This is a genomic window from Lacrimispora sanguinis (assembly GCF_044987295.1).
Classification (GTDB): domain Bacteria; phylum Bacillota; class Clostridia; order Lachnospirales; family Lachnospiraceae; genus Lacrimispora; species Lacrimispora celerecrescens_B.
Map to the genome: position 1 here is coordinate 3811820 of NZ_CP173277.1, position 57671 is coordinate 3869490.

Annotated in this window: 52 protein-coding genes, 12 tRNA genes and 3 rRNA genes (2 of these 67 running past the window's edge); 58 read left to right on the forward strand and 9 right to left on the reverse strand. The window is 45.6% G+C overall.

Annotated features, from left to right (window positions below):
• From clpX to ACHZES_RS17655, 3 genes are all read left to right on the forward strand, one after another.
• On the forward strand, positions 1 to 636 hold the 3' end of the coding sequence (gene clpX / locus ACHZES_RS17645) for an ATP-dependent Clp protease ATP-binding subunit ClpX (protein ID WP_395546945.1). Its footprint begins 798 nt before the window's first position; 636 of the gene's 1434 nt are visible here — the last part of the coding sequence; the start codon falls outside the window, past its left edge; its stop codon occupies positions 634 to 636.
• Positions 637 to 711: 75 nt separating this feature from the next.
• Complete coding sequence (locus tag ACHZES_RS17650) at positions 712 to 1179, forward strand: signal peptidase II (protein ID WP_038277632.1); 468 nt, start codon at positions 712 to 714, stop codon at positions 1177 to 1179.
• Between the two features lie 88 nt (positions 1180 to 1267).
• Positions 1268 to 2518, forward strand: a complete 1251-nt coding sequence (locus ACHZES_RS17655; protein ID WP_038277634.1) for an HlyC/CorC family transporter — start codon at positions 1268 to 1270, stop codon at positions 2516 to 2518.
• Between the two features lie 109 nt (positions 2519 to 2627).
• Here ACHZES_RS17655 and ACHZES_RS17660 read toward each other — a convergent pair whose 3' ends face one another.
• From ACHZES_RS17660 to ACHZES_RS17670, 3 genes are all read right to left on the reverse strand, one after another.
• Complete coding sequence (locus ACHZES_RS17660) at positions 2628 to 2987, reverse strand: TIGR04086 family membrane protein (protein WP_025229983.1); 360 nt, start codon at positions 2985 to 2987, stop codon at positions 2628 to 2630.
• A gap of 94 nt (positions 2988 to 3081) precedes the next feature.
• Positions 3082 to 3237 carry a hypothetical protein gene (locus ACHZES_RS17665; protein WP_156961140.1) on the reverse strand — a complete coding sequence of 52 codons (156 nt, stop codon included), beginning with the start codon at positions 3235 to 3237 and terminating at the stop codon, positions 3082 to 3084.
• 1 nt (position 3238) lies between these two features.
• A complete protein-coding gene (locus ACHZES_RS17670) occupies positions 3239 to 4318 on the reverse strand; it encodes an RtcB family protein (RefSeq protein ID WP_395546944.1) in 1080 nt (359 codons plus the stop codon).
• A gap of 420 nt (positions 4319 to 4738) precedes the next feature.
• On the opposite strand from ACHZES_RS17670, the gene scfA reads away from it, so the two are divergent.
• From scfA to yajC, 4 genes are all read left to right on the forward strand, one after another.
• A complete protein-coding gene (gene scfA / locus ACHZES_RS17675; protein WP_002601553.1) occupies positions 4739 to 4885 on the forward strand; it encodes a six-cysteine ranthipeptide SCIFF in 147 nt (48 codons plus the stop codon).
• Between the two features lie 182 nt (positions 4886 to 5067).
• Entirely contained in the window at positions 5068 to 6462 is a 1395-nt protein-coding gene (scfB, locus tag ACHZES_RS17680) for a thioether cross-link-forming SCIFF peptide maturase (protein ID WP_353655254.1), read from the forward strand.
• A gap of 51 nt (positions 6463 to 6513) precedes the next feature.
• Positions 6514 to 7653 carry a tRNA guanosine(34) transglycosylase Tgt gene (gene tgt, locus ACHZES_RS17685; protein WP_154525897.1) on the forward strand — a complete coding sequence of 380 codons (1140 nt, stop codon included), beginning with the start codon at positions 6514 to 6516 and terminating at the stop codon, positions 7651 to 7653.
• Positions 7654 to 7700: 47 nt separating this feature from the next.
• Positions 7701 to 7997, forward strand: coding sequence for a preprotein translocase subunit YajC (gene yajC, locus ACHZES_RS17690; RefSeq protein WP_084719455.1), 297 nt, complete (start codon positions 7701 to 7703; stop codon positions 7995 to 7997).
• Between the two features lie 144 nt (positions 7998 to 8141).
• Here the strand turns inward: yajC and ymfI are convergent, their stop codons facing one another.
• A complete protein-coding gene (gene ymfI / locus ACHZES_RS17695; RefSeq protein ID WP_038277643.1) occupies positions 8142 to 8873 on the reverse strand; it encodes an elongation factor P 5-aminopentanone reductase in 732 nt (243 codons plus the stop codon).
• A gap of 190 nt (positions 8874 to 9063) precedes the next feature.
• On the opposite strand from ymfI, the gene trxB reads away from it, so the two are divergent.
• Entirely contained in the window at positions 9064 to 9981 is a 918-nt protein-coding gene (gene trxB / locus ACHZES_RS17700; protein ID WP_038277645.1) for a thioredoxin-disulfide reductase, read from the forward strand.
• Between the two features lie 48 nt (positions 9982 to 10029).
• Here trxB and hpf read toward each other — a convergent pair whose 3' ends face one another.
• Positions 10030 to 10557: a ribosome hibernation-promoting factor, HPF/YfiA family gene (gene hpf, locus ACHZES_RS17705; protein ID WP_038277647.1), complete on the reverse strand. Its 528-nt coding sequence runs from the start codon at positions 10555 to 10557 to the stop codon at positions 10030 to 10032.
• A 615-nt stretch (positions 10558 to 11172) separates the two neighbouring features.
• Between hpf and secA the strand changes: the two genes are divergently transcribed.
• From secA to ACHZES_RS17735, 6 genes are all read left to right on the forward strand, one after another.
• Complete coding sequence (gene secA, locus ACHZES_RS17710) at positions 11173 to 13743, forward strand: preprotein translocase subunit SecA (RefSeq protein ID WP_395546940.1); 2571 nt, start codon at positions 11173 to 11175, stop codon at positions 13741 to 13743.
• Between the two features lie 93 nt (positions 13744 to 13836).
• Positions 13837 to 14971, forward strand: a protein-coding gene (gene prfB, locus ACHZES_RS17715; RefSeq protein WP_156961141.1) for a peptide chain release factor 2 whose coding sequence is annotated in 2 segments (ribosomal slippage) — positions 13837 to 13911 and positions 13913 to 14971 — 1134 coding nt in all. Because the reading frame shifts where the segments join, the coding sequence is not laid out codon by codon here.
• Between the two features lie 140 nt (positions 14972 to 15111).
• Complete coding sequence (locus ACHZES_RS17720; protein ID WP_038277704.1) at positions 15112 to 15555, forward strand: ACT domain-containing protein; 444 nt, start codon at positions 15112 to 15114, stop codon at positions 15553 to 15555.
• 78 nt (positions 15556 to 15633) lie between these two features.
• The gene (locus ACHZES_RS17725; RefSeq protein WP_395546939.1) at positions 15634 to 16848 is read left to right on the forward strand and encodes a homoserine dehydrogenase; all 1215 of its coding nucleotides are present in this window, start codon (positions 15634 to 15636) and stop codon (positions 16846 to 16848) included.
• A 72-nt stretch (positions 16849 to 16920) separates the two neighbouring features.
• Positions 16921 to 18129 carry an aspartate kinase gene (locus tag ACHZES_RS17730; RefSeq protein WP_038277654.1) on the forward strand — a complete coding sequence of 403 codons (1209 nt, stop codon included), beginning with the start codon at positions 16921 to 16923 and terminating at the stop codon, positions 18127 to 18129.
• Positions 18130 to 18143: 14 nt separating this feature from the next.
• Positions 18144 to 18488: a DUF2752 domain-containing protein gene (locus tag ACHZES_RS17735; RefSeq protein ID WP_038277655.1), complete on the forward strand. Its 345-nt coding sequence runs from the start codon at positions 18144 to 18146 to the stop codon at positions 18486 to 18488.
• A gap of 3 nt (positions 18489 to 18491) precedes the next feature.
• Here the strand turns inward: ACHZES_RS17735 and ACHZES_RS17740 are convergent, their stop codons facing one another.
• A complete protein-coding gene (locus tag ACHZES_RS17740; protein ID WP_089987883.1) occupies positions 18492 to 18884 on the reverse strand; it encodes a sodium:solute symporter in 393 nt (130 codons plus the stop codon).
• A gap of 199 nt (positions 18885 to 19083) precedes the next feature.
• Here ACHZES_RS17740 and ACHZES_RS17745 point away from each other — a divergent pair, with 199 nt between their 5' ends.
• From ACHZES_RS17745 to ispD, 9 genes are all read left to right on the forward strand, one after another.
• Positions 19084 to 21225 carry a Tex family protein gene (locus tag ACHZES_RS17745; RefSeq protein WP_395546937.1) on the forward strand — a complete coding sequence of 714 codons (2142 nt, stop codon included), beginning with the start codon at positions 19084 to 19086 and terminating at the stop codon, positions 21223 to 21225.
• Between the two features lie 79 nt (positions 21226 to 21304).
• A complete protein-coding gene (locus ACHZES_RS17750; RefSeq protein ID WP_395546936.1) occupies positions 21305 to 21811 on the forward strand; it encodes a YcxB family protein in 507 nt (168 codons plus the stop codon).
• A 3-nt stretch (positions 21812 to 21814) separates the two neighbouring features.
• Positions 21815 to 22240 (forward strand): tRNA (adenosine(37)-N6)-threonylcarbamoyltransferase complex ATPase subunit type 1 TsaE, encoded by a 426-nt coding sequence (gene tsaE, locus ACHZES_RS17755; RefSeq protein WP_038277659.1) that lies wholly within the window; start codon positions 21815 to 21817, stop codon positions 22238 to 22240.
• Positions 22241 to 22939 carry a tRNA (adenosine(37)-N6)-threonylcarbamoyltransferase complex dimerization subunit type 1 TsaB gene (tsaB, locus tag ACHZES_RS17760; protein WP_395546935.1) on the forward strand — a complete coding sequence of 233 codons (699 nt, stop codon included), beginning with the start codon at positions 22241 to 22243 and terminating at the stop codon, positions 22937 to 22939.
• 97 nt (positions 22940 to 23036) lie between these two features.
• The gene (gene rimI, locus ACHZES_RS17765) at positions 23037 to 23471 is read left to right on the forward strand and encodes a ribosomal protein S18-alanine N-acetyltransferase (protein WP_395546934.1); all 435 of its coding nucleotides are present in this window, start codon (positions 23037 to 23039) and stop codon (positions 23469 to 23471) included.
• Positions 23472 to 23666: 195 nt separating this feature from the next.
• Entirely contained in the window at positions 23667 to 23909 is a 243-nt protein-coding gene (locus tag ACHZES_RS17770; RefSeq protein ID WP_038277706.1) for a hypothetical protein, read from the forward strand.
• A gap of 86 nt (positions 23910 to 23995) precedes the next feature.
• A complete protein-coding gene (locus tag ACHZES_RS17775) occupies positions 23996 to 24907 on the forward strand; it encodes a ribonuclease Z (RefSeq protein ID WP_038277662.1) in 912 nt (303 codons plus the stop codon).
• Between the two features lie 10 nt (positions 24908 to 24917).
• The gene (gene tsaD / locus ACHZES_RS17780) at positions 24918 to 25955 is read left to right on the forward strand and encodes a tRNA (adenosine(37)-N6)-threonylcarbamoyltransferase complex transferase subunit TsaD (RefSeq protein WP_154525885.1); all 1038 of its coding nucleotides are present in this window, start codon (positions 24918 to 24920) and stop codon (positions 25953 to 25955) included.
• 7 nt (positions 25956 to 25962) lie between these two features.
• A complete protein-coding gene (gene ispD, locus ACHZES_RS17785) occupies positions 25963 to 26679 on the forward strand; it encodes a 2-C-methyl-D-erythritol 4-phosphate cytidylyltransferase (RefSeq protein WP_395546933.1) in 717 nt (238 codons plus the stop codon).
• Between the two features lie 27 nt (positions 26680 to 26706).
• On the opposite strand, the gene ACHZES_RS17790 is transcribed toward ispD, so the two are convergent.
• Positions 26707 to 27033, reverse strand: coding sequence for a helix-turn-helix domain-containing protein (locus tag ACHZES_RS17790; RefSeq protein WP_025229960.1), 327 nt, complete (start codon positions 27031 to 27033; stop codon positions 26707 to 26709).
• A 280-nt stretch (positions 27034 to 27313) separates the two neighbouring features.
• On the opposite strand from ACHZES_RS17790, the gene ACHZES_RS17795 reads away from it, so the two are divergent.
• From ACHZES_RS17795 to ACHZES_RS17945, 31 genes are all read left to right on the forward strand, one after another.
• Positions 27314 to 27580, forward strand: coding sequence for a hypothetical protein (locus tag ACHZES_RS17795; protein WP_395546930.1), 267 nt, complete (start codon positions 27314 to 27316; stop codon positions 27578 to 27580).
• A 188-nt stretch (positions 27581 to 27768) separates the two neighbouring features.
• A tRNA-Ser gene (locus ACHZES_RS17800) sits at positions 27769 to 27854 on the forward strand.
• A gap of 45 nt (positions 27855 to 27899) precedes the next feature.
• Positions 27900 to 27988, forward strand: a tRNA-Ser gene (locus tag ACHZES_RS17805).
• A gap of 226 nt (positions 27989 to 28214) precedes the next feature.
• Positions 28215 to 29746 (forward strand): 16S ribosomal RNA (locus ACHZES_RS17810).
• Positions 29747 to 29842: 96 nt separating this feature from the next.
• Positions 29843 to 29960, forward strand: a 5S ribosomal RNA gene (gene rrf / locus ACHZES_RS17815).
• An 8-nt stretch (positions 29961 to 29968) separates the two neighbouring features.
• Positions 29969 to 30041 (forward strand) — tRNA-Ala (locus ACHZES_RS17820).
• 269 nt (positions 30042 to 30310) lie between these two features.
• Positions 30311 to 33203 (forward strand): 23S ribosomal RNA (locus ACHZES_RS17825).
• Together the 16S, 23S and 5S rRNA genes with 12 tRNA genes alongside form the textbook arrangement of a ribosomal RNA operon.
• Before the next feature lie 79 nt (positions 33204 to 33282).
• Positions 33283 to 33355: transfer RNA gene (locus ACHZES_RS17830), tRNA-Asn, on the forward strand.
• Between the two features lie 4 nt (positions 33356 to 33359).
• Positions 33360 to 33431: transfer RNA gene (locus tag ACHZES_RS17835), tRNA-Glu, on the forward strand.
• A 6-nt stretch (positions 33432 to 33437) separates the two neighbouring features.
• A tRNA-Thr gene (locus ACHZES_RS17840) sits at positions 33438 to 33510 on the forward strand.
• Between the two features lie 37 nt (positions 33511 to 33547).
• Positions 33548 to 33621: transfer RNA gene (locus ACHZES_RS17845), tRNA-Ile, on the forward strand.
• Positions 33622 to 33650: 29 nt separating this feature from the next.
• A tRNA-Asp gene (locus ACHZES_RS17850) sits at positions 33651 to 33724 on the forward strand.
• Positions 33725 to 33793: 69 nt separating this feature from the next.
• Positions 33794 to 33866, forward strand: a tRNA-Val gene (locus ACHZES_RS17855).
• Positions 33867 to 33889: 23 nt separating this feature from the next.
• Positions 33890 to 33975, forward strand: a tRNA-Leu gene (locus tag ACHZES_RS17860).
• A gap of 29 nt (positions 33976 to 34004) precedes the next feature.
• Positions 34005 to 34078 (forward strand) — tRNA-Arg (locus ACHZES_RS17865).
• Positions 34079 to 34210: 132 nt separating this feature from the next.
• Positions 34211 to 34284: transfer RNA gene (locus tag ACHZES_RS17870), tRNA-Arg, on the forward strand.
• 245 nt (positions 34285 to 34529) lie between these two features.
• Positions 34530 to 35309: a serine hydrolase gene (locus ACHZES_RS17875; protein ID WP_395549093.1), complete on the forward strand. Its 780-nt coding sequence runs from the start codon at positions 34530 to 34532 to the stop codon at positions 35307 to 35309.
• 17 nt (positions 35310 to 35326) lie between these two features.
• Positions 35327 to 36412: a dipeptide epimerase gene (locus ACHZES_RS17880; RefSeq protein WP_395549092.1), complete on the forward strand. Its 1086-nt coding sequence runs from the start codon at positions 35327 to 35329 to the stop codon at positions 36410 to 36412.
• 61 nt (positions 36413 to 36473) lie between these two features.
• The gene (locus tag ACHZES_RS17885) at positions 36474 to 38408 is read left to right on the forward strand and encodes a peptide ABC transporter substrate-binding protein (protein WP_395549091.1); all 1935 of its coding nucleotides are present in this window, start codon (positions 36474 to 36476) and stop codon (positions 38406 to 38408) included.
• A 139-nt stretch (positions 38409 to 38547) separates the two neighbouring features.
• On the forward strand, positions 38548 to 39489 hold the full coding sequence (locus ACHZES_RS17890; protein ID WP_395549090.1) for an ABC transporter permease: 942 nt from the start codon (positions 38548 to 38550) through the stop codon (positions 39487 to 39489).
• Positions 39486 to 40472 (forward strand): ABC transporter permease, encoded by a 987-nt coding sequence (locus ACHZES_RS17895; RefSeq protein ID WP_395549089.1) that lies wholly within the window; start codon positions 39486 to 39488, stop codon positions 40470 to 40472. The genes ACHZES_RS17890 and ACHZES_RS17895 overlap by 4 nt, the downstream gene beginning before the upstream one ends.
• 11 nt (positions 40473 to 40483) lie before the next feature.
• The gene (locus ACHZES_RS17900) at positions 40484 to 41536 is read left to right on the forward strand and encodes an ABC transporter ATP-binding protein (RefSeq protein WP_395549088.1); all 1053 of its coding nucleotides are present in this window, start codon (positions 40484 to 40486) and stop codon (positions 41534 to 41536) included.
• Positions 41536 to 42468 (forward strand): ATP-binding cassette domain-containing protein, encoded by a 933-nt coding sequence (locus ACHZES_RS17905; protein ID WP_038277726.1) that lies wholly within the window; start codon positions 41536 to 41538, stop codon positions 42466 to 42468. The genes ACHZES_RS17900 and ACHZES_RS17905 overlap by 1 nt, the downstream gene beginning before the upstream one ends.
• Positions 42469 to 42753: 285 nt before the next feature.
• On the forward strand, positions 42754 to 43656 hold the full coding sequence (locus ACHZES_RS17910; protein WP_395549087.1) for an NlpC/P60 family protein: 903 nt from the start codon (positions 42754 to 42756) through the stop codon (positions 43654 to 43656).
• Between the two features lie 36 nt (positions 43657 to 43692).
• The gene (locus ACHZES_RS17915; RefSeq protein WP_395549086.1) at positions 43693 to 44538 is read left to right on the forward strand and encodes a serine hydrolase; all 846 of its coding nucleotides are present in this window, start codon (positions 43693 to 43695) and stop codon (positions 44536 to 44538) included.
• A gap of 135 nt (positions 44539 to 44673) precedes the next feature.
• Positions 44674 to 45864 carry an ABC transporter substrate-binding protein gene (locus ACHZES_RS17920; RefSeq protein ID WP_038277730.1) on the forward strand — a complete coding sequence of 397 codons (1191 nt, stop codon included), beginning with the start codon at positions 44674 to 44676 and terminating at the stop codon, positions 45862 to 45864.
• Positions 45865 to 45998: 134 nt separating this feature from the next.
• Positions 45999 to 47711, forward strand: a complete 1713-nt coding sequence (locus ACHZES_RS17925) for an ABC transporter permease (protein ID WP_395549085.1) — start codon at positions 45999 to 46001, stop codon at positions 47709 to 47711.
• Positions 47712 to 47730: 19 nt separating this feature from the next.
• Positions 47731 to 48807: an ABC transporter ATP-binding protein gene (locus ACHZES_RS17930; protein WP_154525585.1), complete on the forward strand. Its 1077-nt coding sequence runs from the start codon at positions 47731 to 47733 to the stop codon at positions 48805 to 48807.
• Positions 48808 to 48857: 50 nt separating this feature from the next.
• On the forward strand, positions 48858 to 49886 hold the full coding sequence (locus ACHZES_RS17935; protein ID WP_395549084.1) for an ABC transporter substrate-binding protein: 1029 nt from the start codon (positions 48858 to 48860) through the stop codon (positions 49884 to 49886).
• 14 nt (positions 49887 to 49900) lie between these two features.
• Positions 49901 to 51595, forward strand: a complete 1695-nt coding sequence (locus ACHZES_RS17940) for a sensor histidine kinase (protein ID WP_395549083.1) — start codon at positions 49901 to 49903, stop codon at positions 51593 to 51595.
• Entirely contained in the window at positions 51595 to 52371 is a 777-nt protein-coding gene (locus ACHZES_RS17945; RefSeq protein WP_038277738.1) for a response regulator, read from the forward strand. Before ACHZES_RS17940 ends, ACHZES_RS17945 begins: the two co-directional genes overlap by 1 nt.
• A gap of 49 nt (positions 52372 to 52420) precedes the next feature.
• On the opposite strand, the gene ACHZES_RS17950 is transcribed toward ACHZES_RS17945, so the two are convergent.
• Positions 52421 to 53092 carry a YjjG family noncanonical pyrimidine nucleotidase gene (locus tag ACHZES_RS17950; RefSeq protein ID WP_154525579.1) on the reverse strand — a complete coding sequence of 224 codons (672 nt, stop codon included), beginning with the start codon at positions 53090 to 53092 and terminating at the stop codon, positions 52421 to 52423.
• Between the two features lie 4 nt (positions 53093 to 53096).
• Complete coding sequence (locus ACHZES_RS17955; protein WP_395549082.1) at positions 53097 to 53735, reverse strand: hypothetical protein; 639 nt, start codon at positions 53733 to 53735, stop codon at positions 53097 to 53099.
• A gap of 87 nt (positions 53736 to 53822) precedes the next feature.
• Here ACHZES_RS17955 and ACHZES_RS17960 point away from each other — a divergent pair, with 87 nt between their 5' ends.
• The 4 genes from ACHZES_RS17960 to recJ form a co-directional block, all read left to right on the forward strand.
• Positions 53823 to 54449, forward strand: a complete 627-nt coding sequence (locus ACHZES_RS17960) for a cyclic nucleotide-binding domain-containing protein (protein WP_154525575.1) — start codon at positions 53823 to 53825, stop codon at positions 54447 to 54449.
• Between the two features lie 165 nt (positions 54450 to 54614).
• Positions 54615 to 55400 carry a M48 family metallopeptidase gene (locus ACHZES_RS17965; protein WP_395549081.1) on the forward strand — a complete coding sequence of 262 codons (786 nt, stop codon included), beginning with the start codon at positions 54615 to 54617 and terminating at the stop codon, positions 55398 to 55400.
• On the forward strand, positions 55372 to 56442 hold the full coding sequence (locus ACHZES_RS17970; RefSeq protein ID WP_395549080.1) for an MCP four helix bundle domain-containing protein: 1071 nt from the start codon (positions 55372 to 55374) through the stop codon (positions 56440 to 56442). The genes ACHZES_RS17965 and ACHZES_RS17970 overlap by 29 nt, the downstream gene beginning before the upstream one ends.
• Positions 56402 to 57671, forward strand: partial view of a single-stranded-DNA-specific exonuclease RecJ gene (recJ, locus tag ACHZES_RS17975; RefSeq protein WP_395549079.1) — the 5' portion only. 455 nt of this gene lie beyond the right edge of the window; the window shows 1270 of its 1725 coding nt (coding positions 1-1270); its start codon is at positions 56402 to 56404; the stop codon falls past the right edge of the window. The genes ACHZES_RS17970 and recJ overlap by 41 nt, the downstream gene beginning before the upstream one ends.

The window sequence follows — 57671 nt, forward strand, 5'->3', positions numbered from 1 at the left end:
AGCGGGGAGTCTGTTCAGCAGGAGCTTTTAAAACTTTTAGAGGGAAGCAGTGTGGAGGTCCCAGTGGGCTCAAACCAGAAAAATGCTCTCACCCCAATGACTTCGGTGAGCACTGAGAACATCCTGTTCATTTGCGGAGGAGCGTTCCCGGATTTAGAAGATATCATCAGGGAGCGGCTAAAGGAAAAGTCCTCAATCGGTTTTTCAGCAGAATTAAAAGACCGGTATGAGAAGGATCCCAATATCCTTACCCACGTGACCAATGAGGATTTACGCAAGTTCGGTATGATTCCTGAATTTTTAGGCCGTCTGCCCATTACAGTAACTCTGGAATCTTTAAATAAAGAGCTGCTGGTCCGGGTTTTAAAAGAACCGAAGAATGCCATTTTAAAACAGTATAAGAAGCTTTTGGAGCTTGATGAAGTGAATCTGGTATTTGAAGATGAGGCATTGGAATGGATCGCGGAAGAAGCTCTTAAGAAAAAAACAGGTGCAAGAGCCTTAAGGGCCATTATAGAAAATTTCATGCTTGATATCATGTATGAGGTTCCTAAGGATCCTAACATTGGATCCGTGGTCATAACGAGAGCTTACTTAGATAAGAATGGCGGACCTCTTATTCAGATGAGATGTTAGTAAAACGGAAATCGATGGACAAGGGATAAAAAATACAAAAGAGTGGAGATAATAAGGACGGAAGGAGTGTGGGTTATGGTATTTATTGGTATCATTGCTTTGCTGGCTGCCCTGGATCTTTTAATAAAGAGTGCCATTGAGGATCAGGAAGAAGCCGGTTTTCCTAAGGAACTGGAGGGAAGCGGCGGAAAAATTTTGCTGCATAAGAATCATAATGCCGGTTTTTCCTTTGGCTATTTTAAGGATCATCCCTCCATGGTAAAGATGATTCCCCTGGCAGTGGCATCCTTTATCGGAGGAATGCTCGCAAGCCTTCTTCAAAGAAAAGGAAACATCTTAGAAAAATTGGCGCTGTCCGTTGCCCTGGGAGGTGCGGTCAGCAATCTGTACGACAGGCTGGTCCGCCATTATGTAGTGGACTATTTCAGTATTCAGTATGGAAAGCTTAAAAAAGTAGTGTTCAATCTGGGTGACTTATTCATTTTTCTGGGCGCTGGAATTATCCTTATCGTGGAAATTATTAAAGCTTTTAAAGAACGATGAAATGTAAAAAAGCGGCTGTCTTCTTGACATAGCCGCTTTTCTATTGTAGAATCAATGATAAAATATTACAAAATAGGAGTTGATCTTTTTGGATTCGAGTGACTATATACAGTTGCTTACGTTATTTTTGTTAGTTGGAATATCAGCATTTTTCTCATCGGCTGAGACTGCGCTTACTACGGTGAATAAAATCAGGGTACGGAATTTGGCGGAGACTGGCAATAAGAATGCCATTACGCTGACTAAGATTTTAGAAAACCAGGGTCAGATGCTCAGTGCGATTCTTGTCGGTAACAATGTGGTAAACTTAACTGCCTCTTCCATGTCCACCACACTGGTTATGAGTATTTGGGGCAATAAGGCAATAGGCATTGGGACCGGTATCCTTACGCTTGTCATTCTGGTGTTCGGCGAGATAACCCCGAAAACCATTTCTACCTTGTATTCCGAGATAATATCTTTAAAATATGCAAAAGTAATCTATGCTTTTATGATTGTCATGACTCCGGTCGTTTATGTGATTCGTATTCTTTCAACAGGAGTTTTGCACGTGATCCATGTAAACCCTAACCGGAAACAGGAGCCTATCACAGAGGATGAGCTGCGGACCATTGTTGATGTGAGCCATGAGGAAGGCGTGATAGAATCAGAAGAAAGAAAGATTATAAACAACGTGTTTGATTTTGGAGATTCCGTAGCGCGGGATATTATGATTCCCCGTATTGATATGACTTTAGTAGAGGTGAATGCTGCCTATGATGAGTTGATCGATATTTTCCGGCAGGAAATGTACACCAGGATTCCGGTATACGAGGAAACCAGTGACAATGTAATCGGAATCATCAATATGAAGGATCTGCTTCTTGTCGACAGGACAGATGATTTTAATATCAGGGATTTTTTAAGAGAGCCGCTCTATACATACGAGTATAAAAAAACTGCGGAACTTATGTTAGAGATGCGCCAAACCTGCAATAACGTTGTCATCGTTTTGGATGAATACGGAGCGACGGCAGGGATGATAACCCTTGAAGATTTACTGGAAGAAATCGTCGGAGAGATCAGGGACGAGTATGACGAGGATGAAGAAAATGAACTGGTTGAGGTGGAACCTTTTGAATATCTGGTGGAAGGCTCTATGAAGCTTGATGATTTAAATGACAGGCTGGACCTTGGGCTGGAGTCTGAAGATTATGATTCCATCGGAGGCCTGATCATCGGACAGCTTGACCGGCTCCCAGAACAGGGGGAAGAGGTTGTCTGCGGCGGAATCCGCCTTGTTGTAGACGAACTGGACAAAAATAGAATCGACAGGGTTCGGATGTATTTGCCTCATTAAGGGTTTTATTGGCCGGTGGTTTTGCAGGCATTTACCGAAAGGCTGGGAAAAAGGGAGAGAGAAGCTGAATACTTCTGCTCTCCCTTTCGCGTTCCCGAGGACTCTTCCGTCAACTAAGCATTCCCCCCGCGGTGCCGCTGACTGCGCAGATGGCCATGGTTGTGAGAAGCTGGTTCATAGAGCCGTTTAATCCTTTGTTTAAGAAAAAGGATACGGCTAAGAGCACCAGGAAATATAGAAGTCCCAACAAAAGGCCCCAGAAGAATCTTCGATGCCGTACGCTCTTTCCCATTAAGACTCCGCCAAAGAGACAGGCGATGATATAAACCGCATTGACTCCCAGGCGTATCTGACCTTCCTTCAGCCGGAATCTATAGAGTGCTAAGGCCAGGACCACCAGCAAGATTCCGGTCAGTATGTAGGTGATAAGAAGGTTTCTTAGTGTGACCTGAAGCTTTGATTTTTCCATTTGAATACTCCTTATATCTTGTCTTCTGGTTCAGTATATTCTAGGGGTATGGATGATATTCATGGATGTCCTAACAATAAAATTGATACTGAAATTACTTATCCTCATAATCAATGATTTTTTCCTGCAGCCGTTTTCTCTTATCTTCAAAAACAGTTGCGCGGTGTTTTACACCGGATGAAACCCGCTTTTTACGTTCTTCCGGTGTTTCCTTTGTAAGTTTCAATAAGGGTGATTTTTTCTTTTTCATATTATTCTGCCGCCTTAAAATTATAGACCGGCTTGATGATCTTTTCAATCTCTGCCGTGTCCGCAATATTGTTAATGATTTCATCCATAGACTTATAGGCAAAGGGGGATTCGTCAATAGTTGATTTATTGACAGTTGAGGAATAAATCCCTTCCATGGATGCCTTGAACTGAGAAAGTGTAATGCGTTCCTTAGCGGTGCTTCGGCTCATCAATCGTCCGGCTCCGTGGGGCGCGGATTGATTCCAGTCCGGGTTGCCCTTACCGACACAGATCAGGCTGCCGTCCCGCATGTTGATGGGAATCAGAACCCTCTCACCTTTCTTGGCAGAGATAGCCCCTTTGCGCAGAATCATGGATTTCGGTTCAATATAATTATGGATCGTTGTAAAGCTGTCCTCTATCTTAAATTTCATATGCTTGACGATTTCCTTTACAATAGCCATGCGGTTCAACGCGGCATAATGCTGGGTAATCATCATGTCATGGATATAATCATCGAGCAATTGCCCGTCGACAAAAGCCAGGTTTTTATCCACTTTTAAAAATTCCTGCCGGCGCTTTTCCAAGCTCTTGGCGGCGGCTTTTTGGTAGAATTCCGCGACTTGCTTGCCCAGATTGCGGCTGCCAGAATGTACTACCAGATAAAACCGGTTGTCATCACTTCGGTCAAGCTCAATAAAATGATTACCGCCGCCAAGTGTACCCAAGCTTAATTCAGCACGGTTTAAGTTCACATGGCTGGCACATCGTAGTTCGGCCAAATTGATATCAGCCATAAAAGGATGAGGATTGCTTCTCGTTGCAAACCCCGCCGGGATGTGTTTGTATATTACTTTGTCCAGCTGCTGCAATTCCACGTGATCATCCTTTAGCAACACGGTTTCCATGCCGCAGCCGATATCCACACCCACCAGATTTGGAACCACTTTATCTGTGATGGTCATGGTAGTACCGATGGTACAGCCCGCCCCGGCGTGAGTATCCGGCATGATACGGATTTGACTTCCGCGTACAAATTCTTGATTGAGCAGATTGATAATCTGCGAGATAGCTTCTTGTTCAATATTGTCAGTGAACACCTTAGCAGTGTTGTATTTACCTTGTAATTCAATCATTATGTCTTCCTCGTTTCTAAAAATGGGCGCAAAAAAGCCCGGGTATCAGCTACCCGGGCTAAATCAGCATAATATTAATAAAGGCATCGAATAACGCCATGCAGATTACAATAGTACGGGAGCGATTTATTATTATTTACAATGTGTTCAATTCTAAGCATGACGTCACCTTCCTTTCTATAATTTATTTTTAATCACATTATCATGATTACACCTATTTGTCAAGAATTTCCATAAAAATGATTTTACATGCTTTTTTATGCTGTTTTTAGAAAACTAATTTCGTATGTGTTTCCCCTGTTCCCTGGGGCAATTCATCTTGCACTCGTCTAAAACATGTGGTATAATCTCAAAGAATTAGACAAATACAGGAGGTGTAAGTTTATGAAGCATGTAAAGACCTTAAATTCCAGTACATTAAAAGAGTCCATGAAGAAAGGCGGCTGCGGCGAATGCCAGACTTCTTGCCAGTCAGCCTGCAAGACATCCTGTACAGTAGGAAACCAGAGCTGCGAGAACAGCAACCGTTAGTACAACAGCTGTGTCATCCTGTGTTCATATATGAGTGCAGAATGTGGATGGAAATAACTGTATAGAACAGCCATAAGGCAGATGAGCAGATGCCCCTACGGTCGTGATGACGGTAGGGGTTCCTTCGCTTGTCTGCCAAAAACCAATAATCAGTTAAAGCTTTTCAAATAAGGAGAATACAAGTGATTCATCAATATATCAACAATGGCTTCCATATTATTATGGATGTCAACAGCGGCTCCGTTCATTCTGTAGATCCGGTCATGTATGATGCCGTAGAGATCGCCGCAGGCATGGTGCCGGAGATGGAAGAGGCCCAGTCCCTGGGGGAAGAGGTAGGAGAAGAAGTACGAATCCGTCTTTCTGAAAAATATGGAGAGACAGAAGTAGAAGAAGCACTGGAGGAGATCCAGTATCTGATCAATAAGGGAGAACTGTTTACAAAGGATTTATACCACGATTACGTGGTGGACTTTAAAAAGCGGCAGACCGTGGTAAAGGCTCTTTGCTTACATATTGCTCATGATTGCAACCTTGCCTGCAAATATTGTTTTGCGGAAGAAGGGGAGTACCATGGCAGAAGAGCGCTGATGTCATTTGAAGTGGGAAAGAAGGCTCTCGACTTTCTTATTGCCAATTCCGGGAACCGAAGAAACTTAGAAGTAGACTTTTTTGGCGGGGAACCGCTCATGAATTGGGACGTAGTAAAGCAGCTTGTTGAATACGGACGGAAAAAAGAGAAAGAATATAATAAGAACTTCCGGTTTACCATGACTACCAACGGGGTACTGTTAAACGACGAGATCATGGAATTCTGCAATCGGGAAATGAGCAATGTAGTATTAAGCCTTGACGGACGTAAAGAGGTCAATGATGCTATGCGCCCCTTCCGTAATGGAAAGGGCAGCTACGAGCTGATCGTTCCTAAATTCCAGAAATTTGCTCAGCTTAGAGAAAACAAGGATTATTACATCAGAGGTACCTTTACCCGCCATAATATGGATTTTGCAAAGGATGTTCTGGAATTTGCTGATCTCGGCTTTAAAAGCATGTCGATTGAGCCTGTAGTGGCACAGCCGGAAGAGGAATATGCCATCAGGGAGGAAGATCTTCCTCAAATCCTGAAAGAGTATGACGATCTTGCGGTGGAATACATTAAAAGGCAGAAGGAAGGAAAAGGGTTCAACTTCTTCCATTTTAATATTGACTTAAACCAGGGTCCCTGTGTGGCTAAGCGCCTGTCCGGCTGCGGTTCAGGAACTGAGTATCTGGCAGTGACTCCATGGGGAGACTTTTATCCTTGCCACCAATTTGTCGGTGAGGAAAAATTCCTTCTTGGCAATGTGGACACTGGTGTGACTAATTTAGAGATCCGCGATGAATTCAAGCTTTGCAATGTTTATGCAAAAGATAAATGCCGGGACTGCTTTGCAAGGTTTTACTGCAGCGGAGGCTGTGCGGCTAACTCCCACAACTTCCATGGAAGTATCACGGATGCGTATGATATCGGCTGCGAGATGCAGAAGAAGCGGATCGAATCTGCCATTATGATTAAGGCGGCATTGGCGGAAGATTGAGAACACAATACTCTTATGCCCAGTAAACTTGGGCAGGAATAGGGAAATCAGATGAATTATAAGATCGTTGCAAAGGATGGACGTGCAAAGCGGGCAGAGGTAACTACCGTTCATGGCACCATCCAAACTCCGGTATTCATGAACGTGGGCACGGTAGGAGCCATAAAAGGGGCTGTTTCAACGGATGACCTCCGCGAGATCAGAACCCAGGTGGAACTGTCAAATACCTACCATCTTCATGTACGTACCGGCGATAAATTAATCAAAGAGTTTGGCGGCCTTCATAAGTTTATGAACTGGGACCGTCCGATTCTCACGGATTCAGGCGGCTTTCAGGTATTTTCTCTGACCGGTTTAAGAAAAATAAAAGAGGAGGGCGTATACTTTCAATCCCATATAGACGGACATAAGATCTTCATGGGTCCTGAAGAAAGTATGCAGATCCAGTCCAATCTGGCGTCTACCATAGCCATGGCTTTTGACGAATGTCCGCCTCATCCGGCTACTAGGGAATACATGCAAAACAGCGTTGACCGCACCACCAGATGGCTGGAAAGGTGCCGGGTTGAGATGGCAAAGCTTAATTCCCATCCGGATACCTTAAACAAGGACCAGCTGTTATTCGGCATCAACCAGGGCGGAACCTATGAAGATATCCGCATTGCCCATGCAAAGACCATATCCGCCATGGATTTGGACGGCTATGCCCTGGGAGGATTGGCGGTAGGAGAAAGCCATGAGGAGATGTACCGGATCTTAGATGAAACGGTTCCTTATCTGCCGGAGAACAAGCCAACCTATTTGATGGGAGTGGGAACTCCCGCTAACATTTTAGAGGCCGTAGACAGAGGCGTAGATTTCTTTGACTGTGTATATCCGTCAAGAAACGGCCGCCATGGTCATGTATACACCAATCACGGCAAAATGAACTTATTTAATACCAAATATGAGCTGGATCACAGGCCGATTGAAGAGGGCTGTGGGTGTCCGGCATGCCGTTCCTACAGCAGAGCCTATATCAGGCATCTTTTAAAGGCAAAAGAAATGCTTGGCATGAGATTATGTGTATTGCATAATTTGTATTTTTATAATACAATGATGGAAGAGATCCGCGACGCAATCGAGAACCACCGTTATGGGGAATACAAGGAACAGAAGCTTTCGGGTATGATGGCAGGTCAGACTACCTAAAATGAGAGACAAGCAGCGGCGGATCGTTATATAAGGAGGAAATGGTTATGTTATCAGCAACAGGCGGTACCATGGGCGTGGGCTTTTGGGTCATTTATATCGCAGTGATCTTTGGCTTCATGTATTTTATTGCAATCAGACCACAGAAGAAAGAGAAAAAGAAACAGCAGGAAATGTTTGCAAACATTGCAATCGGAGACAGTGTTTTGACTTCAAGTGGATTTTATGGTGTCATCATTGATATGACGGATGATACGGTTATCGTAGAGTTCGGCAATAATAAGAACTGCAGAATTCCTATGCAGAAGACTGCTATCGTTCAGATAGAAAAAGCACAGGCATAAGAAATCAAAGCACCCGGAAAGAGATTTTCTTTTCCGGGTGTTTTTTTCATAGAATATAGCTGGGCTTTTATGCAGAAGCAGCTTTACATGGTATCAGTATACACCTAGGGATTTTCAACATATGATTTACTAAGGGATACTTTATTAAAGCCAGCCTCCGTCAAGGCCGATGACCTGTCCGGTCAGATAAGAATTTTTATAGCCCAGGTGGTATACCAGATCGGCTACCTCCTCTGCTTTACCCAGACGTCCGGACGGGATTTCATCGATGAGAGCAATTAGTTCATCCTCCTCCAGGAACTGATTCATTTCCGTATCAATGGCGCCGCAGGCAACGGCGTTAACCTGGATGTTGCTCGGAGCCAGCTCCTTTGCAAGAGCTTTTGTAAATGCATTGATACCGCCTTTAGTGGCGGAATAAGCGACTTCGCAGGAGGCACCTGATATTCCCCATACAGAAGAGATATTAATAATCTTTCCTTGCTTTTTTTCTACCATTCCGGGAATGGCCAGCTTGCAGCAGTTGAATACTGATGTTAAGTTGGTGCGGACAATCCGGTCCCAGGCATCCGTACTCATATCCTGTAAAAGGCCGATGTATGAAATGCCGGCGTTGTTGACGAGGACATCCAGTGTGCCAAACTGCTTGCGCACCTGCTCAAAAAGTGCCTGGCACTGGTCCATGTCCCCCATATCCCCCATGCAGGAAAGACAAGATACCTGATAAGCTTCCAGCTCCTTTTTGACCTGAACAAGACGGTCCTCGCTGTGGAGGCAGTTGATGACCACATTGTATCCTTTTTTTGCAAATTTAAAAGCAACAGCTTTTCCGATTCCCCGGGAAGCTCCGGTAATGAGTACTGTTTTTCTAGCCATAACATCATCCTTTCTGTCAATATATGATACGTTTATTTTATCAAATTGTCAGAAAGAATGCAACGTGGCTGAAAAAAGGGCTTTTTGTGATTTTGTTACGGACCAAGCATTGCATACTTAAGGGCTGGTGAGATATAATGAAGATAGAAAACCTAATATCAGATAGAATAGAGAAAGCAGGTAGATAAATATGAATGAGAATTATGATGTGGTGATCATCGGGTCCGGGCCCGCAGGGCTTTCGGCTGCGGTTTATGGTAAAAGGGCAGAGCTTAAGATGGTTGTGATCGAAAAAGAGATGGCAAGCGGCGGTCAGGTCCTTAATACTTATGAAGTGGATAATTACCCAGGGCTGCCTGGAATTAACGGTTTTGACCTTGGTATGAAGTTCCGGGAACATGCGGAAAAGCTGGGAGCAGAGTTTTCCACAGACGAGGTCCTTCGGATCGAAGCGTCTGACGGGAAATTTACCGTGGTCGGAGAAGAGAGAACCTATGCGACAAAGGCAGTCATCATTGCTACCGGAGCCCAGCACCGGAAGCTGAGTGTGATCGGAGAAGAGGAGCTTACCGGAATGGGAGTTTCTTACTGCGCGACCTGTGACGGTGCATTTTTCCGTAATAAGGTGGCAGCAGTGGTGGGCGGCGGAGACGTTGCCATCGAAGATGCCATTTTCCTGGCAAGAATGTGTAAAAAGGTATACTTAATTCATAGGAGGAATAAGCTGAGGGGAGCAAAGACCTTGCAGACCCAGCTTTTTAACCAGAAAAATGTGGAAATCATCTGGGATACCGTGGTAGAGGAGATCGAAGGCGGAGACCAGGTGGAATCCCTGACCATAAAGAATGCCAAAACTGAGGAAGCGAAAAAGCTTGCGGTAGACGGAGTGTTTATAGCAGTAGGAATCAACCCGCAAAGCGAAGCGTTTAACAACCTGGTAGAGATGGATCATGGCTATATAAAGGCCAGTGAGGATTGTGAAACGAATGTACCCGGAATCTTTGCGGCCGGTGATGTGCGTACCAAACAGCTTCGCCAGGTTTCCACAGCTGTTTCAGACGGCGCAAATGCCATTACCAGTGTAGAACGGTATCTGACACGGATTTAAGCATAAAAAAAGCAGCCGGACAATTGTCCTGGCTGCTTTTTGCAGGCGTTAGAATTCTGGTTCAATAAGGCCGTAGGAGCCGCCTTTTCTTTTGTAAACCACATTGACTTCCTCTGTATCCGCATTCAAGAATACGTAAAAGCTGTGACCAAGAAGCTCCATCTGAACACAGGCTTCTTCCGGATCCATAGGCTTTATGGCAAATTTCTTTGACTTAACGATCTCTATATGATCATCTGGCTGAGTTTCATCTTCCAGAAAAGCTGTGGAAAAGGAAGGGGCGTTCAGTTTTTTGTCGATTAATTTGTTTTTATATTTTTTCAGCTGACGTTCCAGGATCTCTTCCACAAGATCAATGGAAACGTACATGTCTGTACTGGATTCTTCTGCTCTGATTATATGTCCTTTCACTGGAATGGTTACTTCAATTTTCTGTATTTCTTTCTGCACGCTGAGTCTTACTGTTGCTTCCGTAGCAGGAGCGAAGAAACGGTCCAGCTTTCCAAGCTTGTCCTCGACTGCCTCGCGTAATCCCGATGTTACCTCAATATTTCTTCCTGTAATTGTAAAACGCATAAGTCATCAGCTCCTTTTTCTTGAGATGGTTATAGTATAGCATATTTTTGAGAATAGTTCAATTACATTGTAAAATTATTAGATAATTATTGGTAATTTTTTGTAAAATGTCTCTACTTATTAGTTTGGCTAATTATTGAAAAACTATAGATAGGCTTAAAAAAAAGTCAAGGGAAAAAGAGAAATTTTCGTCGAAAAAGGAAACTTTATGACATATATACAAAAATTCGAAAGTCTGACAATGGGATGGGAAATATGGAAATCTGTGGAGAAAAAATGTGGATAATGTGGATAACTTGGTGTATAACTATTTTTCCCACTAATTATGGGATTTTATAGTGGGGATAAAAGTGGGGGAAAAATACACAATGGAATGTGGATAATGTGGAAAAGCGGAGAATCGAACAAGTTTTTTGTGCAATGTGTCAGGTTAACCATAAATTTTTCCAGATTTGCCGTTGTTTGCTGTGGAAAAAGGAAGGACATGGTAATAATAGGCCCTGTTTATTACCAGAATGTTAATTTTTTATGAATTCGTTGAATTAAGAAGGAGTTAGTGCTACAATATACGAGATTGTATCGTGTATATCGTTAAGAAGAGTAGGAGAATGAATTATGAACTTCGTTCAAAAAATATTTGGAACTCATAGTGAAAGAGAATTAAAATTAATAGAACCTATTGTGGATAAGATAGAAGCTCTGCGTCCGACCATGGTTGCACTTACGGATGAGGAGCTGAGAAACAACACAAGGCTCTTTAAAGAAAGACTTTCATCGGGCGAGACTCTAGATGATATTTTGCCGGAAGCTTTTGCAACGGTAAGAGAGGCAGCACGAAGAGTTCTTAATATGGAACATTTCCGTGTGCAGCTCATCGGCGGACTCGTTCTTCATCAGGGACGTATTTCTGAAATGAAGACCGGTGAAGGTAAGACCCTGGTATCTACCTGTCCTGCTTATTTAAACGCACTGGCAGGCAAGGGAGTCCAGATTGTAACGGTCAATGATTACCTGGCAAAACGAGATGCAGAGTGGATGGGAAGAGTTCATGAATTCCTGGGCCTGACGGTTGGGGTTGTGCTTAACTCCATGAATTCTGACGAAAGGCGTGAAGCATACAACTGCGACATTACCTATGTTACGAACAACGAGCTTGGTTTCGATTATCTGAGAGATAACATGGCCATCTATAAAGAACAGATGGTTTTAAGAAATTTAGACTTTTGTATCATTGATGAGGTAGACTCTGTATTGATTGATGAGGCTAGAACACCTCTTATTATTTCCGGACAGAGCGGTAAGTCCACAAAGCTGTATGAGGTGTGTGATATTTTGGCCCGTCAGCTGGAACGAGGCGAGGCTTCTGCAGAATTCTCCAAGATGGCAGCCATCATGGGAGAGGAAATCACGGAAACCGGTGACTTTGTTGTGGATGAAAAGGACAAGGTTGTCAACTTAACCGAACAGGGTGTGGAAAAGGTAGAGCAGTTCTTCCATATCGAGAACTTATCTGATCCCCAGAACTTAGAGATCCAGCATAACATCATCCTGGCACTTCGCGCCAATTACCTTATGTTCCGGGATAAGGACTATGTGGTAAAGGATGATGAGGTCCTGATTGTTGATGAGTTTACCGGACGTATCATGCCTGGAAGACGTTATTCCGACGGACTTCATCAGGCGATTGAAGCCAAGGAGCATGTAAATGTGCGCAGAGAGAGCAAGACTCTTGCCACCATCACCTTCCAGAACTTCTTTAATAAGTACAATAAAAAGGCCGGTATGACCGGTACCGCTCTTACAGAAGAGAAGGAATTCCGTAATACCTACGGCATGGATGCCATTTCTATTCCGACCAACCGTCCGATCGCACGTATTGACCAGGAAGATGCCGTTTATAAAACAAAGAAAGAGAAATTTGAAGCGGTATGCAATGAAGTGGAGATCGCTTACGAGAAGGGACAGCCTGTCCTGGTAGGTACCATTACCATTGAAACCTCTGAAATGTTAAGCAACATGTTACGGCGCCGCGGAATCCCTCATAAGGTGCTGAATGCAAAATATCATGAACTGGAAGCTGAGATCGTAGCAGATGCAGGTGTGCATAAAGCTGTAACCATAGCTACCAACATGGCAGGCCGTGGTACGGATATTAAGCTTGATGACGAATCAAAGGCAGCAGGCGGTTTAAAGATCATCGGTACGGAACGTCATGAGTCCCGTCGTATTGATAACCAGCTGCGTGGCCGTTCCGGACGTCAGGGCGACCCGGGAGAATCCAGATTTTATATTTCCCTTGAAGATGATCTGATGCGTCTGTTTGGTTCCGAACGTCTGGTAGGCATGTTCAATGCCCTTGGTGTGCCGGAGGGAGAGCAGATCGAACACAAGATGCTCTCAAATGCCATTGAGAAGGCTCAGATGAAGATCGAGACAAACAACTACGGCATCCGTGAGAACCTTTTAAAATATGACGAGGTCATGAACGAACAGCGTGAAGTGATCTATGATGAGAGAAGAAAGGTTCTGGATGGAGACAATATGCGTGATTTCGTCTTAAAGATGGTTACGGATATTGTGGAAAATGCGGTGGATCTTTCCGTCAGCGAGGACCAGGCACCGGAAGATTGGGATTTGAACGAACTTAACACCCTTCTTCTCCCTATCATCCCGCTTCAGCCGGTTACTCTTCCGGAAGATAAGAAGATTAAGAAGAATGAACTGAAGCATATGCTGAAGGAAGAAGCCATTAAGCTTTATGAATCCAAGGAAGCAGAATTCCCTGAGGGAGAACAGATTCGTGAAATTGAGCGTGTGATTCTCTTAAAGGTAATTGACAATAAATGGATGTCCCATATTGACGACATGGATCAGCTGCGTCAGGGCATCGGCCTGCAGGCTTACGGACAGAGAGATCCGCTGGTGGAATACAAGATGAGCGGATATCAGATGTTTGATGAGATGGCTGCGGCCATCCGGGAGGATACCGTAAGAATCTTATTCCACATCCGCGTAGAGCAGAAAGTGGAGAGAGAACCGGCTGCCAAGGTGACAGGAACCAATAAGGATGAAAGCTCCCCGAAAGCACCGGTAAAGAAGGTGGAAGCAAAGGTATATCCGAACGATCCATGTCCATGCGGTTCCGGTAAGAAATACAAGCAGTGCTGCGGACGTAAATTAGTATAGTATTTTTATAGAATTGGAGTTCGCACCCTTTTTAAGGGCCGGACTCCAATTTTGTATAGATAAATAATTTAAAATCAGAAAGTGGGTGACACAGTGGTAGAGTTAGACCAGTACAAATACGAATTATCAACGTTTGAAAAACCATTAGTGGAAGTGAGGGATTCACTTTGACTTAGATAATAAGTTAAAGAGAATCGATGAGCTGGACAAGTCTATGGAAGAACCGGGCTTTTGGGAGGATCCTGAAAAGTCGACAAAGATTGTACAGCTTGCAAAAAATTTAAAAGATACGGTTCAGACCTATAAAGACTTAGAGCAGCAGTATGAAGACATCGGCGTGATGATCGAAATGGGAAATGAGGAAAATGATCCATCCCTGGTTCCGGAAGTAGAAGAGATGTTAAACCAGTTTAAAGCAAAACTGGAAGACATGCGCATCAACACCTTGCTGTCCGGAGAGTATGACAACGACAATGCCATTTTAAAGCTTAACGCAGGCGCAGGCGGAACCGAATCCTGTGACTGGTGCGGTATGCTCTACCGCATGTTCTGCCGGTGGGCGGAGAAAAAAGGTTTTTCCCTGGAAGTTCTTGATTACCTTGACGGAGAAGAAGCTGGTATTAAGTCCGTTACGGTACAGATTAATGGACCAAATGCCTTTGGGTATTTAAAGTCAGAAAAGGGAGTTCACCGACTGGTGCGCATCTCTCCGTTTAATGCCGCAGGCAAACGACAGACCTCCTTTGTATCTTGCGATGTTATGCCGGATATTGAAGAGGATTTGGATGTGGAGGTCAACGATGAGGACCTTCGAATAGATACCTACCGTTCAAGCGGCGCAGGCGGACAGCATATTAACAAAACTTCCTCAGCCATCCGCATCACCCACCTTCCTACCGGAATTGTGGTCCAGTGCCAGAATGAGCGCTCCCAGTTCCAGAATAAGGACAAGGCCATGCAGATGTTAAAAGCAAAGCTTTACATGCTGAAGCAGCAGGAAAATGCGGAGAAATTGTCCGGCATCCGAGGTGATGTAACAGAAATTGGCTGGGGCAACCAGATCCGTTCCTATGTCCTTCAGCCTTATACTATGGTCAAGGATCACAGGACCAATGCAGAAACCGGCAATGTAGGAAGCGTTCTGGACGGCTCTTTGGATCAGTTCATGTACGCCTATTTACGTTGGCTGAGCACTGGGGCAAAATCCGGGGAAAGCAGCGCTGAATAGAGGATTTTTCCTGTATTTTTTTAAAAACCGAAGAAAATAAATAGAAAAATAGTTGCATACCCTGCCTAAATATGATAATATCTTCCCTATGAGCACAGATGTATTTCCGATGCGGACACAGAAGGGAAGATATTTTTATTATGGAAGAAAAAAGTAAATATTTTGTGGTAAAGCAAAAGGCTGTACCTGAAGTATTGCTGAAAGTAGTTGAAGCAAAAAAGCTGTTGGAATCGGAGCGCGTCATTACCGTTCAGGAAGCAACTGACAGGGTCGGAATCAGCCGCAGCTCTTTTTATAAGTACAAGGATGATATCTTTCCTTTTTATGATAATACAAAAGGAAAAACCATAACACTTGTGATGCAGATGGATGATGAGCCAGGCTTACTATCTGACCTGCTGCATGTGGTTGCTGTGTACCGCGCCAATATCCTGACCATACACCAGAGCATTCCGGTCAATGGGGTGGCCACCTTGACATTAAGCGTGGAAGTCCTTGAGACCACCGGCAATGTTTCAAAAATGGTAGAGGATATAGAAGAAAAAAATGGGGTCCACTACGTTAAAATTTTAGCCAGGGAGTAATGGCTGCCGGGGGATAAGCCAAATAACGAATCGAACTTCCTTAAAAAATAATACGAAAGCAAATTGCCGGAGGATAATATGAGACATATTGCAGTTATGGGCTATGGCACCATTGGATCAGGTGTGGTAGAGGTTTTGGAAAGAAACAAAGAAATAATTGCCAAAAGGGTAGGCGATGAAGTTGATGTAAAGTATGTCCTGGATTTAAGGGAATTTCCGGGAGATCCTGCGGAAGATAAGATTGTGCATGATTTTTCCGTTATTGAAAAGGATCAGTCCGTGTCCATGGTGATTGAGACCATGGGAGGACTAAACCCTGCTTATCCCTTTGTGAAGGCGAGCTTAATGGCAGGCAAGCATGTGGCTACCTCCAATAAGGCTTTGGTGGCGGCGTACGGCACGGAACTTTTAGAAATTGCAAAAGAGCACAATGTGAACTTCTTTTTCGAAGCAAGTGTAGGCGGCGGTATTCCCGTCATACGCCCTCTATATACTGCCCTCGCAGGTGAAGTGGTTGAAGAGATCACCGGAATTTTAAACGGAACCACCAACTATATATTGACAAAAATGGACAAAGCAGGCGAAACCTTTGAAACGGCCTTAAGAGAGGCTCAGGAGCTTGGTTATGCGGAGCGGAATCCGGAAGCCGATGTGGACGGACACGATACTTGTCGAAAGATTGCCATTCTGACAGCTATGGCAACGGGACACGAGGTTAATTACGAGCATATTTATACAGAAGGGATAACAAAAATAACGGATGTGGATTTCCGCTATGCCGATGCTATGGGAACCTCTGTAAAGTTGTTTGGCTCGAGCAGGATCCAGGACGGAACCGTCCATGCATTTGTAGCTCCGGTCATGATTGGAAAAGATCATCCGTTATATTCCGTAAATGATGTTTATAACGGCATTCTGGTAAAAGGAAACATGTTGGGCACGTCCATGTTTTATGGATGCGGGGCTGGTAAGCTTCCGACAGCAAGCGCTGTGGTAGCAGATATAATTGAAGCCCTTAAAAACCAAGACCACCATGTGGAAATGGGCTGGGATAGCGAAAACCTTACCATTTCTGCCATGAACAGCATCTCCTTCCGTTATTTTGTGAGGCTCAAGGGAATTGCTGATAAGCGTGTGAAAGAAGTGGAGGCAGTATTCGGCAAAGTGGAAGTGGTGGAACTGGACCATATGGACGAATTTGCCGTCCTTACGGAAACTATGACCGAAGAAGATTACGAAATAAAAGCGAAAAAGCTGTCGGGAATCAGGCAGCGCATCCGCGCAGAATTTTAACGCAAACAAAGTTTATGAGCATACAGCAAAGCGGATCAGTATGTCCGCTTGACTTTTCGCCAGGAGGCATCAATGTTAGTAGTGAAAAAATTTGGCGGTAGCTCCGTCGCAGACAAAGAAAGAATTTTTAATGTGGCAAAGCGCTGCATTGAGGAATATGAAAAAGGCAATCAGGTGGTAGTGGTTCTGTCCGCTATGGGAAAGACAACGGATGGTCTCATTGCAAAAGCCCTTGAGATAAATCCAAACCCTCCTAAGAGAGAGATGGATATGCTGTTAACCACCGGGGAACAGGTCAGTGTGGCCCTCATGGCTATGGCTATGAATTCTTTGGGAGTTCCGGCCGTTTCTTTAAATGCGGCTCAGGTGGCCATGCACACCACCTCTGCCTACGGAACGGCCAAATTAAAGCGGATCGATACGGAACGCATACGGCATGAACTGGAGGCCAGAAAAATTGTGATCGTCACAGGCTTTCAGGGGGTTAATAAGTACGAAGACTTAACAACACTTGGCCGAGGAGGCTCTGATACAACAGCCGTAGCCCTTGCAGCCGCCCTTCATGCGGATGCGTGTGAGATCTATACAGATGTGGATGGAGTATACACGGCAGACCCCCACATTGTTCCAAACGCTAGAAAACTCCCTGAGGTTTCTTATGATGAAATGCTGGAATTCGCTTCCCTTGGAGCAAAAGTGCTCCACAACCGGTCTGTGGAGATGGCAAAGCGTTATGGAGTTCAGTTGGTGGTTCTGTCAAGTCTGACCAGGGCAGAAGGTACAGTTGTCAAGGAGGAAACAAAATTGGAAAGAATGCTGGTTAGCGGTGTGGCCGCGGATAAGAATGTAGCCCGTATTTCAGTGATCGGGGTCAAAAATACGCCTGGAATTGCTTTTAAAATCTTTAATCTCCTGGCAAGGCATAATATTAATGTGGATATTATCATTCAGTCTATTGGACGGGAAGAAAGAAAGGACATTTCCTTTACGGTGGCACAGACTGATTTAAAGGATACCATGGATCTATTATTAGAAAATAAGGACTCCATCACCGCCCAGGATGTGACGAGCGAGGAATGCGTAGCCAAGGTTTCTATTATCGGTGCGGGGATGACAGGCAATCCCGGAGTAGCTGCAAAGATGTTTGAAGCTCTTTCCAGTGCCAATGTGAATATTAAGATGATCGCCACCTCTGAGATCCGGATAACAGTTCTGATCGATGAAGCGGATGTAAACCGTGCTATGAGGACAGTCCATGATGCTTTTGATCTGGCGGATTAAACAAAGGTGAAAAAATGAACTGGTTTAAAAAAATATTTGGCCTCGGGCTTCCCTGTCTGTTCCATTCCCTAACCGGACTTTATTGTCCGGGCTGCGGGGGAACCCGGGCCGTCCGGTCATTGCTGCGAGGGGACCTGCGGATGAGTTTTCAGTATCATCCACTGGTCCTTTATGCTGTTCTTGTACTGTTTTTGGAAATGATCCTACGGGCTTTCAAAAGGCGGGAAACCCCTCTGGATCATAAAAAAAGAGCCAGGATCATGATCCTGGCAGGAGCGGCTATTGTTGCAGCCAATTGGATTTTCAAGAATTATATGCTGGTCATTAAGGGTGTGGATCTACTTCCTCTTATGAAGTAGGGCCTATTCTCCGGAAGGGGAGGATGTAAGGGCCTGAGCGGCAGTCTCAAAAACTTGTCTGAAATAATGGCCCAAAGGTGTGTTGGTGTCCATGGTATCATATACAAAAATAATAAACAATGCCATCATAAGGCCGCAGACCGTGGAAATAATAGACAGGATCAGTCCAAGCTGGGCCTGCTGGGTAAATGGCTTTCCCTGTTTGGAGAGCACAGCACATGCGATGCCGATCAGACCGAGAAACAGGCCTGCAGGCAGACTCCAGATACTGAACAAGGGAAGACAGTCACTGGCAAGTCCAATGCCGCCCAAAAGAACGGACCAGAAGGCCAGAAGGGAACCTGTCGGACGGATCTGTGGCAGCATTCCGTTGTTACTATTATGGTTTTCTTCCATTCGTAATTTACCTCGTTTGCATATTGTGAAAACAAAAAAATGGTTTATTAACCACACTATTGTATGATTGTAGCACGAAAAAGGCTGCATGTCCAGACGGGTCTTGCATAAGGCAGGCCGATGAATTATAATAGTAAATTGAATAAAGCTGGAAGAAAATTCATCAGGATTCAAATTATGAAGAAATAAGGGGATCACCATGGATATAATAAAGGCATTACAAGAAGAACTTTCCATTAGCCGCGGGCAGGTAGAAGCGACTGTAAAGCTCATTGACGAAGGAAACACCATTCCGTTTATTGCAAGATACCGGAAGGAGGTTACCGGTTCTTTAAATGATGAGGTCCTGCGCAACCTGGATGAAAGGCTCCGCTATCTGCGGAACTTGGAAGAGCGGAAAGAACAGGTTCTCTCCTCTATCAGGGAGCAGGAGAAGCTTACGCCGGAGCTGGAAAAGAAGATATTAGAAGCCCAGACTCTGGTAGCTGTGGAGGATTTATACCGTCCCTATAAACCCAAAAGAAGGACAAGAGCGACCATTGCAAAGGAGAAGGGGCTGGAACCTTTTGCGGATCTGATCATGCTTCAGATGATAAAGACTCCCTTAACAGAGATTGGCCTTGAGTACGTTTCCGAAGAAAAAGGCGTTTCTTCCCCTGAGGATGCCATAAACGGGGCAAAAGATATCCTGGCGGAGCGTATTTCCGACAATGCGGAATACCGTACCTATATCCGAAATACCACCATAAACCAGGGAAGCCTTCAGTCAGCTGCAAAGGATGAAGAGGCGGAATCCGTATATGAAATGTATTACAATTATGAAGAAACCATTAAAAAGTCCGCTGGTCACAGGATCCTGGCTTTAAACCGGGGAGAAAAAGAGAAGATCCTTACGGTAAAAGTACTTGCTCCTGTGGAGCAGATTATAAGGTTTCTGGAAAAACAAGTGATTACAAAGGACAACCCATATACCACGACTGTACTGAAAGAGGTGATCTCGGACAGTTATGACCGCCTCATAGCCCCGGCCATTGAGCGTGAGGTAAGAGGTTCTTTGACAGAACAGGCAGAAGACGGAGCAATTCGGGTGTTCGGCAAAAACTTAGAGCAGCTTTTAATGCAGCCTCCCATTGCAGGACGGGTGGTCCTGGGCTGGGACCCGGCATTTCGGACTGGCTGCAAGCTGGCTGTTGTAGATGAGACAGGAAAAGTCCTTGATACCATAGTCATTTATCCCACAGCACCCCAGAATAAAGTGGAAGAAGCAAAAGCTGTTTTAAAGAAACTGATCAAAAAATACCATATATCCCTGATTTCCGTTGGAAACGGAACTGCATCCAGGGAATCAGAAGCAGTGATCGTAGAATTGTTAAAGGAGATCCCAGAGCAGATTCAGTATATTATTGTAAATGAAGCAGGGGCCTCTGTTTATTCTGCAAGCAAGCTTGCCACGGAAGAGTTTCCTGAATTTGATGTAGGTCAAAGGAGTGCCGCCTCCATTGCAAGAAGACTGCAGGATCCACTGGCAGAGCTGGTGAAGATTGACCCCAAATCCATTGGGGTAGGCCAGTACCAGCATGATATGAACCAGAAGCATTTAAGCGAGGCCCTTCAGGGCGTGGTAGAGGACTGTGTGAACAAAGTGGGAGTGGATCTAAATACGGCTTCTGCTTCCCTACTGGAATATATATCCGGCATTTCAAAACCTATTGCAAAAAATATTGTAGTTTATCGCGAAGAAAATGGGGCCTTTACCGGAAGAAACCAGCTTTTAAAGGTTCCTAAGCTAGGGCCAAAGGCATACGAGCAGTGTGCAGGATTTATGAGGATCCAGGGAGGGAAGAATCCCCTGGACGGAACCAGCGTTCACCCTGAAACCTATGAGGCAGCAAAAAAGCTTTTGGCAAAGCTTAGCTATGATTTAACAGAACTGGCTCATGGAGGCTTAAATGGAATCGGTAAAAAGATTCTGGATTATAAGGCGCTGGCAGCCCAACTGGAAATCGGTGAGATCACTCTGCGGGATATTGTGAAAGAGCTGGAAAAACCGGCAAGGGATCCGAGAGATCAGATGCCTGCTCCTATTCTCCGCACCGATGTGATGGATATGAAGGATTTGAAGCCAGGCATGGTATTAAAGGGTACCGTTAGAAATGTGATTGATTTCGGTGCCTTTGTAGATATTGGTGTCCACCAGGATGGCCTTGTCCACATCTCCCAGATGTCGGACAAATTCATCAAGCATCCCCTGGAAGCAGTGAGTGTGGGAGACATCGTTGAAGTCAAGGTCATAAGCGTGGATGTGCAAAAGAAGAGGATCGCCCTGACCATGAAATTATAAAAGGAAGCTTGATCCGCCTGGCAGCTCATTGTAGGAAATACCGGGATATGAATGCCGAGGCGTATAGAAAGGAGTAAACGTGGAAGAGAAAGATCCGATTGAAATAGAAGTAAAATTAACTGCAAAGGACTTGTGGAAGTTTTCCATGTACCATTCTTATCGGGGGCTGCAGGGACTTTTTAATATCATTTTCAGTGTTGCTGCTGTTTTTCTCCTGATCACCACATGGAATTCCAATTCCGCCTCATACCGGGTGCTGTTAATCGTTTGCGCTCTGATGTTTACCGTCTGGCAGCCAGGCATTCTATATTTAAAGGCTCTTAAGCAGGCAAAGAATCCCGCAATTCAGAATGCCATGACTCTTACCTTCGATGAGAATGGAATTATGGTTTCTCAGGGAGAGGAAAGCCTGGAAATTAAATGGGAAAACATTGGAAAAGTGGACCGTATGAAGGATATGATGATCGTGTATATGGACCGGGTTCACGCCTATTTGCTGCCAGATTCTGTTACTGGAGAGAAAAAGACGGCTATCCGCGGGCTCATCAAAGAAAAACTGCCTCCTGAAAGGCGAAAGAGGATATAAATTATGGTAATAGAAAGCTGGAAGCCAGAAGAAACCTATGAATTTGGGAAAAAACTGGGAGAGGACGCAAAGCCTTCTGACGTATATTGTTTAAATGGTGATTTAGGAGTGGGAAAAACCGTATTTACCCAGGGGTTTGCATCAGGCCTTGGGATCAAGGAGCCGGTAAACAGTCCTACTTTTACCATTGTTAATCAATATGAGGATGGGCGACTGCCTTTTTACCATTTCGATGTGTACCGCATCGGCGATGTAAGTGAGATGGATGAGATCGGTTATGAAGACTGTTTTTACGGGGAGGGAGTAAGCCTTATTGAATGGTCGAATTTGATTAAAGAGCTTCTTCCTGATCATGTAATAACCATAACCATAGAAAAAGATTTGGAAAAAGGGTTTGATTACAGGAAAATAACCGTGGAGGGAATGTAAATGAGGATACTTGGAATTGAAAGCTCATCTTTGGTAGCTTCCGTTGCCGTGGTGGATGACGAGGTACTGACTGCGGAATATACGGTAAATTTTAAGAGGACCCATTCCCAGACCCTTCTTCCAATGCTGGATGAGATTGTAAAGATGGTGGAACTGGATTTAGAAACCATTGATGCCATTGCAATTTCCGGCGGTCCGGGCTCTTTTACCGGATTGCGGATCGGCTCTGCGACTGGCAAGGGCCTTGGCCTGGCTTTGAAAAAGCCCCTGGTTTCCGTTCCTACCGTAGACGCCATGGCATATAACTTATACGGCAGTGCCTACTGGGTCTGCCCTATCATGGATGCCAGAAGGAACCAGGTATATACCGGTATTTATGATAACCGGAACGGATTTTCCGTAATTAGGGAACAATGTGCCATGGACATCTTGGAATTGGTGGAAGAATTAAATGAAGCCGGACAAAAGGTAATCTTTTTAGGAGACGGTGTCCCTGTATACAAAAAGCAGATAGAAGAAAAGATAACGGTTCCATTTCTGTTTGCACCGGCCCATTTGAACCGGCAGCGGGCGGCGGCGGTCGCAGCTTTGGGAGGCTTATATTATGAAGAGGGAAAAACCATTTCAGCGGCCGAGCATTCCCCAGATTATTTAAGAAAACCTCAGGCGGAGCGGGAACGGGAGGCAAATTTTTCTTAATGAAAGCAAGCAAGCGTAACCGTGGCTTAAATTTAGAAAAATAACTGTTTGATGAACCGCTAAGTGAATCGAACTTCCATGAAAGGGGGAGAAGCCCATGGTTCATGAAATGAGACGGTCGGATGTATCCGGAGTCGCTGAAGTAGAACGGCTCTGCTTTTCGGATCCATGGTCCTTAGAAACTGTCAAAGATGGCTTAGAAAGCAGACTCGATACCTGGCTGGTGGTGGAAGAAGAGGGAGCCGTTTTAGGGTACTGCGTTTTCCGTGTGATTGCCGGGGAAGGAGAACTGCTTCGGATAGCCGTTTTACCAGCTTACAGGGGGAGGGGTCTCTCGAAGAAACTTATGGACCGACTGGTGGAATCTTCCATAAAAAAAGGGGTAAAATCCCTGTCTTTAGAGGTCCGGGAAAGTAATAAAAAAGCTAGAAACCTTTATAGATACTATGGTTTTGAAGAAGAAACCATCCGGAAAAATTATTATCGTAATCCCTGCGAAAATGCTATCATCATGTGGAACCGCCGGATATGAAACATTTACCACTAAAAATAAGGGGAAACACCGTTTATAATGTAGGGGTATCCAGTGAGGATGCCCTTTTTCCTATTTTCGGATGACGCAAAACGGAAACAGGGCCTGACTGGTAAGTGCGAAAAAGGAAATACCCTACGGGTATACCTCTATGCCCAAAAAGCATGGGCAGTAAAATGGAAAGGTGAGAGGAAGATGAGAAAGTACAAAAACGGTGGTCAGCTTGAAACAGTTGTGTGCAACTGCTGTGGCAAAAAAATTATCGTGTCAGAAGGTGTTGCCAGGGAGGGGGTAATAAGCGTCAATCATACCTGGGACTTTTTCTCCGAGAAAGATGGGGAAATCCATCATTTTGATTTATGTGAGGACTGTTACGATGCCATGATTCAGGAATTCAAGATTCCTGTGGAGGTAGAAGAACAGCTGGAATATTTATAGTTGCTAATTGCCTCTGCTTTGTGATATGATTTTATGAGGCGGTTTTTGCCGCTTTTTATTGATTGAAATCAAAGCGAGGAAATTTTATGTTGGATATATGTTTACTGGGAACCGGAGGAATGATGCCTCTGCCGTATCGGTGGCTGACAGCCATGATGGCCAGATGTGGCGGCAGTGATCTTCTTATTGACTGCGGAGAAGGAACCCAGATTGCGTTAAAAGAAAAGGGCTGGAGCCCGAAACCCATTGACATCATTTGTTTTACCCATTATCACGCCGACCATATTAGTGGTCTTCCGGGGCTTCTTCTGACCATGGGCAATGCGGAAAGGACAGAACCCCTTACTCTTATTGGGCCAAAGGGCTTAGAGCGTGTAGTGAGTGCGCTGAGGACTATTGCGCCGGAGCTGCCCTTTGAACTGAAATTCATCGAGCTTGACCAGCTTAGAGAGCAGGTAAAGATCGGGCCTTATGTAATCGATGCTTATCGGGTGAACCACAATGTTGTTTGCTATGGATATTCCATTTCCATTCCAAGGACAGGCCGGTTTGATGTGGACCGGGCTAATGCCGCCGGAATACCTCAGAAATTCTGGAGCCGCCTGCAAAAAGGGGAAACCATTGAAGAAGGCGAAAGAACTCTGACTCCTGATATGGTCTTAGGTCCGGATAGACGGGGGCTTAAGGTAACCTATTGTACGGATACAAGGCCGGTTCCTGTAATTGCGGAATACGCAAAGGAGGCGGATCTTTTTATCTGCGAAGGTATGTACGGAGAGGAAGGAAAGGAAGCAAAGGCCAGAGAGTATAAGCATATGACCTTTTATGAGGCTGCCAGACTGGCCAAGGAAGCCCAGCCCAAACAGATGTGGCTGACTCATTACAGCCCCTCCCTTACCAGACCCGAGGAATACTTGGAGAAAGTCCGGGAAATTTTCCCTCGAACCAAAGTGGCAAAGGATGCCTGGACCCTGGAACTGGAATTTGATGAGGAGTGAGGGAGCAGCGATGAAAAAGAATCATACAGAGGAAGATGTATATATACTTGCGATTGAAAGTTCCTGTGATGAGACGGCAGCTGCCGTTGTAAAGAACGGAAGAGAGATCCTTTCCAATGTGATCTCCTCTCAGATCGCCCTGCATACATTATACGGGGGCGTTGTACCGGAAATCGCATCCAGAAAGCATATTGAAAAGATAAATCAGGTCGTTGAGGCAGCCCTTCTGGAGGCTGGGATGTATCTGGAGGATATGGACGCCATAGGCGTTACGTATGGTCCCGGCCTGGTAGGAGCGCTCCTCGTAGGCGTTGCAGAGGCGAAAGCCATTGCTTATGCTACAGGTAAGCCGCTGGTGGGTGTCCATCATATTGAAGGACATGTATCGGCCAACTTTATTGAGCATCCGGATCTGGAGCCGCCTTTTTTATGTTTGATCGTATCCGGCGGCCATACCCATCTTGTTATTGTAAAAGATTACGGTGAATTTGAAATCCTGGGCCGTACCAGGGATGATGCGGCAGGAGAGGCATTCGACAAGGTGGCAAGAGCAGTGGGCCTTGGGTACCCGGGAGGTCCGAAGATTGATCTGGCAGCAAAGGAAGGAAATCCCCATGCCATCAAGTTCCCCCGGGCAAAGGTGGAAGGGAACATCTACGATTTCAGCTTCAGCGGCTTAAAGTCAGCAGTATTAAACCACATCAACCATGCGAACATGATGGGAGAGGAAATCGGTGTTGCTGATTTAGCGGCCTCTTTCCAAAGTGCGGTCGTGGATGTGCTGGTGAGTCATACGGTGGATGCGGCAAAGGAATATGGATTTAAAAAGATCGCCATAGCCGGCGGTGTAGCTTCCAATTCTGCCTTGCGAAAAGGGATGGGCCTTGCATGTGAAAAAGCCGGCATTGCCTTTTACTATCCGTCACCCATTTACTGCACAGATAACGCAGCCATGATCGGCACAGCAGCTTATTACGAATATATCAATGGAGCGAGAGCCGGTTGGGATTTGAATGCAGTTCCCAATTTAAAGCTGGGTGAAAGGTGATGGGCGGATGGAAAGCAGGGGTAGAACGGCAGCAGTCATATTAGCAGCAGGAAAAGGGACACGCATGGGTAGCCAGGTGCATAAGCAGTACCTGGAGCTCTTCGGGAAACCTCTGCTGTATTATGCGCTGGAAGCCTTTGAGAATAGTTCGGTAGATGAGATTGTCCTGGTGACCGGCCTTGGAGAGTCCGGTTATTGCCAGGAGGAGATCATAGAGAAATACGGTTTCAGCAAGGTGACCGCAGTTACTGAAGGAGGAAAGGAACGGTATCATTCCGTATATGAAGGACTTAAGGCAGTAAACAACTGTGAATACGTCCTGATCCATGACGGGGCCAGACCCTGCGTGACAGTCGAGATCATAGAGGCAGCTTCCGATGCCGCCAGAATGTATAAGGCTTGCGCAGTTGGGATGCCTGTAAAAGATACCATTAAAATTTCCGACGAAAGTGAATTTGCAGCCATGACTCCGGACCGGAACAGTCTTTGGCTGATTCAGACTCCTCAGGCATTTGAACATGAACTGGTACTTCGGGCATATGAGAAGCTTATGTCATCGGAACAGTATCAGGTGGGAGTAACGGATGATGCCATGGTAGTGGAAACCATGACTCACGAAAAAGTGAAGTTAATTCGGGGCGATTACGCCAACATAAAGATCACAACACCGGAGGATATGGAAATAGCCGGTGTGCTGATGAAAAGAAAATACCGCGAAAAATAAAAGGATGCTGTGAGTGCAGCTTCCTTTTTATTTTTTTCCTCCTGATTTTAAAAGGTCCTTTACGATCAGATGAAGGTGGTCAAGCTGTTCACGGTTTAAATGCTGTGCATCTTCCATTAGTTCTTTTAGTTTTGCCGGGCTGCTGATGTTGTGAGAGAAAAATTCGGATGGCTCAATATCCAGATACTCGCATATATAGAAAAAACCCATCATGGACGGAAGAGCCAGTCCATTTTCTATTTTATGGATATATGTGGGATTCTGCCCGAGAGACAGACTCATATCACGTGCAGACACGCCCTTTTGAGCTCTGAGCTCAGAAAGGCGTTTTGAAAAATTGAAATCTATATACATAGGTAGCTCCTCCTGATTCCATAGTATTGCATTAAATGAAATATATGTAGTAAATAATGCAATCCATCACTTGACATGTTGCATTCATTACAATATTATTAGTTATATAAAGTATTTAATGTATGATTATACAGAAAAGTCTGCCATACAGGTAGGCGGCTGTCAGATTTTACCTGGGTTTGCACCGGAAGTAATACTCTTCGTGTGTACCTTTACACCCGATAAAGCAGGGTGCTCTGCCCGGAAACCATGGCAGGAAAGATGAAAGAAGGTACGGTAGATGAAAACTGAAGAAAACAGGATAGAGAAGGACAAAAACGCCAGGTCCGGACTTTTGGAGCGGATAGCGGCGGATTCGGGCTGTATGTACCTGTCAGATTTAAGAAACTGTATTTCTAAAAGATGCTGCCGCTTCGTTATTGCCGAAATACCGGCAGATGATTACACAGTACAAGTATGGGAAGATGCGATCAATTATATGACCGGCACAAAAGAAGATTTTAAGTCAGCGGAAGAAGCAAAACAACGACTTTTAGCGTATTTCTGAGACTTAAAAATATAATTTGAAAAAAATGTAAAAATGTGTTGACAGAATAAACAAACAATGATAAACTATCCAAGTTGCAGCTGATAAGTGCAGCAAAACAAGCAGTATTAGTCTCCAAGAGATTTGGAAAAATAGAAAAAAGTGCTTGACAAAAGCATGAACTTCTATTAAAATGTAAAAGCACATTTGGAGAGGTATCGAAGTGGTCATAACGAGGCGGTCTTGAAAACCGTTTGTCCGCAAGGGCGCGTGGGTTCGAATCCCACCCTCTCCGTTGGCAGGTTTTTAGCCGCTAATAACATAAGAGAATCAGCTAATTGCAGAAGTACCCAAGCGGCTGAAGGGGCTCCCCTGGAAAGGGAGTAGGCCGTTAGTAGCGGCGCGAGGGTTCAAATCCCTCCTTCTGCGTCAGCATCAAGGAAGCGAACCTTCTGGTCGATGCACAGCACTTTGAAAACTGAAGATTGAACAGTATGTAAAACCCTGAAAATTCTAATAAAACAAGCCATGTTTGATGGCTTTGAATGAGAAAATTTCAGAACGAATACAAGTAATTGTATACGAACCAAACAACAAGTAAAACGGGAAATAAATTAGCTAGTTAGTTGATTTTGACCCCGGATTGAACACCATTTAATTTGAGAGTTCGATCCTGGCTCAGGATGAACGCTGGCGGCGTGCTTAACACATGCAAGTCGAGCGAAGCGATTTCAAGGAAGTTTTCGGATGGAATTGAAATTGACTTAGCGGCGGACGGGTGAGTAACGCGTGGGTAACCTGCCTCATACAGGGGGATAACAGTTGGAAACGGCTGCTAATACCGCATAAGCACACAGTGCCGCATGGTACGGTGTGAAAAACTCCGGTGGTATGAGATGGACCCGCGTCTGATTAGGTAGTTGGTGAGGTAACGGCCCACCAAGCCGACGATCAGTAGCCGACCTGAGAGGGTGACCGGCCACATTGGGACTGAGACACGGCCCAAACTCCTACGGGAGGCAGCAGTGGGGAATATTGGACAATGGGGGAAACCCTGATCCAGCGACGCCGCGTGAGTGAAGAAGTATTTCGGTATGTAAAGCTCTATCAGCAGGGAAGAAAATGACGGTACCTGACTAAGAAGCCCCGGCTAACTACGTGCCAGCAGCCGCGGTAATACGTAGGGGGCAAGCGTTATCCGGATTTACTGGGTGTAAAGGGAGCGTAGACGGCACTGCAAGTCTGGAGTGAAAGCCCGGGGCTCAACCCCGGGACTGCTTTGGAAACTGTGGTGCTAGAGTGCAGGAGAGGTAAGTGGAATTCCTAGTGTAGCGGTGAAATGCGTAGATATTAGGAGGAACACCAGTGGCGAAGGCGGCTTACTGGACTGTAACTGACGTTGAGGCTCGAAAGCGTGGGGAGCAAACAGGATTAGATACCCTGGTAGTCCACGCCGTAAACGATGAATACTAGGTGTTGGGGAGCAAAGCTCTTCGGTGCCGCCGCTAACGCAATAAGTATTCCACCTGGGGAGTACGTTCGCAAGAATGAAACTCAAAGGAATTGACGGGGACCCGCACAAGCGGTGGAGCATGTGGTTTAATTCGAAGCAACGCGAAGAACCTTACCAAGTCTTGACATCGGAATGACCGGGATGTAACGATCCCTTCCCTTCGGGGCATTCTAGACAGGTGGTGCATGGTTGTCGTCAGCTCGTGTCGTGAGATGTTGGGTTAAGTCCCGCAACGAGCGCAACCCTTATCCTTAGTAGCCAGCAAGTGAAGTTGGGCACTCTGGGGAGACTGCCAGGGATAACCTGGAGGAAGGTGGGGATGACGTCAAATCATCATGCCCCTTATGATTTGGGCTACACACGTGCTACAATGGCGTAAACAAAGGGAAGCAAAGGAGCGATCTGGAGCAAACCCCAAAAATAACGTCTCAGTTCGGATTGTAGTCTGCAACTCGACTACATGAAGCTGGAATCGCTAGTAATCGCGGATCAGAATGCCGCGGTGAATACGTTCCCGGGTCTTGTACACACCGCCCGTCACACCATGGGAGTTGGTAACGCCCGAAGTCAGTGACCCAACCGTAAGGAGGGAGCTGCCGAAGGCGGGACTGATAACTGGGGTGAAGTCGTAACAAGGTAGCCGTATCGGAAGGTGCGGCTGGATCACCTCCTTTCTAAGGAAGAAGAAGTAAGGGTTTTATATACTGTTGAGTCTTAAGTTTTCAAAGAAATAAAAAAAGAATATGGAAACACCAAGAAGACAAAAGATTTCTGGTGCCGATGCGCTTAGGGGAGACACCCGTTCCCATCCCGAACACGATGGTTAAGACTTAAGCGGCCGATGGTACTATGCTGGAGACGGCATGGGAGAGCAGGTGGGTGCCAGATTACTTTATGGGGGTGTAGCTCAGTTGGGAGAGCACCTGCCTTGCAAGCAGGGGGTCAAGAGTTCGAATCTCTCCATCTCCATTTGGTGTAATTGTGAAGTTAGCTTTCATAGATAACGTTTCTGATTGCATCACGCATGTACCTTGAAAACCACATATTGAAATATATCTAGATAAAGTCTTTATTATAAAGACGATATCAAGACATCCGAGGTGTTACATCTAACGATGTAACCAAACAAAACTCGTTAAAGTAACCGTAACGTACGGTGAAATAACAAACCTAAGACCAGAGATACAACGCTATGTATCTTAGATAAGTAGCCCGCACCCGCAGGTGAACATCGAATTGGTTAAGCTAATAAGAGCGCAGGGTGGATGCCTTGGCACTAAGAGCCGATGAAAGACGTGATAAGCTGCGAAAAGCTTCGGGGAGGAGCAAATATCCTTTGATCCGGAGATATCTGAATGGGGAAACCCAACTGAGCAAACCTCAGTTGTCGTATGGTGAATACATAGCCATACGTCGGGAACCCGGGGAACTGAAACATCTAAGTACCCGGAGGAAAAGAAAGAAAACTCGATTTCCAAAGTAGCGGCGAGCGAAATGGAAGGAGCCTAAACCAGTATGCGTGCATACTGGGGTTATGGACTGCAATAAGTGAGACGATTTGTTACCAGAACGGTCCTGGAAAGACCGGCCATAGAAAGTGAAAGCCTTGTATGGGAAAGCAATAGTCAGCGAGCAGGATCCAAAGTACCACGAGACACGAGAAACCTTGTGGGAATTCGGGGGGACCACCCCCCAAGGCTAAATACTACTTAGTGACCGATAGCGCATAGTACTGTGAAGGAAAGGTGAAAAGGACCCCGGGAGGGGAGTGAAAAAGAACCTGAAACCCTGTGTTTACAAGCTGTGGAACCACGTTAAAGGTGGAACCGCGTACTTTTTGTAGAACGGTCCGGCGAGTTACCGTTACTGGCAAGGTTAAGCACTTAAGGTGTGGAGCCGAAGGGAAACCAAGTCTTAATAGGGCGAATGAGTCAGTAAAGGTAGACCCGAAACCGGGTGATCTACCCATGTCCAGGTTGAAGTTTCCGTAAAAGGAAATGGAGGACCGAACGCACATCCGTTGAAAAGGGTGGCGATGAGGTGTGGGTAGGGGAGAAATTCCAATCGAACCCGGAGATAGCTGGTTCTCCTCGAAATAGCTTTAGGGCTAGCCTCGTATTAGTCTGCCGGAGGTAGAGCACTGAATTTCCTAGGGGGCGTCAAAGCTTACCAAAGAATATCAAACTCCGAATGCCGGCCAGATGATGTACGGGAGTCAGACTGCACGAGATAAGTTGGGTAGTCAAAAGGGAAAGAGCCCAGACCACCAGCTAAGGTCCCAAAGTGCGTGTTAAGTGGAAAAGGATGTGGGATTTCACAGACAACTAGGATGTTGGCTTAGAAGCAGCCACACATTCAAAGAGTGCGTAATAGCTCACTAGTCGAGAGGTCCTGCGCCGAAAATGTCCGGGGCTAAAACACGACACCGAAGCTGTGGAATGTATCGTATGATACATTGGTAGAGGAGCATTCTTAACGCACAGAAGCATTACCGTAAGGAGATGTGGAGTGTTAAGAAGAGAGAATGCCGGAATGAGTAGCGAGATGGAGGTGAGAATCCTCCAGGCCGAATATCTAAGGTTTCCAGAGTAAAGCTGATCTGCTCTGGGTAAGTCGGGGCCTAAGGCGAGGTCGAAAGACGTAGTCGATGGACAACAGGTTGAAATTCCTGTACCGCATATTATCAGAACTGTGGGGACACAGAACCGAAGAAGAACCCGGGAATGAAAAGACCGGGGCAAGCACTGGACTGGCTGGAATGGCAAATCCACCCAGCAACAGGAAGGTGTGACGCGTACCGAACATAAGTAGGGAAGTCTTCGTAGGGGCTGTCAAGAAAAGCCGCTATTGTGTAATATGTGCCCGTACCGTAAACCGACACAGGTGGATGAGGAGAGAATCCTAAGGCCGGCGGGAGAAGCATTGTTAAGGAACTCGGCAAAATGACCCCGTAACTTCGGGATAAGGGGTGCCTGGGAAACCAGGCCGCAGAGAATAGGCTCAAGCAACTGTTTAGCAAAAACACAGGTCTATGCAAAACCGAAAGGTGAGGTATATGGGCTGACGCCTGCCCGGTGCTGGAAGGTTACGAGGAGGGGTTAGCGGCAACGCGAAGCTCTGAATTTAAGCCCCAGTAAACGGCGGCCGTAACTATAACGGTCCTAAGGTAGCGAAATTCCTTGTCGGGTAAGTTCCGACCCGCACGAAAGGCGTAATGATTTGAGCGCTGTCTCAACAATGCACCCGGTGAAATTGAAATACCAGTGAAGATGCTGGTTACCTGCGCCAGGACGGAAAGACCCCATGGAGCTTTACTCCAGCTTGATACTGGGATTCGGTACTGCATGTACAGGATAGGTGGGAGGCAGTGAAGATAGGACGCCAGTCTTATCAGAGCCGATGTTGGGATACCACCCTTGCGGTATTGGATTTCTAACCTGCAGCCATGACCTGGCTGGGGGACAATGTCAGGCGGGGAGTTTGACTGGGGCGGTCGCCTCCGAAAGGGTATCGGAGGCGCTCAAAGGTTCCCTCAGAATGGACGGAAACCATTCGAAGAGTGCAAAGGCATAAGGGAGCTTGACTGCGACACCGACGGGTGGAGCAGGTAGGAAACTAGGACTTAGTGATCCGGTGGTATAAAGTGGGATTGCCATCGCTCAACGGATAAAAGCTACCCTGGGGATAACAGGCTTATCACTCCCAAGAGTTCACATCGACGGAGTGGTTTGGCACCTCGATGTCGGCTCATCGCATCCTGGGGCTGTAGTAGGTCCCAAGGGTTGGGCTGTTCGCCCATTAAAGCGGTACGCGAGCTGGGTTCAGAACGTCGTGAGACAGTTCGGTCCCTATCCGGCGTGGGCGTAGGATATTTGAGAGGAGCTGTCCTTAGTACGAGAGGACCGGGATGGACTGACCTCTGGTGTATCTGTTGGCTATCAAAGCCATGGCAGAGTAGCCAAGTCGGGAAGGGATAAACGCTGAAGGCATCTAAGCGTGAAGCCCCCCTCAAGATGAGATATCCCATCGCAAGAGTAAGACCCCTTGAAGACGACGAGGTAGATAGGGCAGAGGTGGAAGCATGGCAACATGTGCAGCTGACTGTCACTAATAGGTCGAGGGCTTAACCAGGTTGGTTTAGGTAAGAGGAAAGAACGGATGAAAATAGATATGTAACAATGTGTGGTTTTGAGGGTATATGCCTCAGTAATCCTCGATAGCTCAGTCGGTAGAGCAAACGGCTGTTAACCGTTGGGTCGTAGGTTCAAGTCCTACTCGGGGAGCTTTGGCCCCATGGTCAAGCGGTTAAGACATCGCCCTTTCACGGCGGTAACACGAGTTCGAATCTCGTTGGGGTCATTTAATGCCGATGTGGCTCAATTGGCAGAGCAGCTGATTTGTAATCAGCAGGTTATCGGTTCGAGTCCGATCATCGGCTTTTAGAAATTTAATACATTTGCAGATTATAATGTTTAGGACCTTTAGCTCAGTTGGTTAGAGCAACCGGCTCATAACCGGTCGGTCCCGGGTTCGAGTCCCCGAAGGTCCACTGACACTGAACTAAATATTTGATAATCTGGCCTGGTGGCTCAGCTGGTTAGAGCGCCGCCCTGTCACGGCGGAGGTCGTGGGTTCGAATCCCATCCGGGTCGTTCTGTACTATAAAGTACAGGCTTTACAAACCAGCGGGTAAGTAGTATAATACTTACTGCATCGTATATGGGATCTTAGCTCAGCTGGGAGAGCATCTGCCTTACAAGCAGAGGGTCATAGGTTCGAGCCCTATAGGTCCCATTTCCATGAGAGATCATGAGAATGCCGGCGTGGCGGAACAGGCAGACGCACAGGACTTAAAATCCTGCGGGACTAATCTCCCGTACCGGTTCGATTCCGGTCGCCGGCATTTGCCTGATAAGGCAATTAAGTGAATATGTGTGTGTAGCTCAGCTGGATAGAGCACTTGGCTACGGACCAAGGTGTCGGGAGTTCGAATCTTCTCACGCACGTACAGAAAACCTTTGTTTTACAAGGGTTACAAAAAAGGCATCCTGAAAAGGGTGTCTTTTTTGTATATAAAAGGCAATTCATCACTTTACAAATTTAGCAAACTGGTGTATATTAACCATGTACCATACAATGCGCTGGTAGCTCAGCTGGATAGAGCGTCTGGCTACGGACCAGAAGGCCGCGAGTTCGAATCTTGTCCGGCGCATGAGAAGAACAGTTTTATTATATTGCGAAAACTGTTCTTTTTTCATATTAGTTTTGGCGGATAGTGCGGAAGTCAGTTTTTATACTAATTATGGCTTGATTTTTTTTCAGAATTTATTATACTAAACTTAAGGCTTTAGGGCAGATAGAATCAGGTGCGATGAGGTAGCTGTAGACAATAGGTGCAGTGCCTCTTTTTTTATATCAGGCTGTCAATTTAGGCCGGCAGGGAGCTTATTTATTGGTATGAATGATGAAATAATAGAGAAGCTGGAACAGCTTCCTGGAAGAATTAGCTTTTTATATGAAAATTTAAAAACTGGAGATGGGTTCGCTTATCACGAACAAGAACCTATGATGGCGGCAAGTGTCATCAAGCTGTTTATCATGGCGGCTGCCTTTGAAAAAAGTAAAAAGGGTACCTTCCAGATGGATGAGTTATTTGCCGTAAAAAAGGAGGACTGTGTTCCTTCCTGCGGCGCCCTTACTTATCTTCATGATGGGATTCTGGTAACAGGGCTGGATCTGGTCACACTAATGATCATTTTCAGTGATAATACGGCCACCAATGTTTTGATTGATATTCTTGGAATGGAGGAAATCAACGAAACGATTCAGGGGCTTGGGTTTGAGCGTACAATTCTTCAGAGAAAAATGTATGATATGGTAAGATCAGCCCAGGGAATCCAAAACTACATAACTGCTTATGAAACAGGCAGGCTTCTAAAAATGATGTATGACGGAACACTTATAGACAGACAGTCCAGTGATACAATGATTTCAATACTTATAAATCAGCAGCTATGCAGTAAGATCCCATTTTATCTGCAAGCTCTTTCGGATAGTCCGGAGATCGCCCACAAGACAGGGGAAGATACGGGGATTACTCATGATGTAGGAATTGTTTATGGAAAAGAACCGTTTTTGGTCTGCTTTTGCGGAAATGAAACGGATACTCCTGCTTTTGAAAGGGTCATGGCTGAGATCTCTCTGGATTTATTCAAGCAGATCAATAAAGAGATTTAGAAAATTGGGGGAAAGCAATGAAGATTGTAAAAATAGAAACGGCAAAGGTTAATATCCCACTTGTAACTCCATTTAAGACGGCTTTAAGAACGGTTGACAGCGTCAATGATATTGTGGTGAGGATCACAACGGATGACGGTCAGACCGGGTTCGGTGAGGCACCTCCTACGGCAGTGATCACGGGGGATACCCATGGTTCCATTCTTTCTGCTATTGAGGAATTCATTGCTCCGGCCATTGTTGGAATGGAGATTGAAAATCTGGATGGAATCATGAAAAAGCTTCATGGCTGCATATTGAAGAACAGCTCTGCAAAGGCTGCGGTGGATATGGCTGTTTATGACCTTTTTGCAAAATCCTGCGGGAAACCCTTATATAAAATTTTGGGAGGCGGACGAGGGGAGATTGAAACGGATCTGACCATTAGCGTCAATGGGGTGGAAGAGATGGTGGTTGACAGCCTGAAGGCTGTTTCACAGGGCTTTCGGATCCTGAAAATCAAAGTGGGGAAAGAGAGCAAAAAGGATGTGGAGCGGATTCAGGCCATCCGCCAGGCGGTAGGGCCGGATATTAAGCTTCGTATTGACGCAAATCAGGGGTGGTCTGCCAAGGAAGCAGTAAAGATCATCCGCACGCTGGAAGATATGGGAATCGGCATGGATCTGGTGGAGCAGCCGGTGAATGCTCATGACTTTGAGGGGATGAAGTTTGTAACCAGCCAGGTGTATACACCCATCCTGGCGGACGAAAGCGTTTTTTCTCCTGAGGATGCCATAAGGATTATCAGTGAACGGGCAGCGGATCTCATTAATATTAAGCTTATGAAGACCGGGGGGATCCATGAAGCTTTAAAAATCTGTGCCATTGCGGAAAGCTTTGGGATGGAGTGCATGATTGGGTGTATGCTGGAGAGTAAGATTGCAGTGAGCGCGGCAGCTCACTTAGCGGCCGGAAGGGGGATTATTACCCGGGCGGATTTAGATGGGCCGTCTCTTTGCAGGGAAGATCCATACATAGGAGGACCTGTTTTTGACGGACCTAAGATTGTTATGAATGAGGATTCTGGAATGGGAATCAGCAGGGTGGCAGCATTCGGTGACTGATATAAGAAAAAGATACTAATCCCGTTTGGGTTAGAAATATTAGGAAAATGGAGGAGAAATTATGAAAAAAGGAAGACTGATGGCTGCGGCACTATGCGCGGTTCTGGCTGCTTCTACAGCATTAAGCGGCTGCGGCGGGAATAAGGCGGCAGGTAATGGTTCCCAGGCTGCAGGTAATGAAACCGGCACGGCGGAGAGCGGAACACCGGCTGTGTATACAAAGCTCTATGGTTCTGAGGCTACTACACTGAATTATCTCACGGCATCATCAGAAAATGATAACAAGATAGGGGCCAACTGTGTGGATACCCTGATTGAATACGATAACAAAGGGCAGATTAAACCGGGGCTTGCAACGGAATGGAGCTATGACGATGCCACACTGACATGGACCTTTAAGCTGCGGGAGGCGAAATGGGTGGATAACACCGGAGCGGAAGTGGCGGATGTGACTGCCCAGGATTTTGTTGATGCCATGAAGTATGAGCTGACTCCTGAGTATGAAAGTGCTAATGTTCAGAATCTTTTTGGAGTTATTGCCAATGCAGAGAAATATTATAATGGACTGGTATATAACGGCGGAGCAGATAAGGACGGAAAGGTATGGGAGTCGATTGATTATTCAGAAGTAGGTGTAAAGGCAGTTGATGAACATACCCTTACTTACACTCTGGAGAAGGAAGTTCCGTATTTCCTTTCTTCTCTGGCCTACGTAGTATATATGCCGGCTTATGGCCCGCAGCTTGCTGAACTTGGTAAAGATTTCGGTACGGGTGCAGATAAGATGTACTATAACGGTGCGTTTTATTTGGAGGAGTTTTCTCCTCAGGAGAAGCATGTATTCAAAAAGAATCCTGCAAATTATGATGCGGATATAGTTTACATAAATGAGATCCAAGAGATCTATAATGCGGAATACAATACCATCGGGCCAGAAATGATAAAGCGCGGGGAAATTGATTATGCGGAGATTTCCTCTGACATTCTGGATAACATGATGAACAGCGAGGATACCAAGAATTTGATTAGCCGTGAAAGGCCGAGAACCAGCTATTCCTATTTCTACAGCTTTAACTTTAATCCTCAGTTCGATGCCCAGTATGAGCCGGATAACTGGAGAAAAGCGGTGAATAATGAAAATTTCCGTAAGGCATTATTTGCAGGCTTAAACAAGACAAAAGAAGTGGCGGTTCTGGAGCCTGCAGCTCCTGATGATTTTGTAATCAATTCCATTACACCGGCCAACTTTACATTCAATGCGGACGGAACGGATTACACCACAGTGGGTGATATGGCATCCCTTGGGCAGACCTTTAACGAGACAAAGGCAAAGGAATACCGTGACCTGGCAAAGGCGGAGCTTACGGCTGAGGGTGTTACCTTCCCAGTAAAAGTGCTGATGCCCTATAACCCTTCCGAAGTCAACTGGGATAAGGAATGCCAGGTGGTGGAGCAGCAGATGGAAAGCCTTCTTGGTACGGACTTCATTGACATCATTGTAGAAGCAGGCCCTGCGGATGGATTCTTAACGGAAGTGCGTCGAAGCGGCAAGTTTGCATTGATGAAATGTAACTGGGGAGCTGATTACGCAGATCCGGAAACCTGGACTGATCCATTCTACCAGGTAAAGGGTGAAGATGGATACGACCTTGGATATAAGTATGGAAATATTGCAAAAGCCATTGAAGAGGGAACCCCTTCCGCCGATGCGGCGGTGGAGTACTTTACTCTGGTAGAGGCGGCCAAGGACATTAAGGTGGATATCAATGCCCGTTATGAGGCATTTGCCAAGGCGGAAGCGAGCCTGGTAAATCATGCATTTGTACTGCCTTTCAGCATTTCTGTCAGCAAATATGTAGCCAGCAAGCTGGATGTATTTGAAGGCCAGTACGCACCCTTTGGCGTATCAAATCTCAGATATAAAGGCCAGCATCTTCAGGACCATTACGTATCCATGGATGAGTTTAAGGCTAACAGGGAAGCGAACGCAAAATAAAACGGCAGGTATATACGCCGGACCATTGGCTGTAAAGCTTATGGTCCGGCGGAAAAATACCGTCTGAAAAGGATGTGCCGGAGCTACGTCTTCTTCCGAGGGTATTTTTAAAAGAAAACACAAAGGAGCCGAGAAACAGATGTTAAAGTATTTAGGTAAACGAATCGCACGTTCATTTCTTACACTGATCATCATTCTAACCGCGGTGTTCTGTCTGCTGCGTCTGATGCCCATCGAGGGATATTTCCAGAACTTTGATAAAATGACGCCTCAGCAGATCCAGGTAGGGTTAAAGGAGATGGGGCTTACAGATCCTCTGCCGGTCCAGGTGATCCGTTTCTTTAAAGACCTTCTTCACGGAGATTTGGGCGTATCCAGGATCTATCGTTCCAACGTCCCTGTGTCTGATATTTTAAAGGATAAGGTCCCTATTTCTGTGAAACTGGGGGTCTGGTCTATGGCACTCTCTCTTCTTGTGGGGCTTCCCATGGGGGCTTTGATGGCGCGGTATAAATACAGGTGGTTCGATAAGATCGGAACTCTTTTCATTGTCTGTATCCAGGCAGTTCCTGCTGCTGTTTATTTTCTGTATATCCAGCTCTACGGCACTAAGCTGATGGGGGTGGGATTGTTATTCCAAATCAATGATCCGAAATACTGGGTTCTTCCGGTTCTATCCATGTCCCTTGGAAATATAGCCTTTTATGGCATGTGGCTGAGACGGTATATGGTGGATGAAAGCAATAAGGATTATGTGAAGTTAGCTAAGGCAAAGGGGATGTCAGAGGGCGGAGTCATGTTTAAACATATTTTCCGCAATGCTTTTGTTCCTTTGGCTCAATACATTCCTACTGCATTTTTAAATACAGTGATCGGATCCATTTATATTGAATCCCTGTATAGCATCCCGGGAATGGGAGGGCTTCTTGTAACGGTGATTAAAAAGCATGATAATACCATGGTTCAGGGCATTGTCCTGCTCTATGCCTGCGTAGGTGTTCTGGGACTTTTACTGGGCGACCTTCTTATGGTATTGCTGGATCCCAGAATTAGTCTGGGAAAGAAAGAAGGTGACAGATGATGAAGCAGTTTTCTTATCGTCATACAAAAGAAGCGGAATTTATGGAATCGATGGAGGAAGGGGAGTTGTTTTCCTTTGCGGGCTTTAATGAAAGGGAAGCGGAGAAAACAGGATACAGCAATTATTCTTACTGGTACAGTACCTTCCGAGCCTTTTTAAAGAACCGGGGAGCTTTTGTTCTTTTGGTATTTTTGATTCTTCTCCTGGCGTTTACATTTATCCAGCCCTATCTGCCGGGGCAGTATGATCCCAATATGATCATCAATGATGCAAAGGGGATGCAGTTTCGTAACGTTCCGCCGGGAAAAGACTTTATTCTGGGAACAAATTCCATTGGACAGGATTTATGGGCAAGGATCTGGGCGGGTACCAGAACTTCTTTGATCATCGGCTTGTCTGTGGCCCTGGCTGAGGCGGTCATTGGCATAACCGTGGGTGTGATCTGGGGATATGTGAGAAAGGCGGATTTCATTCTCACGGAAATTTACAATATCATTGACAATATACCGAATACCATTGTTCTGATCCTGATCTCTTATATTTTAAAACCCAGTGTAAAGACTCTGGTGTTCGCTATGTGCCTGACCGGCTGGATTCAGATGGCCAGATTTATCAGGAATCAGATCCTTATTATCCGGGACAGGGATTATAATGTTGCAAGCCGTTGTCTGGGAACACCTGTCAGTAGGATCATTATAAAAAACCTGCTTCCTTATCTGGTGTCGGTGATCATGCTGCGCATGGCTTTAACCATTCCGGCTGCTATCGGAAACGAAGTGTTTATTACATACATTGGCTTGGGATTACCGGTGAATATTCCAAGTCTTGGCAATCTGATCAACGAAGGACGGGCTTTGATCACTACCCCTGCATTGCGCTATCAGCTGGTTTACCCGACAATCATCCTTTCCTTTGTCACCATATCGTTTTATATCATCGGCAATGCCTTTTCGGATGCCGCTGATCCTAAGAATCACATGTAAGGAGAGACAGTATGAACCAGGAAAAGATTTTAGAGGTAAACGATCTGGACATCAAATTTGAATTAAGGGGAAAAACCCTCCATGCCATTCGGGGGATTTCTCTGGATTTATATAAGGGGGAGATTCTGGCTATTGTAGGGGAATCGGGCAGCGGAAAGTCTGTTTTTACCAAATCCTTTATGGGTCTTTTGGAGAGAAATGGGTATGTGGATGGCGGAAGTGCAGTTTATTCCGGGGCAGATGACCGGGAGAACGTTGAATTAACCGCCGTAAAGAGGGAGAAAGACTGGCTTAAGATACGGGGGCATGAGATTGCGATGATCATGCAGGATCCCATGACCAGCTTAAGCCCCTTAAAAACCATTGGGGTTCAGATCATGGAAGCAGTGCTGCTTCATCAGAAGGTGGGGCATTCAGAAGCAAAGAAACGAACGCTTAAATATTTAATGGATGTGGGAATTCAGGATCCGGAAAAAAGGTTTGATCAGTATCCTCACGAATTTTCCGGGGGAATGCGCCAACGGGTGGTGATCGCCATTGCCATTGCCTGCAATCCGCAGATCCTTATTTGTGATGAACCGACCACAGCTCTTGATGTTACCATACAGGCCCAGATTCTGGATCTGATTAAGGAACTGCGGCATAAATACAGGCTTTCAGTAATTCTGATCACCCATGACTTAGGGGTGGTGGCCAACATCGCAGACAGGGTGGCGGTTATGTACGCCGGAGATATTGTGGAAATTGGCACCTGTGAAGATATTTTTTATGATGCAAGGCATCCTTATACCTGGGCTTTGCTTTCTTCCCTGCCTCAGGTTGGGGTAAAGGGGACGGATTTGTTTTCTATTCCAGGCACACCTCCTAATCTTTATGCGGAGATAAAGGGAGATGCATTTGCTCCCCGTAATCCTCAGGCTCTTAAAATCGATTTTTTAAAAAGACCTCCTTATTTTGAGGTATCGCCTACTCATAAGGCGAAGACCTGGCTGTTAGATCCCAGGGCACCTAAGGTGGATCCGCCGCCTGTGGTCAGCAAAATCAGGAATGGAGGGCTGCTTTGATGGAACGTGAAGTGCTGTTAGATGTAAGGGATTTGGATGTGACCTTTGGAGAGCGCAGAAAGAAATATGAAGCGGTAAAAAAGGTAAACTTTAAAATATACAAAGGAGAAACCTTTGGGCTGGTGGGAGAGTCCGGATCAGGGAAAACCACCATTGGCCGGGCGATCATGAGGATCGTTCCAAGCTGCGGAGGAGATATTCTTTATAAAGGCGATAAGATCAATGGGAGAATCTCAGCGGAGCTGGACCGGAAGGTTATTAAGGAAATACAGATGATCTTTCAGGATCCCCAGGCTTCCTTAAATGAAAGGGCCAAGGTGGATTATATCATCAGCGAAGGGCTGATGAATATGGAAAAAGGATTAGGGGAAAAGGAACGGAAAAAGCGGGTAGACCAGGCCCTTCTTGATGTGGGGCTTCTTCCGGAATTTGCAAGCCGTTTCCCCCATGAGTTTTCCGGAGGTCAGAGACAGAGAATCGGGATTGCCAGATCCCTAATTATGAACCCGGATTTTATCATTGCCGATGAACCGATTTCTGCTCTTGATGTGTCGGTCCGGGCTCAGGTGCTAAATCTCCTTGGAGATATGAAGAAGAAACGGCAGATCACCTATCTTTTTATTGCCCACGACTTATCTGTCATGAGATTTATCACGGACCGGATCGCAGTGATCCGCAAAGGTGAAATAGTGGAAATGGCGGAAACGGAGGAACTGATCACCCATGCTCTTCATCCCTATACAAGGGCGCTGCTTTCTGCAATACCCATGCCGGATCCGAAGCATGAAAAGGAGAAAAAGCTTTTGGTTTATGATCCTTCTGTTCACGATTATTCGTGGGAAAAGGCTTCCTGGAGGGAGATAAGGCCAGAGCATTACGTGCTGGCAAACCGGAAGGAAGCGGAAGAATATAAAAAACTGTATAAGGATTGAGTGAGTATAAGAATGAGTTTTTAGTATAACGGATCATTGATGGAATCTTTAGAAAATATAATATACTCCTCCTGTGACAGACTGCCCGAGTGATAAAAGCTGCCTGTTACGGGAAGGGGTTTTTTAATTTTTTGGTTTTATTGACATTCCACATATCTGACCATATAATAATGAAAAATACAGTGCCTGGCGGTTTGCACAAAATGGGGAAACCGTTTGTACTGTCATGAAGCGGTATAAAAAGTGCCGGAAGGAATATAGAAGGAAGAACAGGAGGAGATGACGATGGAATCTTATGGAATTGTAAAGATACCGGTCGCTACTATTTGGGAAGGCTGGTCGGAGATAAAAGAGAACAGCCTTGGTGAAATAGTGTCGGCCATTTCAGATGAAGGGCTGTATGGAATGGGGCTTGCGATAACCGGGCCAAACGAGCCGGGATTTTATCCGGTGCGTACATTTTACGGCTATTCCGGTTTTATCAGGAAGGAAGAAATAGAACTGGTGAGTCTGGATGAGCTGAAATGCTGGGAAGAGAGCGAGCTTATGGTTACAGATGGAATCTATGTGGACATTCTTTCTCTTCCAAAGGTTCAGGGAGTGCGCCTATTAAGCCTTTTCCGTGGTTCTCTTATTAAGGTACTTTCCTTTGATTCAGAAAACGAAGGCTGGGCCAGGGTGGAGCTTTTGGATGGGCGAGTGGGCTATATGAGAAACCAGTTTTTAAGGAAAAAGGAATTTTCACAGTCCGGGCTGTGGACGGGAGAGCTTCCGCAAAAGGAAATTGTGGATGAAGCACATTTCCGTAAGTCGGTGGTAGAGACTGCAAAGCAGTATTTGGGGACCCAGTATCGTTGGGGAGGAAGATCTACAGCAGGCATCGACTGTTCCGGGCTCACTTCGGAAAGTTATCTTTTAAACGGAATCCTCATTTACCGGGATGCCAGGATAGAACCGGGATTTCCGGTACATGAAATTCCAAAGGATGAAATGCTTCCAGGGGATCTGATGTATTTCCCGGGACATATCGCCATGTATATGGGAAATGGTTCTTACATCCATTCTACAGGAAAAATTGACAGCGGTGGTGTTGTGATTAATAGCTTAAATCCTCAGGCAGAGGACTATCGGGCGGATCTTGCGGAAAGCTGGTATGCGTCGGGGAGTATTTTTGGCACGGTCGGATAAATTATTCAATAAGTTAAGAGAAAGGGTCGGATAAAAATGGATTCCAGACTTACATTAGAGAAAAGAATTGAAGCGGAGATCAAGAGCTATGACGGGAAAATGGGAATCTATCTGGATGATTTCCATGGTAATGTCATTGCTATTCACGCAGATGAAGCATTTGAGACTGCAAGTTCCATAAAGACCTATATACTGGCATGTCTGTTTGATGAGGTGGAAAAGGGAAACAAAAGCCTTGAAGATATCATTGAGTACAGGGTAGAACATGCGGTAGATGGAAGCGGTGTGCTCGCAGCCCTGGAGCCGGGAGCAAAGCTCAGGGTAAAGGATGCGGCAACCTTTATGATCATTGTCAGTGATAATATTGCAACGAATATGATGATAGACTATCTTGGACTGGAAAAGATTAACCAATGCATCAAAGCCCTTGGATGCAGGGATACGGTGCTGCACAATCCCATACACTTTGAGCAGTATGACAGACTTGGGACCAGTACACCGAGAGATTATGCCAGTATTTTTATCAGGCTGGCAAAGGGGGAACTAATCAGTCCGAGGGCGGATGAAATGATGCTGGAAATCTTAAAAAAGCAGCATTATAACAGTATGATTACTAAGGATTTTCCTCCATTTTACATGGACAGCGATAATACGGATGACATCTTAATTTCCGTTGCCTCTAAAAGCGGAAGCATGGATGCCTGCAGAAATGACGGAGGCCTGGTGTTTACGCCCTATGGGCCTTATGCCATCGTCATGTTTCATAAGGAATTTTCTGATGCCATGTATTATCCGGCTCACCCGGCTACCGTGTTCGGGGCCAGGGTCAGCCGGATGATCCTGGATCAGTTTTTAGCATTGGAAGGAAGATTGTTAAAATAGAGAATTAGTGTGTATTTTTACTAAAAAAGGTTTGGATAAGTTCAAAAATCACGACATTATTACTGATTTCTCGGTATCTGCTTCGGGATATTTCTGTTATTATAAAGTAACAGAAAAAAAGGAGGGATATCTATTATGAAAAAAAGAACGGCATTTTTGCTGGCGCTTACAGCGGCTCTCAGTCTGACCGCATGTGGTTCCAAACAGGAGGCGGCGGCTACAAAGGCAGAGTCTGCAGCGGAGGCGCAGACGACAGCTGCCGAGACAACGGCTGCTGCGGGGGAAGAGAAAAAGGAATCAGGGGAAGATGGGGATTTATCTGAACTGATTAAGGCAGCCCAGGCAGAAGGGGAATTAACTGTATATGGTTCCTGCGAAGAGGAGCATTTGGCTGCGGTATGCCAGTATTTTGAAAAGACTTACGGCATCAAGACAAAGTTCCAAAGACTTTCAACCTCAGAGGTTTATACCAAGGTTTCTGAGGAGGGAGGAAAGCCTTCTGCTGATGTTTGGTTTGGCGGAACGACTGACCCCTATAACGAAGCGGTTGCAGCAGGAATTTTAATGCCTTATGATGCGATGAATGCCAAGAATCTTATAGGAGACCAGTATAAGGATCCTACAAATAGCTGGTATGGTATTTATAAGGGAATTCTGGGCTTCATGGTGAACACAGAAGAATTAAAGAGACTTGGTTTAGAGGCTCCTAAAACTTGGGATGATTTAACGAAAGAAGAGTATAAGGGACTTATCATGCTTTCCAACCCCAATACAGCAGGCACCGCGAAACTGGTTATCAATACCATGGTACAGATGAAGGGCCATGATGCCGCCATGGAATATTTTAAAAAGCTGGACAAGAACATTGCACAGTATACAAAATCAGGTTCCGGCCCATCTAAGATGGTTGGACCTGGAGAATGTGTCATTGGAGTCGGTTTCCTTCATGACGGAATTTACCAGATCCTTCAGGGATATGACAACATTCAGCTGATTGTTCCTGAGGACGGAACCTCCTTTGAGGTAGGAGCAACTGCGATCTTTAAGGGTGCTACCCATCCAAATGCAGCGAAGCTGTGGATCGAGTATGCCCTGTCACCAGAGTGTGTTGATCTTGCTAAGGAAAACGGCGCTTATCAGTTCCTGGTTTTAAAGAACGCAACACAGCCGGAAGAGGCTGTACGCTTTGGCCTGGATATGAATAATACCATTGATTATGATTTTGAAGATGCAAAAGAAAACAGTGCGAAATATGTGGAAGATTTCTTTGAAGCCTTGGGAAGCTCTGCAGACAAGGCAGATGCTGACCGTTTCCTGACACAGTAAGGAGACAGGAGGCAGGAAATAAACGTCCGGCTGTATGAAGGAACATGCTGCGTAATGCGTAAAAGGCCATTACGCAGCATTTTTTCATCATTGGAGTTAGGACTCCTGCCTGGAATGACGAAAGGAGGAGTATTATGGCCAGCTTGCAGAGTAACCGGCTGGAGCGCAAAAAATTCTTTTCTGACCCGATTTTGGTCAGCATGATTGCAGTTTTACTTATTTTTCTTGCGCTGTTTATTCTTTATCCCCTGTTTATGCTGTTGATAGACAGTTTTTATGCGGAGGGTTCTGTTACATTTGATGTGTTTCGGAGGGTTTTAAATCTGGAACGGTTCCAGAATGCTTTTAAAAATACACTGGTTCTTGGATTTATCACGGGGACCGCTTCTACGGCCATCGGTTTGCTGTTTGCTTATGTCGAGGTATATGTGAAGCTGAAAACTAAGGTTTTGGAGAAGCTCTTCGGGCTTGTTTCCATGCTTCCTGTGGTATCCCCACCATTTGTTCTGTCTTTGTCCATGATCATGCTTTTTGGAAGGAGCGGCCTGATCAGCAGGTCCCTGCTTCACATATATGATTCTAATGTCTATGGGCTTAAGGGAATTGCCATTGTCCAGACTCTGACCTTTTTTCCGGTATGCTACTTAATGCTAAAAGGGCTTTTAAAAAATATAGATCCTTCTCTTGAGGAGGCCACCAGGGATATGGGGGCCACCAGGTGGAAGGTGTTTTCCAGTGTTACGTTTCCACTTTTGCTACCGGGACTTGGCAATGCGTTTCTGGTGACCTTTATTGAATCTGTGGCGGATTTTGCCAATCCCATGCTGATCGGCGGGTCTTATGATACTTTGGCTACCACCATTTACTTACAGGTGACAGGTGCTTATGACTCCACGGGTGCGGCAGCCATGTCAGTTGTTCTGCTGTCCCTGACGGTTGTGTTGTTCCTGATACAGAAGTATTATCTGGAAAAGAAAACTGCAGCTACTTTGACGGGAAAGGCTTCCCGCATGAGAATGCTTATTGAGGATAAGAGTGTGACTGTCCCTTTGACTTGCTTCTGCGGCATTGTAGCGGCTTTTGTCCTGCTGATGTACATCATGGTTCCCTTTGGCGCACTGTTTACTCTCTGGGGAAGGGACTACAGCTTAAGCCTCAAGTGGTTTCAATATATGTTTAAAACCAGTGGAATCAAGGCATTTAAGGACTCCTTCGTGCTGTCCTTAATCGCTGCGCCTCTCACGGCATTTCTTTCCATGGTCATTTCTTATCTTGTGGTTAAGAAGCGGTTTAAGGCAAAGGGCTTTATTGAATTTGTTTCCATGCTGGCCATGGCTGTTCCGGGAACGGTTCTTGGTATTGGATATATCCGGGGGTACGCAAACGGATTGTTCCGTTCCGGATTTATGAGCGGCCTTTATGGGACAGGGCTTATTCTGATCATTGTATTTATCGTCCGGAGCCTTCCCACCGGTACCAGAAGCGGGATATCTGCCCTGCGCCAGATTGATAAGTCCATAGAGGAATCTGCTTATGACATGGGAGCCAATTCTGCCAGGGTGTTTATGTCCGTGACCCTTCCTCTTATTAAGGATTCTTTTTTCAGCGGTCTGGTAACCGCCTTTGTTCGCAGCATTACCGCTATTTCCGCCATTATCCTGCTGGTGACGCCAGATTTTCTGTTAATCACCTGCCAGATCAATGAACAGGCGGAAAAGGGAAATTACGGTGTGGCCTGTGCTTATGCAACCGTATTGATTCTCATTACTTATGGTGCGGTTCTCATCATGAATGCTATGATGAAGTTCTTCGGTGTCAGCAGAGTCGTGAAGGAAGTCCAGGATTAAGTTTAAGGAGGAATATAACATGGAAAAACAGAAAAAAGGCGTTCGGTTGGAACGCATTTCAAAGATATACATGGATCCAAAGACAGGTAAAGAGTTTTATGCAGTAAAGGACACCTCTCTGGATATTGAGCCGGGAACCTTTGTTACCCTGTTGGGTCCGTCAGGCTGCGGCAAGACGACTACCCTTCGTATGATTGCGGGCTTTGAAAGCCCGGATGAAGGGGAAATTTATCTGGGAGGAGAGGCAATCAACCATTTGACTCCCAATAAAAGGGATACGGCCATGGTGTTCCAGAGCTATGCCCTTCTGCCTCATTATAACGTGTTTGACAACGTGGCCTATGGTCTTAAGATCCGGAAGGTTCCAAAGGATGAGATCAGGGAACGGGTCATGAATATATTAAAGCTGGTGGAAATGGAAGGGATGGAGACCCGTATGACAAACCAGCTTTCCGGCGGACAGCAGCAGCGTGTGGCATTAGCCAGAGCCCTGGTCATTGAACCGGGAGTCCTGCTTTTTGACGAGCCTTTAAGCAACTTAGATGCAAAGCTGAGGGTGACTATGAGAACTGAGATCCGAAAGATTCAGCAGAAAGTCGGAATTACGGCGATCTATGTAACCCACGACCAGTCAGAAGCCATGAGTATTTCCGATAAGATCATCATTATGAGCAAAGGTAAGGTGGAGCAGATTGGAAGCCCCAGAGAGATCTATTATCATCCCGCTTCTAAATTTGTAGCTGATTTTATTGGAGAAGCCAACTTCTTAAAGGCAAAGGTTTTGTCGGAAGAAGGAGAAAAGGCAATGATCTCGGTGGCAGGTAAGGAGTTCCAGGTAAACAATTTTGCGGGTGCCCATACCGGAGAAGAGGCGACTTTGGTGATCAGGCCGGAGGGAGCGATCCTGGCTGAGCAGGGGATTTTAGAGGGACTGGTCACTTTATCCACCTTCATGGGGTCTTATCAGTACTATCAGATCATGGTGGGCGATATGGAAATCCAGATTACGGATTATAATCCGGTCAACCGGAGAATTTATGAAGTGGGTGAAAAAGCTTATCTGGATTTTGATCCAAAGGGTGTTTACATCCTGTAGCACTGTGTTAGAATAATAATAATAAGTTTGAAGGGCAGGAAACAGGGACGATGAAAAGCTGGACCTTACGTGCTGCGGCTCTATTGTGCATAGTCTGTCTGGCAGGCTGCGACCGCAGTTCCCGGATGGTGCCCGCAGAGTTTCACAAGGATGAGGAACTGGTTGTGTACTGTCCTCATCCGCTGGAATTTATTAATCCCATTGTTTCGGAATTCGAGGAACAGACAGGGATTAAGGTGGAGGTATGCACGGGAGGGACGGGAGAACTGCTAAACATGGTGGAGGACAGGAAGGAACCCAGATGCGATATTTTCTGGGGTGGCTCCCTGTCTACCACTATGGCCAAAAGCGAGCTATTTGAGCCTTATATCAGTAAAAATGAATCCATGATCCAGGAAGATTACATGAATAAGGAAGGAAACATGACCCGGTTTACCGATGTTCCAAGCCTTCTCATGGTGAACATCAATCTGGTCGGAGATATTTCCATAGAAGGATATGAGGACCTTCTAAAACCTGAGCTTTTCGGAAAGATTGCCATGTGTGATCCTGCCACCTCATCCTCTGCGTTTGAGCATCTGATCAATATGCTTTACGCCATGGGAGGAGGAGAACCGGAGGCTGGCTGGGATTATGTGGAAGCTTTTTGTAAAAACTTGGATGGAAAGCTTCTTCAAAGCTCCTCCGAGGTATATCAGGGAGTGGCCGAGGGACGTTATACGGTAGGGCTTACCTTTGAAGAGGGGGCAGCTCACTACATAGCTTCCGGATATCCGGTCAGTGTGGTGTATATGAAAGAGGGAGTCATTTCCAAACCGGATGTAGTATGTATCATCAAGGGTTCCGGCCATATGGGATCAGCTGAGCAATTTGTTGATTTTGTGACGGGTAAGGATGCCCAGACAGTTATTTCTGAAAGTCTTGGAAGGCGTTCCGTAAGGACGGATGTAAATGAACCGGAGTATCTGCTGGATAAACAGGCGATCCATATCATTTATGATGAGGAAGGCGTGGTAAAGGAGAACAAGATGGAATGGCTGAGACACTTTTCAGAGGTTTTTCAAAGCACCCTGAATTAGAATAGGGAGGGAGCATGAAAAAGGGACGATATTTCAAAGATGAGCTGCGCCGCCTGATCATGGGATATGCCATCATTCCGGCAGTAGGTTTTACCCTGATCTGTACCTTGGTCTTTCTTGCGGTCCTGCTCTATGGGAAAAAAAGCGGGAATGAGTCCCACAATGCTTTCGTGGCGGAGGAACTGGAAAAAGTTCTTACAGGGTATGAGGAGAAGCTTGATGAGCTTTCGGATTCTGACCTGCTTTTTGACAGGGATTCCGGCGCAGCCGGACGGATGACCGTGTTTGAGCAATTTTACGCGATGTCCGACCAGTTGGGATATAAGGCTGATCTGTATGTTTTTGACGGTGAGAAGCGGGTGCTGTTATCCACTAGAAAGGATATCCCGGATTACTTATCAGACAGGGAGGACCTCCGCTGGGGATTGTTTGGAGCCATGGATGAGAATCCGGGGGAGACCAGAGTTCGCTTAATGGAAGCCTGGAAAAGTCCTGACCGGGATATTGCCATGGGCATGGCAGTGATACGGGGAGATAAAAAGGCGGGATACTTAATCTTTACCATTAACAGCAGCCAGTTTAAGCCGGCGCTTGACCGGTCAGAAAGCCAAACCATCATTGCAGACCGGTTTGGCTGGGTTTATTTAAGCAGCAATAATTATCTGGTGAGCAGCAGCAGCCAGGTGTTAAAGGTGCTTGAGACGGCAGGCAGGTATCTGCCTTATGAAAAAAAGATGTTTCTCATATCTGTTCATCGGGCATACCATAACATGTTTTTTATCTATTCTGTTACGGATATCCAGAATATCGTGTTTTCCCTGGGGCTTAGCAGCGCTCTCATCATAACGGCTCTTGTATTGATGACCATATGGGTACTGATCAGTACAAAGAAGGTGACGGAACGGAAGACCAGGGACTTTTACCTCCTCCTTCATGTCATGGAAAAGGCTAGAGATGGGAATTTAGACGCTTCCATCGAGATAGAAAGTGAAAATGAATTCCGGATCATAGCCGATGCCTACCGGGAAACCATTGCCAGCTTAAAGCTGCAGATGGAGAATAACAGAAAGATGACGGAGCTGGTGGCTGCTTCTCAGAATAAGCAGCTGGAATCCCAGTTTAATCCGCATTTCTTGTTTAATACTCTGGAAAATATCCGGTATATGTGCATTATACAGCCGGAGACAGCCGGGAAGATGGTGTTCAGTCTGTCTAACCTGCTGCGTTACAGTCTGGATGGCAGCAGGACGGAGGTTACCCTGGAGGAGGATTTAGAGCACCTGGAGAATTATTTAACGATCTTAAAATACCGGTTTAACCGACGGTTTTCCTATGTGATTGACGTGGAAGAAGAGGTACTGTCCTGCCGGATCCCCAGGCTGGTACTGCAGCCCATGATCGAAAATTCAGTCAAATACGGGTTTGGAAACCAGGAAAATTTAAGGGTGGAGCTTAAGGCCTATATTCACGAAGACCGGCTGATCATGATCTGCAGGGATGACGGGATAGGAATGACTCCAGGGGTTTTAAGTGACATTCAGGCTCTATTGGAGCAGGAAGAAAACAACAAACGGCATTCCGGGCTTTATAACATTCACAGACGGTGCAGGATCCTTTACGGAAGGCCTTATGGAGTGGAGATACGCAGTGCAGAAGGGCTTGGCACAACGCTGGTAGTGACCCTTCCGGCACAAAGGGAGGAATTATAATGTTACGGGTGATGATAGCGGAAGATGAGGATATTATCCGCAAGGGGCTTATTTATACCATGGATTGGATGGGTATGGACTGCGTAGTGGTGGCGGAGGCGGCAAATGGACAGGAGGGGCTTTCAAAGATTCTTGAGAATAAGCCTGACGTAGTTCTTGCAGACATCTGCATGCCGTTTATGGACGGGATTGAGATGATAAAGGAAGCCTCTAAGAGCGTGAAGTTTAAAAGCATACTTCTGACAAGCTATGCGGAATTTGAATATGCAAGAAGGGCCATATCCGCCGGGGTCAGTGAGTACTTACTAAAGCCGGTGGATGAAGAGAAGCTCGCAGTCCTTATGAAAAGGCTGGGTGAGGAAATTGCGAACAGCCGCCAGGTGGAGTATGTAATGGAACAGGCGGAATCAGACGCAGGGATCATGAATCTGGAATACTATATGCAGCTGGACCTTTCTGAAAATAAATATGTTTCAAAAGCGATCCAGGAGATTAAGTCAGGGTATGGGGATAAGCTGAGCGTGGAATCCATATCGGATATGCTGGGGGTCAGCGCCAGCTATTTAAGCCGGAAATTCAAAGAGGTGACCGGGCAGACCTTTTTGGACTTCTTAAATAAATACCGGATTTCCCAGGCCATTGTTCTGTTAAATACCGGACAATACCGGATCGGTGAGGTTTCTGATGCAACTGGGTTTACGGATTATAAGCATTTTTGTGCGGTATTTAAGAAGTACACCTTGAAATCACCGTCTAAGTTCATGAAAGGGATATAACAGAAAGCCCGGCAGCAAAAGCGGCCGGGCTATGATTGAATCGATAAGGTTAAAAATTTAACAATTCGGTAATATCATGAATGGTATGAGTTGCGGCTGTTTGCATGGGCTCCAGGGAGCGGATAAAAAGACAGGAATCAATGCCGGCATTGACTGCACCCTGTATGTCAGAGGATATGCTGTCACCTACCATGATGGTCTTTTCCTTTTCAAAGTTTGGGATATGATTAAAACAGTGCTGGAAAAAATAAAGGGATGGTTTTTCATATCCCACTTTTTCTGATATGAACATCCCTTCGAAAAGATGGAAGATACCGGCGTTTTTAAGACGCTGGATCTGGGTGGAATAAACGCCGTTTGATGCGGTGTATAATTGTTTCCCCATCTGTTTCAGCTGGATTAAGGCTTCCTTTGCGCCAGGGATTAAATCGGAGTTGTTTCCAAGATGCCCGCGGTAACGCCCTTCTGCCTCTTCTCCGTTAATTTCCATGTCATAAAGACGGAAAAATTCATGAAAGCGGGTATTAAGCAATTCTTCTCTTCCTATCTTTTCCTGCTCTAGTAAGTCCCATAAATGCCGGTTCATCTTTTTGTATTGAGACAGCATTTCGTCATGAAATTCCAAATCGTAGGATTGGATCATCTTTATAAAGCTCTGCTCCTCAGCAGCGTCAAAATCCAACAGGGTATTGTCAATATCCAGTAAAAATATCTGATACATGTATTTATTCCTCCATCGTTAAATGTTTTTTGAAAAATTCATAACAGATCCCCAGCAGCGGAGCCAGGAGAAGAATGCTGATAACGGTTCCTTCTCTTATTTGCAGAGGGGTATGAGATAACAAGGTCAGGCTTAAAGTGATGATTAAGAATATCACATCAAAGCTCATACGGACAGCGGTGAACTTCTTTTTATACGCTTCACTAATGATAAGGCACATGCTTTCCAGAGGAAATTTTACAATTCCGATTGCAAGGACGGCTCCCAGGCTGATGGAAGCGATTATAATACCGATTAAATAAAGTATGATTCTGTAAAAATAACTTTCCACGGTAAAAAGAGAAAGTAATTGATACAGAAACAGGTTGATGATATATCCGTTTGCAATGGTTGCAATAATCTGTATCCCATCCTTATAATTTAAACGGGTACGTCTTAATAGTAAATAAGAAATGAAGAACAGCGTATTAATCCCATTGAGTATGGTGCCAACCTTCATTTGAATGGTGTAAGATAATGTTACTGCCAATGCGTTTAAGACGCTTTGCCCGATAGCTGCCTTTAGCTGCAGCGATATTCCAAAGCCAAAGAATACAAAGGACATAATGGTTACGATCAGGTCGTTTCTTTTTTTTCTGCTCATTGTTTTCACCTCGGGATTATGATACCATAAATGTAGAACTCTGACTATGAGAATTATCATATGGGTAATAAAGATTGAAGGAAAAATATGGAAAAATACAATATAAATGAAATACCGGACATCCTAGTGTCTGTCGGGGAGGAAAGGCATTTTCCTGCGGGGATGAATATCTTTCATGTAGATGAGAGAATCACCCATTGCTATCTTATTCTTTCAGGAATGGTGAAAATCTATATTGATCATGAAAACGGACGCCGGTCCATTCTTGATTTTGTGGGAAAGGGTGACTGGCTGGGAGAACTTTCCTTATTCCGCCAGGAAGATTATATCAAAGAAAATAAAGTGATAGAAGATGTGGTCTGTCTGGAGTTTGAACTGGACCGGTTAAAACAGATCTGCAAAGAGAAGGCAGAAGTATCCTTTTATTTTGCGTCTTCTATTTCCAATAAGCTGATGGTTAGGAGCTACCGGTTGAGTGAATACTTAAATTATTCACTGGAAAAGAGGCTCGCTTCCTTTATTCTTAAATATCAGCAGAATGGGAAATACACCATACCTCATACGGATGTTTCGGAGTATATGAATATCAGCTACCGCCATGTACTTTTTGTCATGAAGAAATTTTGTGATGACGGAATTCTTAAAAAGGATAAGGGGTACCGGATCATGGATTATGAAAGACTGGAAGAAATCTCTAACGGTTTTGTAGCATGAGGAAGAAGGGGGATATGTAGGAAGACAGTAATAAGGGAACCTGCCTGCCGGGTTCTCTATTTTGTATTTCAGGCCTTAAGATATGTATTGTTTCTTTTTCATTTATTCGCTATAATTGGGGATACGGGTTTAAGCATAGGAAAGAGAAAAGAGGAAGAAAAAAGGTTGGGAATCAGATATAAGGAAGCAGAAGGTCCTGATAGCAGAGGGGATACAGGTATGATTCCCTTTGATGATGGAAGCATATGCTCTTACAGGATCATAAAGTCAGACAGGCGTACCATGGCCTTGCAGATTACGAAAGCGGGAGAGGTTTTTGTCAGGCTTCCAAGGCGCCTTCCCTTTCGGGCAGGGCATGAACTGGCACAGAAGAACAAAGACTGGATCTTTGCACAGGTGGAAAAGATACGAAGAGCGTCAGAGAGGAAGAATGCTTTTCATTGGACGGAAGGATCATCTGTGCTTCTATACGGAAACAACCGGCTCCTGCATATAAAGCCCGACAATAAGAAAAAGGCTTTTTGTGTACAGGATACAAAAGAGGGGCTGGTGGTCTCCGGACCGGTGGCGTCCTATGAGGAGGAAGCACTGGAATCAGCTGTTAAAGAGGCGGTGAAGCTTTGGTACAGACGGGAAGCCAGAGGATATCTGGAGGCTAAAGCATCCAGTTGGTCTGCAGTGATGAATGTGGGTTATGGGAAAATTGCTATAAGGGATCAGGCGACCCGGTGGGGAAGCTGCAGCGCCAGGGGGAATCTGAATTTTAACTGGAGGCTTGTGCTTCTTCCGGAAGAACTGGCCGATTATGTAGTAGTGCACGAACTGGCACACCGCATTCAAATGAACCATTCCCGGGCATTTTGGGAGATTGTAGAAAAAGAATTACCGGATTACCGGTTAAGGAGGAGAGAACTAAAGCGCTATGAAGGTGAAATTTATCAGAGATATTAAAATCAAGACAAAGCTCCTGCTATTAGGTGGAATTAGTATATTGGGACTGATTTTTATGGGAACAGAATCCGTAATAACAGCCAGGCAGATCAACGAAGCAAGTACTGAAATTTCCCAGTCATGGGTACCGGCCATCATCATTGCCGAGGAACTGAACACCAGGACATCAGACTATCGCATTAAGGAATATAACCACGTCATCACTGGTGACAGCAGGGATATGGACCGGCTGGAGAGTGAAATGACTCAGATCCGGGAAGATATCACCCGCGGATTTACGGATTATGAGCTTTATATCACCAATGAATCTGACAGGAAGCTTATGGAAGAGGCGGAAGGGGAATGGAATAAGTATTTGGAGTACAGCGACCGTCTGCTTGTCATAAGCCGCCAAAACCATACTCAGGAAGCTTTTGATATGATCATAGGGGATTCCAGACAATTATTTGATGATGCCAGCGACGGGCTTTTAAAGGTCGCGGATTTTAATCGCAAAGGGGCCGAAGCGGCCAGCATTCAAGGGGATAATCTTTATGATCAGCTTGCGAAAGTAAAAATCATTACGATCTGCTTAATCGGCGGGATCATTTCCCTCCTGGTGATTTATATAATAATTGCCATTGATAAGCCGGTGAAGGCTCTTGTAGAAGGGACCAGAAGGGTTGCAAACGGAGACTTAGAGGTATATCTTCCCTACCGTTCCAAAGACGAGATCGGAATTTTGACCAATTCCGTCAACCAACTGATTAAGCGGCTTAAAAACATCATTGATGATGAGAAATATCTGTTCCGGGAGATCGGAAGTGAGAATTTTGAAGTGAAATCGACTTGTGAGCATGCATACCGCGGTGATTTTGCACCCATCCTCTATTCCATTACCAGCTTAATGAGCCGGCTTGATGCGGCGAAAAAGCGAAAGGAAAGCGGAACAGAAGACTTGATAGCTGAAAATGAAAAGGAAGAATTGGCCAAAAGAGCCGTTTGCAGGGAGATAACGAAACATGGCAGAAGAAAAATGGATGCTACAGACAAAAAGGGCTGATTTTGAAGAAATGGCAAGATGCCACCACATTACCCCGGTGACTGCAAGAATCATTAGAAACCGGGATGTGATGGGGCAGGAAGCGGTGGAGAAATACTTAAACGGCGGGTTAAAGGATCTATATAGCCCTCACCTTCTTAAGGATATGGACCGGACTGTGGCGATCCTTAGGGAAAAGAAAGAGCAGTTAAAGCCTATAAGGATCGTAGGGGATTATGATATTGACGGAGTCTGCTCCACTTATCTTTTGTACCAGGCTCTGTCCCAGGTGGGTGCTGTAGTGGACTATGAGATCCCGGACCGGTTGAAGGATGGTTATGGAATCAATGAATCCATTATCCGGGCTGCTGCTGCGGATGGCATTGATACCATACTCACCTGTGACAACGGAATCGCTGCGGTGGAGCAGATAAAGCTTGCTAAGGAGCTGGGACTTACGGTTCTTATCACTGACCACCATGATATTATGAAGGAGAATGGCAGGGAAATTCTGCCTCCGGCAGATGCGGTGGTAAACCCGAAACAGGAGGAATGCCAATATCCATTTCCTGATATTTGCGGAGGAATGGTGGCCTATAAGCTTGTTCAGGCTCTTTATGAGGCATTTCATGTGCCTATGGAGAAATGGCTGGAGATGGTGGAGTTCGCCGCCATTGCAACCGTGGGCGATGTGATGAAGCTTCAGGATGAGAACCGGATCATTGTTAAGGAAGGACTGAACCGGATCGGAAAGACAAAGAGCCTGGGGCTCTTAAAGCTTATTGAGAGGAACGATCTTGACAAGGATCAGATAAGCGCCTATCAGATCGGTTTTGTAATCGGCCCATGCTTAAATGCAGGAGGCCGCCTTCAGACAGCCAAGCTGGCCTTATCCCTTCTTCTTAGCCGGGAGGAGGAAGAAGCGGATCAAATGGCTCTGGAATTAAAAGCGTTAAATGACCAGCGCAAGGACATGACGAAACAGGGAACCAGCGAGGCAGTGGAACAGGTGGAAGCCCTTTATAGAGAGGATAAAGTTCTGGTGGTATATCTGCCGGAGTGCCATGAATCCCTGGCAGGGATCATTGCCGGACGGCTGAGGGAATATTTCCAGAAACCCGCGTTTGTCCTGACGGATGGGGAAGAGAGCGTCAAAGGCTCCGGTCGTTCCATTGAAACTTACCATATGTTTGACGCTTTGGTAGAGGTAAAAGAACTGCTGCTTAAATTCGGCGGTCATCCGATGGCAG

Coding starts and splice junctions, on each gene's coding strand:
- ACHZES_RS17885 (WP_395549091.1), top strand. CDS start 36,474: ATGAAAAAAGGAAGACTGATGGCTGCGGCACTATGCGCGGTTCTGGCT.
- ACHZES_RS17730 (WP_038277654.1), top strand. CDS start 16,921: ATGTTAGTAGTGAAAAAATTTGGCGGTAGCTCCGTCGCAGACAAAGAA.
- tgt (WP_154525897.1), top strand. CDS start 6,514: ATGAATTATAAGATCGTTGCAAAGGATGGACGTGCAAAGCGGGCAGAG.
- ACHZES_RS17895 (WP_395549089.1), top strand. CDS start 39,486: ATGATGAAGCAGTTTTCTTATCGTCATACAAAAGAAGCGGAATTTATG.
- ACHZES_RS17945 (WP_038277738.1), top strand. CDS start 51,595: ATGTTACGGGTGATGATAGCGGAAGATGAGGATATTATCCGCAAGGGG.
- ACHZES_RS17890 (WP_395549090.1), top strand. CDS start 38,548: ATGTTAAAGTATTTAGGTAAACGAATCGCACGTTCATTTCTTACACTG.
- tsaE (WP_038277659.1), top strand. CDS start 21,815: ATGGTAATAGAAAGCTGGAAGCCAGAAGAAACCTATGAATTTGGGAAA.
- hpf (WP_038277647.1), bottom strand. CDS start 10,557: ATGCGTTTTACAATTACAGGAAGAAATATTGAGGTAACATCGGGATTA.
- ACHZES_RS17940 (WP_395549083.1), top strand. CDS start 49,901: ATGAAAAAGGGACGATATTTCAAAGATGAGCTGCGCCGCCTGATCATG.
- rimI (WP_395546934.1), top strand. CDS start 23,037: ATGGTTCATGAAATGAGACGGTCGGATGTATCCGGAGTCGCTGAAGTA.
- ispD (WP_395546933.1), top strand. CDS start 25,963: ATGGAAAGCAGGGGTAGAACGGCAGCAGTCATATTAGCAGCAGGAAAA.
- ACHZES_RS17925 (WP_395549085.1), top strand. CDS start 45,999: ATGGCCAGCTTGCAGAGTAACCGGCTGGAGCGCAAAAAATTCTTTTCT.
- ACHZES_RS17770 (WP_038277706.1), top strand. CDS start 23,667: ATGAGAAAGTACAAAAACGGTGGTCAGCTTGAAACAGTTGTGTGCAAC.
- ACHZES_RS17875 (WP_395549093.1), top strand. CDS start 34,530: ATGAATGATGAAATAATAGAGAAGCTGGAACAGCTTCCTGGAAGAATT.
- ACHZES_RS17970 (WP_395549080.1), top strand. CDS start 55,372: ATGAAGGTGAAATTTATCAGAGATATTAAAATCAAGACAAAGCTCCTG.
- ACHZES_RS17880 (WP_395549092.1), top strand. CDS start 35,327: ATGAAGATTGTAAAAATAGAAACGGCAAAGGTTAATATCCCACTTGTA.
- ACHZES_RS17740 (WP_089987883.1), bottom strand. CDS start 18,884: ATGGAAGAAAACCATAATAGTAACAACGGAATGCTGCCACAGATCCGT.
- ACHZES_RS17775 (WP_038277662.1), top strand. CDS start 23,996: ATGTTGGATATATGTTTACTGGGAACCGGAGGAATGATGCCTCTGCCG.
- secA (WP_395546940.1), top strand. CDS start 11,173: ATGAACTTCGTTCAAAAAATATTTGGAACTCATAGTGAAAGAGAATTA.
- ACHZES_RS17930 (WP_154525585.1), top strand. CDS start 47,731: ATGGAAAAACAGAAAAAAGGCGTTCGGTTGGAACGCATTTCAAAGATA.
- ACHZES_RS17665 (WP_156961140.1), bottom strand. CDS start 3,237: ATGAAAAAGAAAAAATCACCCTTATTGAAACTTACAAAGGAAACACCG.
- ACHZES_RS17650 (WP_038277632.1), top strand. CDS start 712: ATGGTATTTATTGGTATCATTGCTTTGCTGGCTGCCCTGGATCTTTTA.
- ACHZES_RS17955 (WP_395549082.1), bottom strand. CDS start 53,735: ATGAGCAGAAAAAAAAGAAACGACCTGATCGTAACCATTATGTCCTTT.
- ACHZES_RS17935 (WP_395549084.1), top strand. CDS start 48,858: ATGAAAAGCTGGACCTTACGTGCTGCGGCTCTATTGTGCATAGTCTGT.
- ymfI (WP_038277643.1), bottom strand. CDS start 8,873: ATGGCTAGAAAAACAGTACTCATTACCGGAGCTTCCCGGGGAATCGGA.
- ACHZES_RS17910 (WP_395549087.1), top strand. CDS start 42,754: ATGGAATCTTATGGAATTGTAAAGATACCGGTCGCTACTATTTGGGAA.
- trxB (WP_038277645.1), top strand. CDS start 9,064: ATGAATGAGAATTATGATGTGGTGATCATCGGGTCCGGGCCCGCAGGG.
- ACHZES_RS17720 (WP_038277704.1), top strand. CDS start 15,112: ATGGAAGAAAAAAGTAAATATTTTGTGGTAAAGCAAAAGGCTGTACCT.
- ACHZES_RS17905 (WP_038277726.1), top strand. CDS start 41,536: ATGGAACGTGAAGTGCTGTTAGATGTAAGGGATTTGGATGTGACCTTT.
- ACHZES_RS17790 (WP_025229960.1), bottom strand. CDS start 27,033: ATGTATATAGATTTCAATTTTTCAAAACGCCTTTCTGAGCTCAGAGCT.
- ACHZES_RS17735 (WP_038277655.1), top strand. CDS start 18,144: ATGAACTGGTTTAAAAAAATATTTGGCCTCGGGCTTCCCTGTCTGTTC.
- ACHZES_RS17920 (WP_038277730.1), top strand. CDS start 44,674: ATGAAAAAAAGAACGGCATTTTTGCTGGCGCTTACAGCGGCTCTCAGT.
- ACHZES_RS17900 (WP_395549088.1), top strand. CDS start 40,484: ATGAACCAGGAAAAGATTTTAGAGGTAAACGATCTGGACATCAAATTT.
- scfA (WP_002601553.1), top strand. CDS start 4,739: ATGAAGCATGTAAAGACCTTAAATTCCAGTACATTAAAAGAGTCCATG.
- ACHZES_RS17915 (WP_395549086.1), top strand. CDS start 43,693: ATGGATTCCAGACTTACATTAGAGAAAAGAATTGAAGCGGAGATCAAG.
- ACHZES_RS17725 (WP_395546939.1), top strand. CDS start 15,634: ATGAGACATATTGCAGTTATGGGCTATGGCACCATTGGATCAGGTGTG.
- yajC (WP_084719455.1), top strand. CDS start 7,701: ATGTTATCAGCAACAGGCGGTACCATGGGCGTGGGCTTTTGGGTCATT.
- tsaB (WP_395546935.1), top strand. CDS start 22,241: ATGAGGATACTTGGAATTGAAAGCTCATCTTTGGTAGCTTCCGTTGCC.
- ACHZES_RS17795 (WP_395546930.1), top strand. CDS start 27,314: ATGAAAACTGAAGAAAACAGGATAGAGAAGGACAAAAACGCCAGGTCC.
- ACHZES_RS17960 (WP_154525575.1), top strand. CDS start 53,823: ATGGAAAAATACAATATAAATGAAATACCGGACATCCTAGTGTCTGTC.
- ACHZES_RS17950 (WP_154525579.1), bottom strand. CDS start 53,092: ATGTATCAGATATTTTTACTGGATATTGACAATACCCTGTTGGATTTT.
- ACHZES_RS17745 (WP_395546937.1), top strand. CDS start 19,084: ATGGATATAATAAAGGCATTACAAGAAGAACTTTCCATTAGCCGCGGG.
- ACHZES_RS17660 (WP_025229983.1), bottom strand. CDS start 2,987: ATGGAAAAATCAAAGCTTCAGGTCACACTAAGAAACCTTCTTATCACC.
- tsaD (WP_154525885.1), top strand. CDS start 24,918: ATGAAAAAGAATCATACAGAGGAAGATGTATATATACTTGCGATTGAA.